Below are 57,671 nucleotides of genomic sequence, written 5' to 3' on the forward strand. Positions count from 1 at the left end.
CTAAAGCTTGTGATGTTTCAGGCTCAAATTCAAGAGCAGAATCATTCAATTCTAGTTTTTCTAACGCATCACGTAAGTCGTTATAACGTGCAGAATCGATTGGATATAAACCACAGAATACCATTGGGTTTAATTTACGATACCCTTTTAACGGCTCTGCAGCCGGACGCTTCGCATGTGTAATCGTATCACCAACACGCGTATCTCCTACGTTTTTAATAGATGCTGCTAAGAAACCTACATCACCTACTGTTAACTCGTCACGTTGCGTTGTTTTCGGTGTAAACACACCTACTTCTGTTACTTCAAATTCTTTTCCAGTTGCCATCATACGTACTTTATCGCCAACTTTTACCGTTCCATTTACAACACGGATATATGCAATTACACCGCGGTACGGATCATATAAAGAATCGAAGATCATACATTGTAACGGCCCTTCTGAATCACCTGTTGGAGCTGGTACCTTTTCAACGATTTGTTCTAAAATATCTTCAATGCCAATGCCAGCTTTCGCTGAAGCAAGTACAGCTTCCGATGCATCTAAACCAATTACATCTTCTACCTCTTGACGTACGCGTTCTGGGTCCGCACTTGGTAAGTCGATTTTATTAATAACTGGTAAGATTTCTAAATTATTATCAAGCGCTAAATATACGTTCGCTAATGTTTGCGCCTCAATCCCTTGCGCTGCATCCACAACAAGAATTGCACCTTCACAAGCCGCTAAACTACGAGATACTTCGTACGTAAAGTCGACGTGTCCTGGTGTATCGATTAAGTGAAGAATATACTCTTCACCGTCTTTTGCTTTATACGTTAATTGTACTGCATTTAATTTAATTGTAATACCGCGCTCACGCTCTAACTCCATAGAGTCAAGCAATTGAGCTTTCATTTCGCGCTGTGCCAACGCGTTTGTTCTCTCCAAAATACGGTCTGCCAACGTTGATTTCCCGTGGTCAATGTGAGCAATGATGGAGAAGTTACGAATTTTAGACTGTCTTTTTGCTCTTTCTTCTTTATTCATCTATGTTCTCAACTCCTAATAGTCTCGCCAATATACACTAGCACTGATTATATCAATAGAGCAGCAAAGATTCAATGAAAACTCGTGCTACTTACAAGACAAATCACTCTATCTATATCTTATGCGAACAAACCATAAGAGACAAACCTTTTTCAAATTAAAGAACAGCTCTCTTACAAACCAATAAGACAACTGCTCTTCCCGCTATCCTTAACTAAAAATTTCTTTTATTTTCCCAACAACTATATCCGCTCCAAATTTTGTCATATCACGAGCAACACTTGCTATCGCCATACCGATACCTTCTACAACATTAAAACTTCTTAAACTTTCTAATTGTTTTTGTTTTTCAATAGCAGAAAACGTCTCTCCCGAAATTTCTGATTCAACCCCAGCGCCTTCTGTCCCTGTCATATGAGCAATTTGTTCATATGACAGCTGACGATACCCCTTCATACTTTTCAGACCATGATTAGCGAGTCCCACTCCAGCTATCATCATAAGCACACATAAGATTGTACCGCATATACATAACAGCGTAAATCGACTCAAACTATTTCTGCCTCTTTCCATCAATGTGTATATGCCCCTGTATTATCTTGATCAATCTGATGATGCAACGCTGCATTTAAACCACTTGCTATTACATTTGCCATATCCTCAATAAACGCATCTACTTCTTTTGGGGTTACCATTAAATTATGACCAAGAGGAGATAACACTTCATAAATCAACTTTCTCTTTTCTTCTTCTTCTAACGTACCAATAGCCCCTAAAAACATATTTCGACTCTTTTCATCCGGCATATCTTCTTCTGTTAATTTTTTCTTTTCTCCAAATGTAAAACCTGCTGGTAATAAAGAGCGTGATGGTTTGTTTCCCTCTTTCAGTTCCCGTCCAAAATGTTTCAAAATAAAATCAATTGTATCACTCGTAATCGAAACGGCATCTACCACAGTTGGAACACCAATTGCGATAACAGGAATACCTAATGTTTCTTTACTTAGTTCCTTACGCTTATTCCCAACACCAGATCCTGGATGAATTCCTGTATCAGAAATTTGTATCGTACTATTTACTCGTTCAATAGAACGCGCAGCTAATGCATCAATTGCGATGACAAAGTCTGGTTTTGTTTTTTCAATAATTCCGTAAATGACATCGCTCGTTTCGATTCCTGTAATTCCCATTACCCCCGGACGAATTGCACTAACAGGTCTAAATCCTTCTTCCACACTTTCAGGCTGCAGTTTAAACAAATGTCTCGTCACCAACACATTTTCTACAACTATCGGCCCGAGTGCATCCGGCGTTACATTCCAATTCCCAAGACCTACGATTAAACAACTCGCTTCTTTTGAAACTCCAACCTCTTCTAAGAAATAAGAAAACTCTTTTGCAAAAACACGCTCTACTTTTTGCTGAAGTTCCGTATCTTGTTGTCGTATACCTTGCACCTCAAGAGTTAAATAATTCCCAGGTTTTTTCCCCATCGACTCAGATGCAATTTCATCAATAGTTACTTTTGTAATTGTAATCCCCTCTTCTTCCCTCTCTTTTACAATAACTCCCTGTATCCCTTTTTGTTCTTCTTGGCGCTCTTGCAGCATTTGGTGCGCCTCTACAGCAAGGTCAGTTCTAACACTATATTTACTTAAATCTAATGGTTCTTTCATCGTATCTCCTCCGTAATTCATAGTAAATATCGTTAGATTTCCCCAAGTTATATTAGGTCATTCTTTCCTTTACGTGAAATTTCATTGATATACTATTGCAATTCTCTTCACCGTTTGATAAAATATCACTTGTTCTATGTAAGAATCGAGTCATTCGATTGCACCAGGGAGGTGAAAAGTATGGCAAACATCAAATCTGCTATCAAACGCGCTAAACTTAGCGAAGAGCGTCGTTCACATAACGCTTCTATCAAGTCTGACATGCGTACTGCTGTTAAAACTGTAGAAGCTTTAGTTACTAATAACGATCTTGAAAATGCTAAAGAAGCTTTCAAAACTGCTTCTAAAAAACTTGACAAAGCAGCTCGTAAAGGTCTTATCCACCAAAACGCTGCAGCTCGTCAAAAATCTCGCTTAGCGAAACAAGTAAACGCGTAAGGCGTTTAAAAAACGATCCATTCGGATCGTTTTTTATATACACAAAAAAGTTCACGTAATAAATACGTGAACTTTTTTGTATCACTACATATGATTTAACCGCATTAAGAAAAACTCAAGCACAAGTTTCTTATCCATCTTCCCAGTCTTCATACTATAATCAGCTTCCGCTAATTCTATAATAACTTTTTTTAATTCTTCAAAAGAGAAAAATTTCGTTTGATTCATCGCCAACTTTACCCGGTACGGGTGCACACCAATATGTGACGCGATTTGATTTTGTCCGTAACCACGCTGTTGTAATTCTTTCACTTGATGGAGCAAGCGGAACTGACTTACTAATAACGCGAGCAGTTTAATTGGTTCTTCCTGCTGTGTAAATAATCCGTCTAAAATTTGCATCGCACCAGCGATATCTTTTTTCACCACTTTTTCTGTTAAGGCAAACACATTTTGCTCAACAGATTTCGGCACAAGTTCCGTGACAAGTTTTGGCGTAATTTCTCCGCCCATACCGACGTATAACGTTAACTTGTCCATTTCCTTCGCCAACATTGTTACATTACTTCCCACAAGCTCTAACAACAAACTAACAGCTGCATTATCAATATGCACATGCACCTCATCCGCACGAGAAACAATCCACTTCTGAACATCCTGCACTTGCATCGCATTTGCTTCTATTACATCCGCTGTTTTCTTTAATAGTTTTGTAATTTTTTTTCGTTCGTCTAATTTTTCATAAGGCGCAACAAAAACAAGAATAGAAAAAGGAGATGGCTCCCCAATATATTCTTCTAAAATTTTTATATTTTGTTCTAATTTTTCTTTTTGTGCCGTTAAAAATAATGGTGATTTTATTAATATAACTTTACGCTCTCCAAAAAAAGGAAGCGTATGCGCATCCTCAACTACATCTTCTAAATACGCTTCTTCCAAATCGTATGTCACAACATTAAACTCTCGATCTTCCTCTTCAAGCGCTTCCGTTGTAATAAGTTTTATCGTTTCATTTATAAAATAGGCTTCCGTTCCATACAGTACATACAACGGAGCAAACTGTTTCTTTTTAATCTTCTTATGTATATCACTCATATTTTTTCCTACTCCCTAACTTGGCAATATATATTTATACTAATGCCCTAGCTTTTGTTTTACAAGTACAAAGGGACGGGCTTTATAACCCGCCCCTTTATTTATATAAAACGCCACGCAATAAGCCCCGGATTTCTTATTGGTGTGCGGTAATCACCTTCCCTTTATTATTTACAATAATAATCTTAGTATAAGTGCCAACTGTTAACATGATTGGAAATGAAAAATTCACGCTACTTAACTAACTAGAAAAAGTGTACAAATACTCTATTTCGCTTCTTATGGAAATTGTAGATTTTTTTCTGACAATATTTTATACTAAAGTGGAATGTTGGGGAGGGATTCTAAATGAATGATTTTGAACAAAACGTTCAAAGTAAACGCAATGACGCTATTGATTCAGGGGTAGGATTTATCGTCTCATTTGGTTTTTTCGCAACACTTTTCATTATTGCAACTGTTATTAAATTCATCGGTTCTTAAAGGCTGCTGCTTAATGGCAGTCTTCTTTTTTTCATCTTCTATGTGTTTCATCATATGTGATTTTACTTTGAAGGGTTCCTTTTTCTCCATTAAAAACATAGGAAATAGCACCTTGTTTATCCGTACGCCATATATCAATACCCATCTTCTTAAAACGCTCTATAACTTCCTTATGCGGGTGCCCATACCTATTACGCTCCCCAACAGAAATAATCGCTACACTAGGCTGTACAAGGCTTAAAAAAGGATCTGTAGACGATGTTTTACTCCCATGGTGGGCAACTTTTAAAATATCCGCCCGCAAATCAGGATATGTCGATACTATAAACTTCTCTCCTTCTTCTTCTAAATCACCCGTAAATAGCCATGTTAGCCCTCCTAGTCTGGCCCATATTACAATCGAAGAGTCATTTTCTCCCTTTTCTTTCCCCCTTGGAGCTAATACGAAAAATTCCGCTTCATTTACCCTCCAACCTTCCCCTTCTACTCTTATCTTCATGCTCTTTTCTAACGCCTTTTTCTTCACCGCTTTTTCCAATACAGCATCTTGTTCCTTTCTCCCAAATACAACTTCTTTTACAATAATAGATGACAGCAAATCCAGCGCAGCACCTATATGATCCGCATCTCCATGCGTTACAATTAATTTATCAATCGTTTTTATACCTTCTTTTTGTAAAAAAGGAACAAGAATATCATGCCCAACAGAAAATTCATGCTTTTTCTGTCGCCACGCTTCCTTCTTGACATGAAGGGCTCCACCTGTATCAATAAGATAAACCTCTTTATCGTACGGGAGACGAATTAATATTGCATCTCCCTGTCCAACATCAAGAAATGTAACACTCCCACTTTCGCGAAAATATGGATATACATAATGACAAGTACTAATAAAAAGAAACACAACCACGACTATGCACAAATTTTTTTTCGTTATTACTCTTTCCCACATCACAAATATACTAACGATACTAAAACAATATATAGCCACAAGAAATAAAGGAGTTTGGCCAAAAGTAAGTCGGATGAAAGGGAAACTTTCACAGTAACTTAGAAAATCATTAGAAATGGTTAAACATAATGAAAGCACATATGCAATTCCTTTTGCGAACAATGGAATAATCGGCATACATATAAGAATAATAATGCTACACGGCAATACAATAATGGATAGAAAAGGAACATATATAAGATTGAGGAAAATACTATAAGGAGAAAAATAACCAAAATGATATAACAAGATGGGGGTACTAGCGAGCTGTGAAATTATAGAAATATAAATAGAATTTCGAACTACTCCATTACTACGCCCTAATAATATCGGCGCAGATAGTAGTAAAGCAAAACTACCTACAAATGAGAATTGAAATCCAATATTGAAAATAAGATACGGATCGTATATAAGCATACATATAGCCGTTATACTTAAGGCGTCTAGACTAGATAAGCGAACAGAGCACATGAAAGCTACCAACAATAAAACTCCTGTTATAGAAGCCCTCACAACAGATGGCGACGCCCCAGCTATGATCATATACAGAGGAATACAAACTATAAGGCATACTGTTGCTGTCTCTTTCGTCACACCACTTCTTAGTAAAACAAAATACATTATAACCATTAATAATACGATATGCGATCCTGAAATCGCTAACAAATGTATAAGACCAAATTGTTGATATTGTTCTTCTACTTCAAACGTCATTTGTTGTCGATCTCCAAATAATAATGCGTTCATAAATGCACCTGATTGTTCTGGAAACATTTCTGTAACTTTCGAGATTGTTTGTTGCCTGAGCAGAAAAATCCATTGCACGAGTGACAACGATGTTTTTTGACATTCAGAAATGTATGTCACATCAAATATAAAATGTATTTTTTGCTGATATAAATAATTACGATAATCAAAAACATGAAAATTCCGGGCAGTTTGTGGTTCTTTCACCTCCCCTTTAAATGTACATGATATACCTGCATGTAATTGTTGCAATCGCTTCTTTTCCGAAGCAGATTGCATTTTATAATTTAACTGCACTAAGTTTTTATTCTGATCTTCAATTTGAAAAGAGAGACGATCCCCATTAATTAGAGGTGTATTTTGCACGACCCCTCGTGTAACTTCGTAGGACTCCCCTAGCGGCTTATTTCGACTCTGAACATACGTGGTGTACATAGCGCCACTAAAACACGCTATTATACAAAAAATGAAGGTTTTACGCGAAGTACGATATAAACAAAATAAAACATAACAAACGAAACAACAAGCAGTCAACAAATGCAATGCGGAAAAGGTAATTGCAATCCCCATTATAAACGAGATTGCAACATAGCCCCATTGTCCATTCAACTCATACTCACTCCTTATAGCATCATTTTCGCTTTAGTGAATACACGCTGTAATTCTTCCATTGATAAATTATCTTTTTCTAAAGATGCGAATAGTTCCTTTAGCTGCAAATGACGCTCTTGTTCCTCTAGCGATGTAATATCATATTCTAGCGGAACGTGCTTCACTGTTACACTCGCTTGTTCAAATAACTCTACGGCATACGGATGATTTTTATAATCCTGTGCATAATAAACTGCTGTAACACCACTTTGAATAATCGCCTTACAGCACTGCAAACAAGGAAAATGTGTGACATAAATTTCCGCTTCCTCTGTTTTTGCACCAAACTTCGCACATTGCAATAAAGCATTCATTTCCGCATGAATTGTACGAACGCAATGATTATCAATGACATAGCAACCATCGTCTATGCAATGTACACCACCTTTAATTGAGCCGTTATATCCACCAGCAATAATTCGTTTATCACGAACGATTGTCGCTCCTACCGCAAGCCTTGTACATGTACTACGTAAAGATAGTAGATGGCTTTGCGTCATAAAATATTGATCCCATGAAATTCGTTCCATATTTTTCACCTTCTTTTTTGTCTACTTGTAGTGTAGCGAAAAAAGAAAAACTTCGTCAATCTTTTACGGAATAATAATTTGATCTTTTATTTTCTCTAAAGACTTCGCACCAATCCCATCAATCTCCAATAAATCATCTATTTTCTGAAACGGGCCGTGTTCTTCTCGATATTTCAAAATACTTTCCGCTTTCCGAGAACCAATGCCTGTTATTTTTTCAAGTTGCTCTTTAGAAGCTGTATTTATTTGCACTTTACCCTCGCTTTTTGAAAAAGTCGTCCCTTCTTGCACTAGCTCATTCTTGTTAGGAACATAAAGAAGCATTTGGTCTTGGACCATTTGCGCCAAATTCACTTTCTTCATATCTGCATCCGGCAACAAACCACCAGCTTTTTCAACCGCCTCCTTCACCCGGTCCCCTTCCTTCATTTCATACACACCCTCTTTAAAAACCGCCCCTTTCACATCAATTATAATTATTTTTTTCTGTTCCTTTGTATCCAATATTTTCGGTTTACTTTTTTTCTCCACATCTTTCGCTTGAACTTCCGTTGTAATGAGCGTTTGCTCTGTATGCTGATTCATTTTCCAGAAAAAAAGAAAAATCAAAGTGCCAATAATAACCACTAATCCCAACCATTTTTTTTGAAAATCCCACATCATTTTACACCTCTAATCATAAATTTATAACATCATTCATATTGTTTAGGAGAAAGCTGTTACGAAGGAGGGATGAAACATTGAACATAGGAATTATAGGGACAGGGAACATGGGGAATATACTAATCGATGCATTTTTAGAAACCCGTGCTGTCAAACCTTCGTGCCTTACTATTATTAATCGGACGCCTGCCAAAGCATATCATATAAAAGAAAAATACCCTTCTATTCATATAGCCAAAACAACCCAAGAGGTAATCGAACAATCGCAGCTTATTTTTATTTGCGTAAAACCGATAGATATATATCCTATCCTACAAAAATACGCTGAACATTTTTCTGATGAAAAGTGCTTAGTTTCTATCACAAGTCCAATATCTCCAGCACAATTAGAAACACTCGTACCTTGCCATGTCGCACGTATCATTCCAAGCATCACCAACCGAGCCTTATCAGGCGCATCACTATTTACCTTTGGAAATAACTGCTCTGAAGAATGGCAGCAACAACTACTTCGTCTATTCAAAAACATTTCTACTCCCCTTGTTATAGAAGAAGATATAACGCGCGTTTCATCTGATATAGCAAGCTGTGGCCCTGCTTTTTTTAGTTATTTATTACAATGTTTCATTAACGCCGCTGTAGATAAAACAAATATTACACATGAAGAAGCCACTACTTTAGTAAGTGAAATGGTCATTGGGATGGGGAAATTACTCGAAAAAGAGATTTTCACATTACCTACTTTACAAGAAAAGGTATGCGTCAAAGGCGGTGTTACAGGAGAAGGTATTCGTATTTTAGAAGAGCATGTTGGGGATATGTTTCATAAATTAATTGAACGGACACATGAGAAATTTGATGAAGATTTAAAGTGCGTTGAGCAGCAATTCAATAAACACACATAATAAATACGCCATCCGAATTCCAAATCCTTTTTATTAATACCTATCTTTTTCATGCTACATTTTCACTAAAACTAGCATTTTTACACTTTACACATATCACCTTTTTATTTTTCTAGAACTAAAACTACATCTTTTCTATAAAAAAAAAGCAACCTTATCGGTTGCTTTTTTTATCCATTCTTCTTCGCCATAAAAAAGATGCGCTCTGTTTGTTCTGTCACTTCAATTCGTTCAAAGTCACCTGTGACGCGAAGTACTGTAAACCCAGCTTCTTCAAGCCATTTTGTTAACACTTCAACCGAATACGCACGCTGCACGTGACATTCGTCAAAACGATGATACACATCTTCTTCTGAATCTTGTACAAAGAATGTCAAATCATGTTCCACACTATCTGATTCTTCTCCAGGGAAGCAGTTCCAAATAAGTGATATTTCTTCGCCGTTCACTGTATATGTTTCATTTTGAAATACGTGATGTATTTTATATAAAGAGTGTACATCGAATAAAAACAAGCCATCCTGACGTAAATGGTGGAAAACTCTTCTAAATGTTTCTTGCACTCCATCTTCTTGCAATACATAATTTAATGAGTCACAAAAGATTGTCACACAATCAAATTCACCAGGAACATCGAGCTCTCTCATGTCTTGTTGGTAAAAAGGAATAAAATAACCTTCTCCCCCCAATTTTTGCTGTGCGACAGTTAACATTTCTTCCGAAAGATCTACACCAATTAAATCATAACCTTTTCGCACAAGCGGAAGTGTTACGTTACCAGTTCCACATGCTACGTCAAGAATTTTTGCCTCTTTCATAGATGCCTGTTGTAAACTTTCCTCTGTGAATTCCACCCATTTATCATAAGGGACATCATTCATCAGTTCGTCATACAGCAAAGCAAATTGTTCGTATTTCATTGATCTAGCTCATCTGCAATATCTTCACGCGGCACATCGCCCCATAGACGCTCTAAATTATAGTGATTACGCTCATCTTTATGGAATACATGAGCAACCACATCACCAAGGTCTACTAAAACCCAACGCGCTTCATCAAAGCCTTCCATACGTTGTACGTTAATTTCGAACTCATGTGCCTTCGCTTTAATTTCACGTGCAATTGCTTGTACTTGCTTGTCTGAATTTCCGTGACAAATAATAAAATAGTCTGCAATCGGTGAAATACCTTGCATATTTAGTACAACCATATCTTCTGCTCTCTTATCATCAGCTGCTTTTGCCGCTAATACTAATAACTCTTTATCTTTCATTTATTAATTTCCTCCTTGATAACTGCATTGTATGTTTGAAATGTTAATGGATAAATCGTTTGATCTTTTTCCATTAAAAATTGAATTGTTCGCTTTAAAGCAAACAGTAAAGCTTGATTTATATCTTTATATGCGAGTTTCCTCGCTTCTTCCACACCAGGAAACTTACGTCCTGGTTCAATGTAATCTGCTACATAAATAACTTTATCTAACATTGTCATTTTTTCATGACCACTTGTATGATATGTAATAGCTTGTAGAATTTCAGGATCAGTAATGCCTACTTCTTTTTCTACTAAGTATGCCCCAACAGGTGCATGCCATAACTCTTTGTTATAGTGCAGTAGATCCTTCGGCAAAGCTTCTCTCTTAATAATCTCTTCCATTTCTGGAATCGCTCTACATTTTGCATAATCGTGAAATATAGCAGCCATCTCTGCCTTTTTCTCATCTACACCATATAACCGAGCAAGTTCAATCGCTGTTTCCATTACACCAATCGTGTGTATATAACGTTTTTCATGCATTTGTTGTTTGACAATACTAAGTGCTTCCTCACGATTCATACAACCCATTCCTCTCGATATATACCTGTACTTTTTCAGGGAGTAAATATTTGCACGTTTTCTTCGTCATATATCTCTCCCGTAACAGAGAAGAAGAAACTGCAAACTCCGGAATCTCCACTTTTACGATATCATAAGGCGTATGTAATGTATAACCTCGTCTTGCAACTCCAACGAAAGTCACAAGCTTAAGTAACTTTTCAATGTTATACCACTTCGGCAAGTACTCAACCATGTCTCCGCCAATAATAAAGTGAAACTGCACATCCGGATACTTCTCCGTTAATTGTACCATAGTGTCGTACGTATAAGATGGGCCTTCTCTGTCTAGCTCTTCTAAACAAATTGAAAAGTATGCTTCTTCCTCAGTCGCTATTTGCAGCATGTTTAATCGACTTTTCACACTCGTAATGTTACGTCCTTGCTTGTGCGGCGGAATCTGATTCGGCAAAAACCATACCTCTTCCAACCCTAAAGCATGATACACTTCATTTGCAATTAACAAATGCCCATTATGAGGTGGATCAAACGTGCCACCAATAATGCCAATTTTTCTCAAAAGAAACGCCCCTTCCTTTTACATACAGCAACTCTCCCCATAAATATTCGAAGAGAGCCTACTGTTAATAAAAGTTCAATTGATTTCACTCTCTATCTATCAAGCGTCAATTATGGAAATAATTTACGTAATTTTTTATCCTGCTATTTGCCAACACCTCAAAAGTCACTGACAATAACTAGGTTAGATGGGAAATTAACTGCACACAAAAGCCCAATTGGTGAAGGCTAAAAAACACAAATTAAAGTTTCAATTTATCGTGGAAGTTTAATCTGCTTATTTTCTCTTGATTCTTTGTATAAAACAATTGTGCTTCCGATTACTTGAACGATTTCAGCTCGTGCACCTTGTGCAAGCTCTTCTGCAACTTCACGACGATCAAATTCACAGTTTTGTAATACGCTCACTTTAAATAGTTCACGAACTTCTAATGCTTCTCCAATTTGTTTCACCATATTTTCATTCACGCCACCTTTTCCAACTTGAAAAATCGGTGTTAAATGATGTGCCTTTGCACGTAAAAATCTTTTTTGTTTTCCTGTTAACATATAATTAGCCTCCAAGCTCTCTCATTACTAATTGTTTCATTCTATCAATATTCGGCACACACCCTGTCCACATTTCAAATGCAAGTGCACCTTGATAAACGAACATATCGATTCCATTTTGAATTATTGCACCTTGTTCTTTCGCATCGCCTAAAATTTTCGTCTCAAATGGATTATAAATAATATCAGAAACAATCGTTCCTTGTTTCAATGAACGAATTTCCAGCGGCGTATACTCAACACGTGGATGCATACCTATCGTTGTTGTTTGGATGATGATATCATATTCCCCTTGATTTTCTGCTGCACATTCTAACGATAGAGCATGCGAATTAACATTTGCCATGCACCCAGCGATAAGATTTTCCGCCTTATCTCTCGTACGATTAGCAATATCAATTTCTTTCACACCTACATCTGCAAGCGAGAAGTAAATAGCTCGACTAGCACCACCTGCACCGATTAATAAAATACGTTTCTCTTGAAGTGGATCTTCACTAATTGACTGCAGGGCACGAACAAAACCAATTCCATCTGTATTATACCCAATCAATTTTCCATCTCGATGAACTACTGTATTTACCGCACCGATTTGCCTTGCTAGCGGGGCAACCTCATCCAAGTACTCCATAATTGCAACTTTATGCGGAGTCGTTACATTAAATCCTGAAATACCTAATGCTTTCAAACCTTTTACTGCTTCCCCTAGCGCTTCTTCTTCTACAAGAAACGCATGATAATGGGCATCCATATTCAAGTGTTCAAATGCATCGTTATGCATAACGGGTGATAATGAATGTCCAATTGGATTTCCGATTACACCATATAATTGTTTCATAAATCCCTCTCCATATTAAATTAAAGATTTACGTAATGAAACACTTACTCCTTTTGGTACATGAGCAACAATTTTCGCTCCTGATTCATTTACAGTAACCCAGCCCAATCCAGAGAATACAACGTCCGTTTTCGGCTCACGAATATTAAATTCATATTTCACAAACTCAGGCATATTTTCTAATTCTTCTGGTGTCGGTGGATTCAATAATTCCCCAGCGTGTTTTTCGTACAATTCATCAGCCTTTTCAAGCTTTGTACGATGGATTGTTAAACGGTTTGAGAAATGACAAGTGAATGCACGACGGCCCCCACTTACATAATCAAATCGTGCTAATCCACCAAAGAATAATGTTTGTTCTTCGTTTAATTGGAATACCATCGGCTTAACCTCTGTAGTCGGTGTAATAAGCTTTAAGCTTTGTTTCCCAACATAATGCGCCATTTGATGATGATTAATAATACCTGGTGTATCGTATAAAGATGATGTTTCATCTAATGGAATATCAATTAAATCAAGTGTTGTTCCTGGGAAATGTGATGTTGTAATTACATTCTCAGTCTCATCACTAAATTCTTTAATCATACGATTAATAAATGTTGATTTACCAACATTCGTACATCCAACAACATAAACATCTTTACCTTCGCGGTAATGCTCAATTGCATCAGCAAGTTCAGCGATTCCTTGTCCTTTAGCTGCACTAATTAAAAAGACATCTTCTGGTTTTAAACCAAGTTGCTTTGCACTGTAGCGCATCCAATGTTTTACTTTATCATGCTTAACTGACTTTGGAATTAAGTCAGCTTTATTCCCAACAAGTAATACTTTATTATTCCCTACAAAACGATGTAAGCCCGGTAACCAGCTACCATTGAAATCGAAAATATCTACGATTTTGACCACTAATGCTTCCGATTGTCCAATTCCGTTTAAAATATGAAGGAAATCATCGTCTGTCAAAGATACATCTTGAATTTCGTTATAATGTTTCAAACGAAAACAACGTTGACAAATTACTTGTTCCTTCTCTAAAGATGATGCAGGAGCGTATCCTATTTCATTTTTATTTTCTGTTTGAATTTCTACACCGCAACCAATACATTTAATTATTTCAATCAAACTTTATTCCTCCCAATTAATTAAGCCTTTTTTCTTCATGTTTCTCATAATTCTTCGTTCAATTTTCCGATTAAAGCGTGTCACCAATCCGTCCGTTTGCGCTACCGGTACAACTAAAATTGTATGAAGTCCCACACGATTCCCGCCGAGCACATCCGTTAGTAACTGATCTCCAATTACTACAACTTCATCTGGCTGTAAATGCATCTCGTGTATCGCACGCTTAAATGCGCGAACAAACGGTTTGCGCGCACTATGAATAAACGGAATACCTAATGGGTCAGCGAAGTCTTTAACGCGTTGCTCGTTATTATTTGAAACGACCGTTACTTGAATATCATTTTCTTTCATTTTCAAAAACCACTCTTCAAGTTGTGGTGTTGCGTTTGGACGATCCCATTCAATTAAAGTGTTATCTAAATCAGTAATAACTCCTTTAATTCCACGTTTTTTCAAATCTTCTGGTTGAACATGATATACATTTTTCACATATTCATTTGGTAAAAATAACTTCAATTTCTTTCACCTCTTTGAGGATTTTCCATAAAATTTTTCGACAACATTTTTCGATAGATAACCTGTGGATAAACTTGTACACACTTTCCACATTAATTTTTCAGCCAATTCTGATTTTACTAACATTCTATGCACATTTTATCCACTGAGGTATGTGGATAACCTCTTGTTTGTGACTGTCATATTTTTTTGGTACATTAAATGCAACAACGAATCAATCCTTATATTATTAGGAGGTGACTCACCTTGAAAACAAAACATATGGAACAGTTATCTACTGATTTACTCACTGAGTCTTATTATAAAGCAAAAGAACTAAAATTAAATCCCGACTTCATTTTACTTATAAAACAAGAAATTATTAGACGCTCGTTAGAGGACAAGCTCGTCAAATCTTCTTGAGTACATATAGATTGCTGATTGACCTGTAAAAAGAGCCATCCTGCGATGGCTCTCGAATAAACAAGTACTCCCATCTAGGGGATTTCTTCATTAAGCATCTTTGTCCACATTTCTTAATTAGAGCTTCATAAGTATATTATAAAATCTTTTCTTTACTTATGAGATACTCGGGTTGCAATTTTTTCACCAAGACGCAGCTCTTGCCCACTTGTCAATTCCTGCACTACTTCAATCATATCTTTTTCAAATAATAAAACAACTGTTGAGCCAAATGTAAAGTATGCCATCTCTTCACCTTTTTGAACAGTACTTCTTTCATGAAGGAGCTCGATACTATTAACAAACATAGCACCTACTTTTACAAGCGCCATATGTTCGCCTTCACTATTTACTTCTGTAACAGAGCGATAATTTTTTGACAATGGTTCTTTCCCATACTCCATACCCGCTGCATTTACCGGATATGATTTTCTGCCGAGTACAAATCTTTCAGTCACAGAGCCAGAGAGCGGGCTATGAATACGATGATAATGACTTGGACTCAAATAAATTACCATATATGTACCGCCTGCATATCGCTTTGCACGCTCTTCATTACCTAGCATATCCACAATTGAATAACGCTTTCCTTTTATATTGAATGTTTTTGTATCCTCAATAGGACCTTGATCAGCAAAAACACCATCAACAGGACTAACGATACTCGATGCATCAGTATCAATACTACGCTTTCCTTCTTTTAGCCTACGTGTAAATAAATCATGCAATGTTCGATATTCCTTCAAACCCTTTTCCATCTCATCTTGATTAATTTGAAAAACTTTCGCATACGATGGAATAATGATAGAGCTCAAACGAGATTGTGCAAATTTACGTAATATATAAGAAGTAAAACGACCATTTGTAAGTTCGATCATAAGTCGATATAATGTCCGTCGCAAATTACGAAACCTCCTAATCAGCCTATAACTTTAGTTTCCCCTTCTTTTCTCTCTATATCATATGTAAAATTGGTTCTTATTCCCACATATAGAATGGAGCCGTCTCGTTATACACGACGAAAAACTAAGTATAATTTTTATTCTTAAATTGTTTAGCACCTTCTAATATTACAGATAGAACCCGCCATTTTCAACAGTGAACATGTATTTCTTCTTAGAACAGCTCGTTTTCTTTCCGTTTTCCCGAAAGAAAAGCAGCCACTTTTAAAGTGTAACTGCCTACAATATACATTATTCTTTTGCTTTTTTCTCTTTCTCAGCCCGCACAAATTCGTGGAACATTTTCATTAAAGCACGCTTTTCAATTCGCGATACGTAGCTTCTTGAAATACCGAGTGCCTTCGCAATCTCCCTCTGTGTTTTCTCTTTATCAAGCCCAAGTCCAAAACGCTTCACAATTACTTCTTTCTCTCGTTCGTCTAAAATATCGATATACTCTTTAATTTTTTCTAACTCCATACTAAGCTGAATCATATCAATTACATCTTCAGATTCTGATTTTAATATATCAATAAGCGATATTTCATTACCCTCTTTATCTTGCCCGATCGGATCATGAAGTGAAACGTCTTTTTTCGTTTTCTTCAGCACACGTAAATGCATCAAAATTTCATTTTCGATACAGCGTGCTGCATATGTTGCAAGCTTAGTTCCTTTCCCTGCTGAATAGCTTTCAATCGCTTTAATAAGCCCAATGGTACCAATTGAAATTAAATCTTCTGCATCTTCACCAGTGTTTTCGAATTTCTTAACAATATGAGCTACAAGCCGTAAATTATGTTCAATTAAAAGATTTCTCGCTTGAGCATCACCTTGCTCCATTAACTCTAAGTACTTTCTCTCATCATCTGATGATAACGGCTGCGGGAACGCATTGTTCTTCACATAAGAAACAAATACAAACACTTCTCGAACCATATATCCAATTGCGGCGAATAGACTCAAACCCTTCACCTCCGCCAAAATAGTGGTCTTTACTATGTGTATGTGGGCATGAGGTTGTTTGTGTCTGTACGATATCATTCCAACATGTTTTTAAGCATAATATTTGTCGCACAAAGCTTCGATACGTATACTTAAACAAAAAATAGTAGAATGGAATATGAAACATTTCATTACCCTCTTGTTCATAAGTAGCTTGTAAGAGATGAACTCCTTGTACGCTCTTGCAAGCTGCTTGTACTACAAGGAGGGATTACAAATATGAAATTTGAAAGAACACGTGCTTATACAAGACACCAACGTCAGCGTACAATGCGCCGAAAGATGAATATTGCAAAACACGCATGGGGATATACTCCTGAAATTGTCGTTTTTTTTGCAAAAGGAAAAGTTCACTGTTCTTGCGGCATGTGTACAACAAAGTGGAGAACAGAAGGACCACCTGCTAGTGTACAGAAGTGGTTATACAAAATTGATACATGCGAAGAATAATCGTTCTTTCTAAAAAAGGTCTTCTCTCGAAGACCTTTTTCCCTATTTAAAGACTTATTTACTCCAAATCTTTTCCCCAGTGTGGGCATCAATATAACGAATTTCTCGACTACAGTCGAAGGGTTCTTTATGATTTTCATCCGTCGTTTGTTTATACAGTAGTTCGTATTTCGTTTCCTCTGCATCATGATCTATAAACCATTCTAATTTAACTCGGATGGCCCCTCTATATATTTCTAACGCTTTTTCTTTTGTTACTTTTGGTGTTGTTTCATATGCAAGTAATTCTTTTATAATGTTGCCAGATTCTCCTGAATAGTGCATCACAGCAGCATTTTCTGTATTGATATTGACCCTAAATTGGTTATACTCTGCTGGAATACCATTCACATATACGGAAAAGGTAAATCTTTCAATCCCATCTTCTGCTTCTTCACGTTCTTCCCAAAGACGAAGATATTGTGTGATATCTGGAATAACTCGTTCTAGAAATTGAAGTACTTTTTGTAAACATTCCTCTCTAGACAGTATTTGTTTTACTTCTTTATCGTCTGTCAGTTTTATAAAACCAATTAATTCATTGGTTGATTTATCAATCTTAATGCCAACTAAATTATTATATTTTAACATCGGTAAATGCTTTTTAAAGAATTCATTCATTAAATATGGATTCTTTTCTTCTTTCTGTTTTTGTAATTCCTCTTTCGGAACAAATTTCATCCTTATTCCATCTTCATTTTCCGTCTCAGCTACTTTTGTAAAACTTTCTTTATCCCAGTCAAATAAATCGAATATATCATCTTGTTGACTACCTTTTTTCGGTTTTTCAACAGCTACAGTTGGAGGCAATTTATAATGATCTGGGCCAAACAAATCTTTACCTGTACTTGCATCAATAAACGCATGACTAGGTTCTGGCTCATACACAAGATGGTACCCTTTTACTTCTTCTCCACTTTCATATTCACATGAGGAGTATGTTAAATCAGCAAATACAAGTCTTATATCTTGTCTAGCCTTGAGGTTATCTAAAACTGTGCTCTCATCAACAATTTCAATTGGCCATAACGGTTTTTCCTGTATACTTTTCCCTCCGTTATAACGGAAATTCACAACATTACCTGAAGGATGAACTCGCACAACACACCCTGTATCCGGCAATGGATATCCATTCACTTCCTGCATATAATTTATTTCTTTCCAACCACGCCAGTCGTCCTTAACAGTTACATATGTATAAAACTCTAATCCTTCTTTTGTATATTTTTTTATAAATGCATTTGCAATTTCTTTTGCCTTATTCTCCTCTATCACTTCTTTATCACTCGAAAAATAATTTTCATCATCTATCCTGAATTCAAATAGATTACCAGTATGCCTATTTAATGAAATTTGTATCTGTTTCTCCTCATCCTCTTTATGCCCCCACCATAATAAATGATAAGGATCATCCACTCCTTCTTGATCATCTACAACAAGCCTATATTCATCTGGAATTTCAATAATATGAGCCACTTGCTCTTTTCTTTCTTTATCTTTTGGATTCATCATACCCTCTCCCTTATTACAATTTAAGGTGATTATAACAAACAAAACCAAAAGTCATTAGCAAAAAGACAAAAAGCTGAAACAATTAGTTCATACGAATTTCACATGAATCTATTACTATAAGAATTGTACATAGTGAAATTACTAACAATGACGTTTATTCATATATAATTTCATTTGAAAGGGGTTGAAAAGATGAAAACTAAATATCGCTTTATGATCTCATCATTTGCTGCTTGTGCCTACATGATTTGGTGTTTAGTATAATAACAACTTCACTTGTAAATAAGAAAAGGTGTGTATAGAAATGGAATATAACCAATCAACAGTTAACTACTGGAAAGCTTTTGTATTACCTTATACATTTGCTTTAGAAGAGTTAAAAACTAAATTTGAAATTATGAACCGGGAAGCTCAATTTTTAGAAGACTACAACCCGTTTGAACATATAAAAACAAGACTTAAACAACCCGAAAGTATCATTAGGAAGCTTGAGCGTAAAAACTTATCACCAACAGTTGAAAATGCTCAAACACAATTACAAGATATTATTGGCATCCGTATTACATGTTGCTTTGTAGAAGATATTTATCATTTAAAAGAAGTTATTGAAAATCGTGGAGACATGGAAATTGTAGAAGTAAAAGATTATATTGCTAATCCAAAAGGAAATGGCTATAAAAGTTTGCATATGATTATTAAATATCCATTGTCACTAAATTCTGGTACGAAAGATGTCTTTGCAGAAATTCAATTACGTACACTTGCCATGGACTTTTGGGCAAGTTTAGAACATAAACTTTACTACAAATATGAAGGAAATATACCTGACTATTTGAAAGATGAACTACATGACGCTGCTATGAAAGCTGAAGAACTCGATAATAAGATGGCAACAATCCGTCAAGATATTGATGACATTGAAGCGTGTTCAAATCAAATTTTATTACCACTTTAAAAAGGTTCTCTCCTATGAGAACCTTTTTTATCTCACCTAACTCCCACCTCAAAATTCTGCGAATGCGAGGGAGTCGGGCTGCCCGTAAAAGCCCGATTGGTGAAGGCCAATAATCAGTGGGGGATGGACAAAACCCCCACTGATTAAAGTTTCACTTTATTTCTTCTCTATCGTACGAACCTCTTCAATCTTCCACCCTTCTTCTTCTTTTCCAAGTGCATACTGGATTTTCTTCTGAAGAGTAACCCCTCCATCTACTTCTTTTTCCGCCGTTTCAACAATAACAAGCCCACCTTTAAGAGCTTTCATATTCATATGTTCTAATTCTATTTTCTTATTCCCCTTTTGAAATGCCGCTTCCTTTTGTGTTTTTAAGTCTTCAGCACTAGGCATCTTCTTTGAAAATAACTCCATATGTTCAGCAAGATTTTTTTCATTCGTCGTCCGTACAAATGCCTCAATAACATCTTGAATGGATTTCTCTTCTTCTTTCGTTATATGTACCTTTTCCTCAGTTTTTTCAGCAGATTTTTGTTCTATATTATTCTCTTGAGATTGACATCCAACTAGCAATAATACAAATACTAGAAGGAATCTTAATTTACCTAAGAAAACTCCCATCTTTCCATCTCCTAAAAAGAAAAGTGAGGCATTTCGCCTCACTTTCATTTATAATTAGCGTCTTCCTTTATTCGGGTCGCCGCCGCCAACAATGTCAAAGACACGTTTAGCTATATTTGTATTCTCTTGAACGCCAGAGAATAAGTATTTACCTGGTCCGAATGCATATACGTTCACATCTTCACCTGTATGTCCACCCGTTGTCCAACCTGTAACCGAACGCTTATTGAAGATATCTTCAATTGCATTATCAATCTTTGTTACATCTTTTGATGGAGCTATATCATTTACAGCTTTAATTTCTTCTGGTGTTAATTGTAGATCAATATACTTTTTCAATGTTTCTTCTACATTTGCACCTTTTACAATCTCATTTGCCATAAAGTCTGGCGTACGTTTCGCAGCTTTAATCGGATCTACTTTAAAATTATACTCACCATTCGCACCTAAAGATAATCCTCCAGTAGCATGGTCTGCAGTTGCAACAACTAATGTGTTCTTATCTTTTTTCGCAAACTCAATTGCTGCTTTAAACGCTTTTTCGAAGTCTTCCATTTCACTCATTGCACCGACAATATCATTATCATGTCCAGCCCAATCAATTTGACTACCTTCGACCATTAAGAAGAAACCATTTTTATTTTTGTTCAAGCGCTCAATCGCGGTATTTGTCATCTCTTCTAATGAAGGTGTTTTGTCATTACGGTCAATCATTTTGTCTAAACCACCTGGTGCAAATAAGCCAAGAACTTGATCGCTTTTATCATTTAATAATTGATTACGATCTGTTACATAACTATAACCAGACTTCTTAAACTCTTCTGTAAGATTGCGGTCTTTTCTAACAAAGTTATTTACGCCACCGCCAAGCATAACATCTATTTTATGCTTACCTTTAATTTTCTCATCAAAGTAATCATTTGCAATTGCATCCATATTTTTACGACTAATATCATGTGCACCGAATGCAGCTGGTGTTGCATGCGTAATTTCAGATGTTGCAACGAGTCCCGTTGACTTCCCTTTTTCTTTCGCTTGCTCCAACACTGTTTTCACTTCAGCTTTATCATTATCAACTGCAATTGCTGCATTATATGTTTTTATACCTGCTGACATCGCAGTTGCTGCCGATGCAGAGTCTGTAATATTTTCATGTTCATCTTCTGGATATGTTTTTTGTGTCCCTACAAGATGTTTATCAAACTCTGTAGATTCCATCTCAAATGTTTTTGGATTATCTTTCATATAGCGATGAGCTGTCATATATGAAGGTCCCATACCATCCCCAATTAATACAATGACATTTTTAATCTTTGCATTGCTTCCATTCTCATCTGCATTAACCTCACTAGAACGCGTAAAATTCCATGTCGCTACCGAAGTAACTGCTAACGACGCCACCACTGCAAATGGCCATGCTTTTTTTACAAACTTTTTCACTGTCTTGTCCCCCTAATTAGGTTATTCATTTCCCACTATTCAATCTAATAGAAGACTATTAAGATAAAAGTAGTTATATGTAAATTTTTTGTTAACTTATGTAAATATCAGTTATAATTTGTATAACTTTATCCTTTCATATCAAGCATAATGCCCTTTACAAACTAAATATAAACAAATTGGATTTCTTTTAACGTAAATCTATTACTTTACATTTTGTAACATTCCGTTCTCTACTTTTTTCTAATTTGAATAGAAATGTGGTGAATCTTTATGGAAACAGTAAAACTAGACAAATCTACCATTCCAAATTTGCTCTCTCTTTGCGAATCTATCGGATGGTTACAACATGAAGCCTTTATGAAAGAACAATTCCATATGTATCTTTCAATTGGTACAATTTTTGGCTATGTACATGAAAATAAACTTATTGCAGCTGGAGGGGTATTTCCATTTGATCGTGGATTTTCTTCTATCGGTATGTTAATCGTACATCCTGATTTTCAAAGACAAGGAATCGGCCGTATTTTGCTAAACAACAGTTTAACTCTAGCTCATTCATCGCTTCCTATTCTGCTCATTGCAACAAAAGCTGGCGAACCCTTATATGAATCTTATGGATTTCAATCAATAACAACAATTCATCGTTTTGAAAAACAAGCAGCTCATATAAGTACAAATTCTTTTCCCATAAAACAAATTCAGCAATCCGATCTTCAATCTCTCATTTTTCTTGATCAAAATGCGACTGGTGCATATCGTTCTAAGCTTTATTCATCACTACTATCGAGAGCAACTTACTCCTTTAAAATAGAACGGGATAATCAAATAGATGCTTTTGCTTTATGCATACAAAAAGGAGATGTACTATGTATCACTCCGCTTATTTCAAAAAAAGAAAAAGACTCTATTCAGTTATTAGAAATGATTTGTAAATCGTGGAATGGGACGATACGCATTGATGTTCCGCACTCACAATTCATATTCCGCCAATTTCTTCAAACAGCAGATTTCCAAGAAACGCTCCTTTCACCTCTTATGATAAAGAATGGTAATCAACTTCCTGGAAATCGTAATATGCTATTTGCTATGATAGATGCAGCGTTATGTTAGAAAGGGGACAACTAATTGAAGCGACTTAGCTATTTTATGGCGAGCTGTCTGACTCTTACATTACTAGTAGGATGTAGTGCAGCAGAAAAGCCCGTAGAACAAGTAAAACAAGTAAAAAATACAATTACCGCGAAATTAACTACAGAAGAAAAAATGGTTGAAATAGATGGACAAACTATTTACTTTAAGCAAATTGGCAGCAAGAAACCACCTTTACTTATGATTCATGGATTTGGTGGATCATCAGATGGATTCCAAAAGATTTATTCTGATTTAGCAAAAGATCATACAATTATTTCTGTGGATGCTTTAGGATTTGGGCGTTCATCTAAACCGATGGACTTTTATTATTCCTTTCCAACTCATGCTAACTTATATTATAAGTTAATGAAAAAACTAGGTTATGATACATTCGCAATACTTGGTCACTCCATGGGCGGAGAAATTTCTCTTAATTTAACATATTTATACCCTGAAGCAGTTACCCACCTTATTTTAACTGATGCTACAGGCGGCCCTCATACGTTCGTTAATAAACAAGGTTCACCAAAACCAAAGTTGTCGACTGATTTAAGTGCCGTTTCTTCTATTGCAGATTATGATGAGAGCAAAGTTAAATTCAAGCGTAATGATGAAGAGCATTATAATAAAATGAAATTATGGCCTAGGCGTCTTCAAATCAATGCAAATGAAATCAAGCAACCAACTTTAATTATATGGGGAAGAAATGATAGTAGCGTTTCTTGGAAAGAAGGAGAAACTTATCATCAATTCTTAAAAAACAGCACTTTCCATATTATTGAAAAGGGTTATCATGCTCCATTTCGTCAAGAGCCACAAGAATTTGTAGGGTATGTAAAAGATTTCTTCGAGAAAAATCCTATAAGTGCTGAAAAATAAACGGGTATCTCATTTTGAGATACCCGTTTTCATATATTAAGCAGCTTGCTTTTGGCGTTTTTGAGTTTTTGATCCTAATACTTTCGGTATAACGAAGCCATCAATTCCAAGTTTTCCAGCATTCATACCAGAAACAAGAACGAACATGGCTAAGATAACCATTTCAGGGTTTACACCAATTGACCCACTAAACATATAGGAAAAGTTCATTACAAGACCGAAAAAGACCGCTGTTTTTGTTAAACAGCCCACAATTAAACCAATTCCGACTAAAATTTCTCCCCACGTCACAAGTGTATTAAATAGATCAACGTTTGGAATTGCAAAATCTTGTAAGAATGATGCCCACCAAGATTGAACAGCTGGTTGTGCTCCTTTAGATTTTTCAATTGCACCTTGTAAATAACCAGTTGCATCGAAGCCTTTTCCTTGTAGTTTACCGATTCCAGCCATTACCCATGTGTAACCAAGATACACTCGAATTATCGCTAATACAAAAGAAACTGCTTTGTTTTCTCTTAAAAATTGAATAATCATATCTTCCTCCTAAAGTTGTAATTAATTCAGTTACAGATAATATAATAACATTAGTTACTTACTTTTAAAATGTTAATTATGAATAATTTGTGACATGCGTAAAAAACATTAAATACTAACGTATATATAGTAACTTTTATTACCTGTAAAAACTTGAACATATCATACCACAGCTGATAATCATTTTCATTGAAGAAAATGTAAAAAAACTGTGAGTTAAATATGAAACGCATTCATTCGAATATAAAATAAATGCGTTTCATATTGTTTATATACTCGAAATGTACATGTCTCCTCATCGATTAATCTCGATTCTCGAACAGCTTCTTCTAACGTTTTGTCATGGTTAATAAGCCTGTAAAATAAGCGTATTGTAAACATAAGTGCTACATTTCCATCTACATAATCTATCGATCTAACATGCGATTTTACATCATTATGTAAAATCGATTCTACTAGTTTCAACTCCCCAAACTTACACCAACCATTTACAATATGTGTAATATGCAATTTTGCATATTACTTAATTTCCGCTACACCAAAGTATCCTCTCGGCTCATTTAAGTCGTACACATCTTCTCCTAACTCTTCCATTACAAATTTCCCCTCCTATAAGTCCATTTCATATATACCCGTTTCTTTCAAAAAATGAGCTCTAGTTAAAGCGACTTTCTGTAAATATTGCCTATACGCTGTAATTGTTCCATCATGTGAAACGATACAAATTTTTTCTGCTTTTAACTGATAGCACCAATGCAGAAATTCATCTACTATTTGCTGAAATTCCTTCTCTGAGATGATATTGATCCCCTCATTCCATAACAATTCATTTCTACTTTCTTCTAATGAAAAATGTGGAAATAAATTTTCTATTATCTTTCGATCTAACAATTGATCGCACGGTAATGTTTTGGCGGATTCCCGATAAGGAAAAATACGCGGGGATATATATGGGTGAACAATTTTTTGACAAGTAACTTCCGCACTCCATATTGTCGCAGTTTGTAAAGTTCGAAGTGTAGGACTAGCGATTAATATATCCTTTTCTTGTAATGGTACATCGCACTGAAGCAATTTAGCCTGCTTCTTTCCCACACCCGTCAATGGCGGATTCACCGCTTGTAAACTTAATGGTAAATCTTTCGTATGCTCACCTTCACCATGCCGAACAAAGACAAGTTTCATTCTCCTCTTCCTCTCACTAGGAAATAGTCTCACATATTTCCTCCCTATTTTTTTCTTTACTCCTGCTATTTTAAAAAGCAAGATGTAAAAAGTATTTGCCATCAACATTTGGAAAACATTACAATTATATATGTAAAATTTTTTTACAAGAAGAGGAGGATTACAAATATGAAATGGATTATCTTCTTTATCGGAATGATCATATGGGGATACATAAATGGCTTTTTTAATAGTGATAAAACTGCTAATCCTTGGATTACAGATGATGAGCGTGAAACAAAAATTAAGCAAAAAGCAATTATTGCAAGCTGGTCTGGTGTTTTTATATTTTGTATCATTAACCTCTTAAACAAATGGTTAGGTTTAGGAACGAGCGATACATCACCTTACTTACCAGATCCTGTCGCAACTATTTTAAAAGAAAATGTAGAGTTACAAGTTTTACTTATGTTATTCATTACGTATGGACTATTTTACTTATACTACCGAAGAAAACTAAGCGCTTAACTTTTATCTCATGATTATCCTCCTAAATGGTTATAGTAACTAGGACGCAATGAAAAAAGGAGAGATATAAAAATGAGTAACTCAAATGACTTTTTAGATACATTACATGAAAAACAAGCAAAAGATGAACAAAATAGAAAGCGCCAAGGGAACGGAAACCCTGCGAAAAAAAAGCCAAATAAAACACATAAATAACATTAAAAACCTTGCCTAAAAATTATATTTTAGGCAGGGTTTTTTACTCGTCTTTAACCGAAACGACATCTTCCCAATTCCATTTCTCATAATACCACTCTGGTACATCTATATTTTCAATCCACTTCTTTTCATGTTTTCCATCGTTATGAGCAAGCCATACATCAGCTTTCTTACGATTTGAACGGAGCCACATTAATTGGTTGCTCTTCTTAATAAAAATAGGGCTATAATCGCCTTGGCTATTTGATGGCTTTGTAATTTGATGTTGTTCATCGTTTATACTATTTACTTCATATAAAGATGGTAGTGGTCTTTTTTCTAGAGGGACCGATAGCTCTGCTTCCTTTGCCCCTGAAACGATAATTATATTATCGTTCTTCCATGTGAAATCCCAATCAACATAGCCTTTTGGAGTAAATGTATTTTGCTGGAGAGCCGGCAATTCTTTTATTTTTAAATGCTTATTCTCTAAAGCAACTCTCCCGCTTCCTTCAATATAGGCTAATATATTTTTTGATGGCGCCCATTTGAACCATTGTGTGTTTAATAACATTTGATCTACATTTTCAAAACGACTGCCATCTGATCGAATTAAGCAAAGTGTATTACTATCCGCTGACAAAGAAGCTGTTGGTACTGCCAAAAACGAAATCCATTTTTGATTTGGTGACCACTTAAATCCACTTCCAACTAATGCTAAAAAGTCATCATGCTCATTCGGTAGTGCATATAAATGTTTCATCTTATGAGGATTCATATTTGCATCCTTTTGTATTTCATATAACTGAGCACCTGTCCATCCTGTTGGAAGCAAGTACGCTTCTGATGATACAAGAAACTTCTTACCATCAGGATACCATGCATAATCACCTACACCATTGGCTACATTTTCAAAATCTGCTTTCTTTTTTTCAGCATCAAATATATTTAATGTCCGTGCAAATACAAAGGCAATTATATTCTCTGTTGGTGACCATTGATAATTCGATGCTTCTGATTGAGATGGTGTAACTTTCTTTCCATCTTTCAGCCGATACAGTTCCAAATGATTCCGCTTCTTTCCTTTTGCATATGCAAGCCATTCTCCATTATGTGACCATTTCGGCCCTGTTATGTACTCTCCTTTTGTAATTTGTTTTTCTTTCTCACCGACTTTAATCCATAGATTATGATTACGAATAAAAGCAACTTTCACTCCATTATTTTCTGCGCTAGTAATAGTAACTGAACATAAAAACATGAACAACAATACGTTACCACTTACTATGAGCCTTTTCATAACACCCCTCCATTTCCCTCATAGCATTCCTCACTTTCCACCTACAATATGTGAAAACTATACATTCGTTCCTATAATTAACGACGAAAATGTAATATTTATTTTCAGAAAATTGACACTTTTTATTAGAGGGAGTTTCAATGAAGAAAACTACATCTACACTATTAAGTATGGCGCTCGTCTTTTCGAGTTTTGGAGCTTTAAGCGCCCATGCTGAGTCACTGCAAAAAGAGAAGCAATTTAGTCCACAGTTAAAAGCGAATATTGAACAATGGGGAGAAAACAAAATCGCGCAAAATGTTGAAACAAAAACATCAAAAGAAATTTCAGTCATTGTAGAATTGCAGCATGCTCCGGACCTAAAAAATAGCAATGTGCAATCATACCATGCTCAACTAAAAAAGGCGCAAGAGGATACAACAAAGAAAATTAAAGAAAAAGCACCGAAGGCAACGATAAAAGAAACGTATAGTACGTTATTTTCTGGATTCTCTATTTCTATCCCAGGAGATCAAATTGCTGCTTTAGCTGCTTTACCTGAAGTAAAAGCAATTTATCCGAACTTAACATATAAATTACATGAAACATCAAAAAGCGCTACTAACGAAGAAGCACCAAATATCGGCGGACCGACAATTGGTGCACCTGAAGCATGGAATTTAAAAGATCCCTCTGGCAAACCTCTTGATGGAAAAGGGATGAAAGTAGCTATTATCGATTCAGGTGTAGACTATACGCACCCTGACTTAAAAGCAAATTATATTGGTGGATATGACACAGTCGATGAAGATAACGATCCAATGGACGGTAACGTACATGGTACCCATGTAGCTGGAATTATTGCTGGTAATGGAAAAGTTAAAGGCGTTGCTCCAAACGCTTCTATTCTAGCCTATCGTGTTATGAATGACGATGGTACTGGTACGACCGAAGATATTCTTCAAGGTATTGAGCGCGCTATTCAAGATGGTGCCGATGTTTTAAATCTATCTCTCGGTCAAGATTTGAATGTACCTGATCAACCTGTAACAATGACGTTAGAGCGTGCAGCGAAACTTGGTGTTACTGCAGTCGTTTCAAATGGAAATGACGGGCCAAAACCTTGGTCTGTTGATGCTCCTGGTAATGCAAGTAGTGTCATCTCTGTTGGAGCATCTACAGTTTCTATTCCATTTCCAACATTCCAAGTAGCTGGTTCTAATAAATCTTATCAAGGGTTACCGTTATCAAAATCCGATTTCCAAGTAGGCAACGATGCTCAGCTTGTATATGTTGGCTACGGTAATCCGAGTGATTATGCTAAACAAGATGTGAAAGGTAAGTTCGCCCTTGTCTTACAAGGAACTTCAAGCACGTTAGTAAAAGCAGAGCAAGCGAAACAAGCCGGCGCTCTCGGTGTGTTATTAATTTCTAACGAAAAAGAAATTAATATTATGCCAGAATATTTTGCACGTGAAAATCTAGCTGTTCCAGTAATGCAGTTATCAAATACAAATGGCGAAGAGTTAAAAACTTTAATTATAAAACGAAAGAAAAATATAAAAATTGGACAACCAAAGCAAAACGAACTTATTGGTAACTTTAGTTCAAGAGGACCATCACAAGGCAGTTGGCTAATAAAGCCTGATATTGTTGCACCTGGAGTACAAATTACTAGTACAGTACCAAGAGGTGGCTATGAATCTCATAATGGGACAAGTATGGCTGCGCCGCAAGTAACAGGAGCGATTGCTCTATTGCGTCAAATGCATCCTGATTGGACGACAGAACAATTAAAAGCATCTCTTGCCAATACTGCAAAAACATTAAAGGATGTCAATGAAAATACATATCCTGTCATGGCACAAGGATCTGGTTTAATTAACATTCCAAAAGCAGCCCAAGCAGACGCACTAGTGAAACCAAACAATGTAAGTTTTGGCCTTATTAAACCTAATAGCGGCAAAGTAAAACTAACACAAAATATTACGCTACAAAATCTTTCTAACAAAAAGAAAAACTTTTCAACTCGCATTGAATTACTAGATACAAAAACAAAAGTCCAGACTTCTTTCCCTTCTTCTATTAGCATTAAACCGAATAGTAACATCGAAAAGCCTTTTACTATTACTGTAGATAGCTCCTTACCACAAGGTGTATATACAGGAAATCTATATGTAAAAGAGCAAGGGAAGACTGAAGAAATGCGTATTCCATTTACATTTAGCATTGATCCGAAAGAATACAAACGTATTGACGGCCTTGAAATCGTTAATTCTACTTTCAGTCCAAATAATGACAGGATACTAGATGACAACCTGATCAATTACTATTTAGTTACACCAGTTGAAGATGTAACGTTTCATGCTAATTTAATTACGAAAGACCGAGTGACATATCAAGGTATGGTGTATCAAGGTAAAAACGAAACACCTGGTTATAAATCTTTCAAATGGAATGGTACAAAAACTGATGGATCCCCTCTACCTGATGGCTTATACCAAATCGAAGCTGTTGCTTCTAATTCTGGAGGAGAGACGAAACAAACAGGAGCTGTGTTTGTCGACCGCACTGCACCGAAATTAACACACGAAGTTGATCAAGAAAACCTCGTAATTAGAGGTAAAGTAGATGATATACTTTTAGATTGGATGACAGAATCCGGATGGGTTGCTCCAGGACATCCAGTAACGATACAGTATGAAATTAATGGAAATGGCGTATGGGAGAACGCATTCCTGAACCCATGGGAGAACGCATTCCTGAACCCATGGGAGAAAAACTATGACATTTATTTCGATCGTAGTCAATTACAACAAGGAAAGAATACAATTCACATTGTAGCAACTGATGCAGCTGGAAATAAATCTGATTTAAACGTTGATTTAGAAGTGAAATAATAAAATTATTGTTGACAAGCTTTTAAATATAGTTTTATAATACAAAACATAGTTTAGTTGAACGAATTATATATCGGCTTTGAAGGAATACTAGTAGCGACTTATATCCCTGTTTCAGAGAACTGATGGTTGGTGCGAATCAGTACACATACAAGCGTGAATTACAATTCTGGAGCTTCTTTCCCGTAGTGCACATAATGCATGAAGAGAAAGACGGATTTTTCCGTTATCTTAAAGTGAGTGGTAAACAATTTTTCTGTTTACAATTAGGGTGGTACCGCGATTTTTATCGTCCCTATCGGATTTTCCGATAGGGGCTTTTTTGCGTCCTTCCCTTTTATACAATTTCATATATACGCGTTGAAAGAATCGCAGTAGTATATTATATCCCTGTTACAGAGAGCTAGTGGTCGGTGGAAATTAGCACATATATAAGTACGAATTACAATTCTGGAGCTTCTTTTTCGTAGTGCTTGTACGCATGAAGGAAAAGACGGAGTTTTTCCGTTATCATTAATTGAGATGTAAGTATATTTTCCGCTTACAAATAGGGTGGTACCGCGATTTTTTCGCCCCTATCGGATTTTCCGATAGGGGCTTTTTCTATTTCTCACAGAAACAAATGTTAAATAATTCCGAATCTTATGATAAAATTTTATAAGCGCTTACAATTATAAAAGGAGGTGGTGCAATCTATACGAACCGGTATTCATTTTTATAGAGAAAAAGGAGGATGTCTAAATGACAAAGAAAACAGAAATTCCATCACATTTAAAACCATTCGTATCCACACAGCATTATGATCAATACACGCCGGTGAATCACGCTGTTTGGCGTTATATTATGAGACAAAACCATAGCTTTTTAAAAGATGTTGCTCATCCATCCTATGTTAACGGACTACAATCATCTGGTATTAATATAGATGCAATTCCAAAAGTAGAAGAAATGAATGACTGCTTAGCACCAAGCGGCTGGGGAGCTGTAACGATTGACGGACTTATTCCCGGCGTAGCATTCTTCGATTTTCAGGGGCACGGATTACTACCAATCGCAACAGATATTCGTAAAGTAGAAAATATCGAGTATACACCTGCTCCTGATATCGTTCATGAAGCAGCAGGACACGCACCGATTTTACTTGATTCTACATATGCAAAATATGTGAAGCGCTTTGGACAAATTGGAGCGAAAGCTTTCTCAACAAAAGAAGAACATGAGGCTTTTGAAGCTGTTCGTACATTAACGATTGTAAAAGAAAGCCCGACTTCTACACCTGAAGAAGTTGCAGTTGCTGAAAATACTGTAATCGAAAAACAAAACTTAGTTTCTGGTTTATCAGAAGCAGAACAAATTTCACGTCTTTTCTGGTGGACAGTGGAATACGGATTGATTGGAAATATAGACGATCCAAAAATCTACGGTGCTGGTCTCCTTTCTTCTGTTGGTGAAAGCAAGCATTGCTTAACAGATGCTGTAGAAAAAGTTCCATTCTCAATTGAAGCTTGCACAGGGACAACTTATGACGTGACAAAAATGCAGCCACAGCTCTTTGTTTGTGAATCATTTGAAGAGTTGACTGAGGCACTTGAGAAGTTCTCTGAAACGATGGCATTCAAAACAGGTGGCACAGAAGGATTAGAAAAAGCAATTCGCTCCGAAAACCATGCTACAACTGAGCTAAGTAGCGGATTACAAATTACCGGTACATTTACAGAGACAATTAAAAATGATACTGGTGAAGTCATTTACATGAGAACAAATACACCAACTGCATTAGCAATTAATCATAAACAATTGGTGAATCACTCTACATCTGTACACAAAGATGGATTTGGTACACCGGTCGGATTACTAGATGGTAATATCGCATTAGAAGATTGTACAGAAGAAAAGTTACAGTCATTAGGCATTATAATTGGAAATAGTGCAGAGTTTACTTTTGCAAGTGGGATTCATGTAAAAGGAACAGTAACAGATATCGTAAAAAGCGATAAGAAAATTGCTCTTATCTCCTTTATAGATTGTACAGTTACTTATAAAGACCGTTTATTATTTGATGCTTCATGGGGCGCATTTGATATGGCTGTTGGTTCAGCAATTACTTCCGTATTCCCAGGTGCCGCAGATGCAGCAGCATTTTTCCCATTGGATGAAGAAGTACAAGAAATTCCTGCTCCACTTGTACTGAATGAACTTGAACATATGTATCAAACAGTTCGAGATATTCGAGGTGAAGGTATTTTACACGACGCACATGTCGATCAATTAATAGCAATTCAAGAAGTATTAAATACATTTTATCCGAAAGAATGGTTGCTTCGTCTTGAAATTTTAGAATTGCTTTTAGAGCATAACAAAGGACACGAAACATCAACAGTTTTATTAAAGCAACTTTCTACTTTCACAACTGACGAAGCTGTAACACGCCTTATTACTAACGGGCTTGCATTACTTCCAATAAAGGATGTGAAAAATGATGCTACGATTAACTGACGAAGAAGTACATGAGGAATTAGCGAAGTTAGATAAATGGGTAGTGAAAGATGAAAAATGGATTGAAAGAAAATATATGTTTTCCGACTACTTAAAAGGAGTCGAATTTGTCTCTGAAGCCGCCAAACTATCAGAAGATCATAATCACCACCCATTTATCCTTATCCAGTATAAAGCAGTCATTATTACTTTGTCATCATGGAATGCAAAAGGCTTAACAAAACTAGACTTTGATCTTGCAAAACAATTTGATGAACTATTTTTACAAAATGAAAAAGCTATTATAAGAAAGTAAAAAAAGAGAAGCCTTTAATTAGGCTTCTCCTTTTACTTTAAAATGTATACAATGTCCAAACGGATCCTTGGCCTGTAATATTCCATCTTTATACGTAGCAACTACGCCAATATATTTTAAGCTTTCACACACTTGCTCTTTTTGTTTTTCATCTGCTAGTATAATTGTGAAATATTTTAAGCCAACGGAATTTGGCATTTGCGGTGGTATCCCTTCACCTTGCCATGTATTTAAACCGATATGGTGATGATAACCACCAGCTGATACGAACAACGCTCCATTACGAGCTGGGATCGTTACATCAAAACCTAAACCATCGACATAGAAGCGTTTCGCTTCTTCTAAGTCAGCTGCATGGAAATGAATATGCCCCATCACAGTACCAACTGGGAAGCCGTTCCATGTACTTCCTTGCTGCAATAATTCTTCACCAGCTAATGGGTTACTAACAAATGGTAGCTCTCCATTCTCATCACGCCAAACTTCTTTTTGGCGATCATGATAAATTTCAATCCCGTTTCCATCTGGATCAGCTAAATAAAGAGCTTCACTAAAGTAATGGTCGGCTCCGCCGTGCAGTGGATATACCATCTCTACAAGATGACGAAGAATGTTCGCTAAGTCCTGTCTGTTTGGTAATAAAATTGCGTAATGATATAACCCTGTTCTCCCTCTTTGCTTTGGTAAAGCTTCTTTCTTTTCTTCAATGATAAGGAGTGGTTCTTCATTTTCATTCCCAAATGTAACGACTGTTTCCTCTTCTTTTAGCACTTTCATACTTAATACTTCTGTATAAAACTCTAGTGATTTCTTTATATTTGATACGTATAAATGAACAACACCAAGTGTTGTTTCGGGATGAAGTTGAAAGCTCATCTTGTTATACCCCCATTTAAATTAGTTCTTCTTTGACATTTTCTCTTTTAAGAAATTATCTACAAAACCATCAGCTTTCGCAACAAATAAGTACGCACCCATCGCTAACAATGCAAGTTCTAATTCGAAGCCAGGATTTTTTCCATCTCCTAATAAACCAGCTGACCATTTCACTTTTACAATTGCTCCAACCATAACAAGTGCAAATAATAATCCAATATATCTTACACCTAAACCTAGAATTAACAATAGACCACCAACTAATTCCACTGTTGCTACACCGTATGCAAGTCCTCCTGGTAAACCAATGCTTGTGAACCACCCTGCAATATTGTCAATTCCCGATTGGAATTTTGTTAAACCGTGCATAAAGAACGTTACCCCTAACACGATACGAATAATTAAGTTACCAATATGTTGATTCATTTCTTTCTCTCCTTTACAGTTTTGTTATACAAAACTTTTATTCACATTACAAAACATACACTAATTATTTTTATTCGTCAATTCATTTTTCATGAGAAAAAATATTTTTTTTTTGCTATGATACAAATAGTTGTTTACAAAAAGGAGCATGATTTTATGAATATCGGTTCTGCGATTCGTGAAATTCGTCAACGTAGAGGAATTACGATTGCCCAAATTTGTGAAGGAACAGGTCTTTCTAAAGGCTTTATGAGTCAGGTTGAAAACAATAAAACATCACCATCTATCTCAACTTTAGAAATGATCGCTAATTTTTTAAATGTTCCCCTTCCATATTTATTGTTAGAACAAAAAGATCGTTTGAAAATTGTAAAAAAAGAAGAGCGTAAATACAGTGTGTATGGAAAAGATGAACAAAGAATTGAGCATGTTGCGGAGCAAGGTGGCCTTCGCCTAAATCTCGTAGAAATTTCTGCCGGATTCCCGAAAGAAAACTCGCCAAATGCTCATGAAGGCGAAGAGTGTCATCTTGTATTACGCGGAAAACTAGAAGTTCAACATGGTGAAGATATTGCAATTGTAGAAGAAGGTGATTCTTTCTCCTGGAATGCATGCGTTCCTCATATTGTTCGTAATATAGGTGAGGAATCTGCGCTATTACTTATCTCTAGTCATGCGGAAAATCGAAAACGAGTTTACTAATTGATAAAAAAGAAGCCTGTTTCGTAACAGGCTTCTTTTTTATTCCCTTATAATTCCATAACTTGTCCCAACTAGTACGGTCTTTTCATGTTGATTGCGATAAACTGACTCAATTGAAACTTTTTTATATCCTTCCATTTGCTCAATATTTGTTAATGTTAATTCACAAGTAATCGTATCACCTGTAAAAACTGGTCTAATGAACTCACTTACTAATTCCCTCGCTATGTAATGTAACTCTTCTCCTACTTTCGTACCAATGCTAGCAGTCAATAGACCATGAACCATTAATCGTCCATTCTCATCATATTCCATATGATGTCTACCTTTATCGCCTGTAATATTTGCAAATTCAAAAACTTCTTCCTCGGTAAACCTTCTTTCGTATTTAAATACATCCCCAACTTTTACATTCATTTTTATCCCCCGTTTAATAAACTGAATTTTCTTTTATTTTATCACAAAATAAGTCTCAGTTCAGTTTATATTATTAAACTAGCGATCCTTTTTCTTCACTACCTTATAATTTTATCGATGCCCATCCTTTTTTGCCACTTGATACCCATAATACGCACATGTTCCATTTCTTGATAACTCTCTTACTTCAAAGCCACAACTTCTATAAAAATCAAAATTGTTAGCGGATGTATGCGCAAACCAATCGCCATGCGGAAGCTTTTGTAAACAAAGTGCTACAAGTTTCTTACCTAACCCTTTTCCCCTATACTCACACTTCACAACTAAATTTACTATGTTAGCAACCATGATTTGATCAGAAATCACTCTAACCATCGCGACCATTTCTTCTTCATCCCAAATTGTGAAAGCCCATGTTGAATTTTCAAATGCAATCGTAAACTTTTCAATTTGCCAAGAAGGGATATTATCATTACTCCAGCCAGCATCTTCAAATAATGTCTTAATCGCATATGCTGGTACACCGTTCGTTCCTTCACGAATAATTAGTCCATTATGATAAATATACATGTAATCCCTCCTTTATTTTTTATATACCATTCTCCAAAAAATGTAATTCACCTTTTTCATCCAACCCGCTTAATGGAATAAACGAGAACATCCATCTCATGAAATGAGGTTGTTTTCTCATAACTAAGCCCTGTTTTTCTAGCAACAAATATTGAAGCTGGGTGGTTCGGATTAATAAGTGAAATTAATTTATTCATCTGTAATGCTTGAAAACCATAGTCTCGAAATGCTGCCGCAGCCTCTTTCGCATACCCTTTCCCCCAATACTTAGGAAGTAGCCAATAGCCAATCTCAATTTCCTCCTTTCCATCTACCTTCTGCTTGACAAGCCCTGCATGACCAATTCGTATCCCTGTTTCCCTTTCAATCATTACAAATAAACCGAGACCATTTTTATAATTTGGAAGTACCCTCTCCTCCAAACTTTTTTTACATTGCATATATGTTTTTAACGTTCCATTTCCAATATAGCGCATTACCTTCTCATCCCCCCATAAAGAAGCATAAAATGGTAAATCATCCATTGTATATTTGCGAAATTGTAAGCGATCTGTATGGAACATCCTTTTATTCACTCCCATCATTTTGAACCTCATTACATAACTATATATTTCAAACTACGTAAGTGTTGAATAATTCATATCAAGAAAGGTTTCAAAAAGAAAGAAAATTCAATCTTATAAAGGTGTATTATATCAAAAAAAAGCAGTAGACAAAAGAGTGTCTACTGCATCCATATCATAACTAGTATTAAGAAAACTACAATTGAGGGGGTGTAGGATTTTCATATATACTAGATACTTATCCCGTTCTAACGGGCGGTAAACCTTCCAATCTTTTGAGTGGAAAGTTTACCGCACATAAGAACTTTTGCGGTCATTAAGAAAGCACTGTTAAGTATTCAAATACACGCTGAGCTTTTTCTCCACCCATGCAGGCATGTTGAAGTAGCGAGATGCCATGCGGGCCAGGTGCAAATAATGCTTCTGGTTGTACTACTAAAATAGCTTGTACGACTTCAAGTTCCCCAAGCATAGCCGCTGCAAAAATATCCATCCGAGCTCCCTTTTCTAGTAAATAAAGAGCAATATCTTTACGACCTACATGTGCCGCTGCTCCTAAGGCACTTTCCCAATCTGAGCCGCCCCAATTATAAGAAGCATGAAGTAAGCTAGGTGATTCGGCCAAAAGCTCCTGTACTATTTCTAAATCTCCGTGAGCTGCCATAACAAATTCTCTTACTAATTCAGCGGTAATACGTTCCTCTGTTTGCATCGCTCTTCTCCCTTTTCACAAATTCGTTTCGGTGTAAAAAATGGCTTGTCACTCCCTTGGAATATATCAACTTCAATTCCAAATACACGCTGAAACATTTGATGACATAATACTTCTTCTGGTACGCCATCATAATGTATTTCCCCTTGTTTTAATACGAGTAAACGATTGCTATATTGAGCCGCTTGGTTAATATCATGTAAAACCATTACAATCGTCATACCAAACTCTTCGTTTAATCGTTTAACAAGTTCCATTACTTCTAACTGATGAACGATATCTAAAAAGGTTGTTGGTTCATCTAATAGTAAGACATTTGTGCGTTGTGCAAGCGTCATTGCAATCCAAGCACGTTGCCTTTCTCCTCCTGATAAGGATTGTAAAAGACGATATTCATACCCTTCAAGCTTTGTAACAGATAATGCCCAGTCAACAATTTCTTCATCTTCTTTATTTAAGCGACTGCTCCATGATTTATGGGGCCCTCTTCCAAACTCTATTAGTTCTTTCACTGTTAAATCTAATTGATGATCATGCATTTGTGGTAACATTGCTAATTGCTTTGCTACATCAGCACTCTTCATCGTATAAATATTTTTCCCATCTAAAACGATTCCTCCTACACTTGGATTAAGTAGCCTTGCCATTAAGCGAAGTAAAGTAGATTTCCCCGATCCATTTGGGCCAATTAAACTAACGATTTCTCCAGCTTTAATATGTATATTCATATTTTTCATTTGAAATCTTTCTGAATGAGCGTAAGAAACTTCTTTAACGGAAAGCACGTTGTTTTCCTCCTCTATGAATTAAATATAAGAAGAACGGACCACCTAAGAAGGACAATAAAATACCAACTGGTAATTCGATTGGATCAAACCAACTTCTAGCTATCGCATCTGCAAAAACAAGTAATATTCCTCCGCCAAGGCATGATAATGGCAGCAAATATCTATAATCATTTCCGACTAATAAACGTAGCATATGTGGTACAACAAGACCGACAAATCCAATAAGACCAGAAACGCTAACTGCTATTCCAGCTAACATTGTACTTACTACTATTAAATAAAACCGACTTCTTTCCACGTTATACCCTAATAATTTGGCCATTTCATCCCCAAGCATTAATACTCGAATATGTTTAATACCGAAGAAAGCTAATATAATAGCGAATATCGCATAGTAAATAATCATATTTAAATGTGCCCAACTCACACCGCCAATACCACCAGCTAACCATGGTAAAACAGATTGCACTTTGTCGCTATGTAATAACATTAATGCTGAAGTCGCTGCACCGATTAAAGCATTTATCGAAACACCAACGAGGACGATTCTTGAAGCGGGTGCCCCCTTTTGCCATGATAAAGCATAAATGACCATTGCTGTAATAAAAGCTCCTAAAAAAGCTCCTAGCGGTAAAAATGCCATATGCTGTGGAAATAAAATCATGATTATTATTGCTACAAGGCCTGCTCCTGATGAAACTCCAATAATTCCAGGGTCTGCAAGAGGATTTCTCATAACCCCTTGCAGTAATGCTCCAGATGTAGCTAAACACGTTCCTACTATAAACCCAACGAGCACTCTCGGTATGCGAAGATCCCACACAATTCGATGAACTGTCGAACCTTCATCTTGTATACCCTCTATAATGTCTCGTAAAGAAAAAGATAAGCTCCCTGCAAAAAGACCGTAAAAAAGACCTAGAAATGTTAATACGACTAAAGTAACTGCTATTATCCATCTTTTCTTCGCAAAAGGATGTTCCTTTTCTCTTACTATTTCACTACTCTCCATACCTATCATTTCCTTACATCTTGTATACTTTTATACATAAAGTCCATCGCTTCTGTCACTTTTGTTCCAGGATTTGATCCAAATAAATCTGGTGGTAAAATAACAACACGATTTTGTTTTACTGCATCTAAATTTTTCCATGCTTCATTTTTCATCATTTCGCCTTCAAATGCTTTTTTCACGCTATTGGGATCTCCATGTGTAATTAAATAAATCACATCTGGATTTGCTTCAATAATACGTTCTACACTTAGCTGTGCATATTGCGGATACTCTTTCATTTCTGGAAAACTAGCTGCGATATTTTTCCCGCCCGTCTTTTCTAAAATATCCCCTGATAGAGATGTTGGTAATGCTGCTAAATAAGTGCCTGGTGCTCCATAAACTAGCAACGCTTTAATATCGCTCTTTTTCTCATATTTCTTCATTTGATCATTAATTTTTTGATTAAGCTCTTTTGCTTTATCGTCTTTCTTCATTACTGTTCCATACATTTCAATACTCTTTTGAATGTCTTTTACAGAGTTAGCTGAAGAAATTATAACTTTTGTACCTTGCCCTTCAACCGTTGGAATATTTTTTTGGAACCCATTATTAGCAACAAGTACATCTGGCTTTAAACTAGCAATTTGTTCAAAGTTTGGCTGATGTGTATTTCCAATTACTTGCGTTTTTTGCAAATCTTCTGGAAGGGAGATTTTTGCATCTGGACGACCGACAATTTTCCCTCCTAAAGCATGGATAATATTCATATCGCCCATACTTAACGTCGCAAAACTTTCAGGAATTTTATTGAATTTTACCTTTCTGTCTGAGAGATCGGTAATTTCGATTTTGTCTGTTCCTTTGTCTGTTTTTGTTGCAGATGCTTTTTCGTTTTCCTTTGCACTGCAACCTATTAATAAGAAAAAAATAGATAAGATCGCTGTGAACAGTGTAATGGATTTTTTCATTCTTTCACCCCTAATTGATAATGATAATCATTGACTACTATTCTACTTTAATTGATAAGGATTATCATTATCAATATAAACCGCATACATTTTCTACAAAAATAAAAAAACGCTACAAAAAGATTTCTTCTTTTCGTAGCGCCCTATTTAACAATTTTCTTCATATTCGCTCTCCTCTAATTGGTCACGCATCGTTCTAACACGCTTAAAGAAGAAAAAAGCAAGAACTAAAAATACAATAATACTCCCCATCATAACAAAAGACTGCACCATATTTTTGACTCCACTTGGAATTAATAAACCGATCATTAAAAATGTACTTATAGACAAAAGTACTTGTCCGAAACGAGTATAATCTGCTATTTTTTCTTGTAATTCTTTCATCTCTTTATCACTCCCCTCCTCACTTTATCACATTCTATTAAGCTTAAAGACAAGTAAATAGAACCAAACTGGGAGATGTTTTCCAAAGTAAAAAAGAGCCGCTTAAATGCGGCTCTTTTTTATCTATTATACGCCTTTATACGCTTCCATATAGACTTCTTGTAGCTCTGAAGTGAGCGGCAATTTTGGATTAGCTGTTGTACACTGATCTTCAAACGCTCTTTCTGCTAATATTCCAACAACCGCTTCAAATTGTTCTTTAGCGACTCCTTGTCCTGCGATACTCATATTAATATTCAATTTTTTCCCAAGCGCAATAATTGATTGGATAAGTGATTCCACACCTTCTGCTGTTGAGCTTGCTGGAAGCCCGAGCATTCTCGCAATATGTGCGTAACGTTCATCTGCCACAAAGTGCTCATATTTTGGGAACAATGCATGTTTCCTTGGCTTAATAGCATTATAGCGGACTACATGCGGCATAAGGATTGCATTTGCACGTCCGTGTGGAATATGGAATTCCGGTCCAATTTTATGTGCTAAACTATGATTAATACCAAGGAAAGAATTAGCAAATGCCATCCCTGCGATTGCAGAAGCGTTATGCATTTTTTCTCGTGCTTCTTCATCATTTCCATCTTTATATGCTCTCGGTAAATATTTAAATACGAGATCAATTGCTTTTAATGCTAAACCATCTGTATAGTCATTTGCCATAACGGACACATACGCTTCAATTGCATGTGTTAATACGTCCATGCCAGTATCTGCTGTTACATGAGGTGGTACTGTCATGACAAATTGTGGATCAACAATTGCTACATCTGGTGTTAATTCATAATCAGCAAGCGGATATTTTATATTATTTTTCTTATCTGTAATAACTGCAAATGGCGTCACTTCTGATCCAGTCCCTGATGTTGTTGGGATTGCAACAAATTGTGCTTTATTTCCCAATTTCGGATACTTACATGTACGTTTTCTTATATCTAAAAATTTCTGTTTAATTCCATAGAATGTTGTTTCTGGGTGCTCATAGAAAAGCCACATCCCTTTTGCTGCATCCATAGCTGAACCACCACCAAGTGCGATAATTACATCTGGCTTAAAGCTTTTCATCATGTCCGCACCTTTAAAAACAGTTTCATCTGATGGATCTGGCTCAACCTCGAAGAAAACCTCGACTTTCACGTCACTTGCATGTTTACGTAAATAGTGCGTGACCGTATCTACATATCCATGCTCAACCATTCCTGGATCCGTTACAATAAATGCGCGTGAAATATTAGGCATGTTTGCTAAATATGCTGTAGCATGTTTTTCAAAATAAATTTTTGGTGGTAATTTGAACCACTGCATACTCTTTTTTCTATTTGCCAGCCTTTTTATATTTAATAAATGAGTAGCTGTTACGTTTTGGGAAACTGAATTTTTCCCATAGGAACCACATCCAAGTGTAAGTGATGGAATAAACCCATTGTATATATCACCTATTCCACCTTGTGATGAAGGGGCATTTACAATGAGACGGCAAGCTTTCATACGCAAACCAAATTGTTTTTGCACTTCTTTATTTGTAGAATGGATGACTGCTGAATGTCCTAAACCACCAAGATTCAACATTTCTTCGCAATATGTAAATCCTTCTTCTAATGAATTTGCTTTTACACAAGCTAATACTGGACTCAGTTTTTCACGAGATAGTGGATACGCTGCTCCGATCCCTTTAATTTCAGCTACAAGCATTTTTGTATCTTCAGGTACAGTGATCCCTACTAATTCGGCAATATACTGTGCTGATTTCCCAACAATATCACTATTTACTGCACATGTGTTTTCATTAATAACAAGCTTTTCTAACTCTTTTCTCTCTTCTTCTGTTACAAAGTAACAATTATTTGCTATCATTTCTGTTTTAACATCATCATAGATTTCCTTATCTACAATGATAGCTTGTTCAGATGCACAAATCATACCGTTATCAAATGTTTTCGATAAAATTAAATCATTAACAGCACGTTTTACATGTGCCGATTTCTCTATGTAACATGGTACATTACCTGGCCCTACACCTAACGCTGGTTTGCCAGTAGAATACGCTGATTTCACCATACCAGCTCCTCCAGTTGCTAGAACGAGCGCAACACCTTCATGATTCATTAATTGTTTCGTTGCTTCGACAGAAGGTCTGTCAATCCATTGAATGCAGTGCTTTGGTGCACCAGCCTTCAATGCAGCATCGTATACTGTTTTCGCTGCTGCAATAGAACATTTTTGTGCAGAAGGATGGAAAGCGAAAATAATTGGATTTCTCGTTTTTATCGCGATTAATGCTTTAAACATCGTTGTCGACGTTGGATTCGTTACTGGCGTTACTCCAGCTACTACACCAACCGGTTCCGCAATTTCTATTATTTCTTCATGAGGATCTTCATGAATAATTCCTACCGTTTTGTCTTTCTTTATACTATGCCAAATATATTCAGTAGCAAAAATATTTTTAATACATTTGTCTTCATATACACCACGACCCGTTTCTTCAACAGCCAACTTCGCAAGCGGCATATGTTGATCAACACCTGCAAGCGCCATTTCATGAACAATGTTGTCAATTTGCTCTTGTGTAAAACCTTCTAATGCTTGTAAAGCTTTTTGACCGTTCTTCACTAATGTATCAATCATCTCTTTTACCTCTTGCATTTCATTTACAGCTTTCTCTTTGACTACCATGTAAATTTCCTCCTATTCTGTTATCATGGCCCTTATAAGTCCCTATAGGTCATAATAAGTCCCGATTAGCGTAAAAAAATAGAGTTGCCTTCCTACATGAATCTCATTGTTTGTGAAACTTTTCACAAGATTGTTCGTGAGTAATATTTCATGACTTCACTATACATGAAATCATTTTATTTGTGTATGTCCATTTTGTGAAACTTTTCACAAAAAACCTTTTAAAAAGCACTGCTCTATAAGCAGTACTTTCTCATTATGCTAACGCTTGTGCTAAATCTTCAATCAAATCTTCACCATCTTCAATACCGACAGAAATACGAATTAGTGTATCTGTAATCCCTAATTCTTTACGGCGATCAGCCGGAATAGACGCATGTGTCATTTGTGATGGAATAGAAATTAAACTTTCTACTGCTCCTAAGCTTTCAGCAAGTGTGAAGTATTGTAACTTCTCAAGTACTCTATTTAATGTTTCCTCACTATCTACATCGAATGAGATGATTGCACCAAATCCATTCGCCTGTTCTGTTGCTAATTCGTGATTTTGATGTGATTCAAGACCTGGATAATATACTTTATTTACTTTCGGATGGTTATTTAAAAACTCAGCAATTGCGCGTGAATTTATTTCATGCTCTTCCATACGAATTCCTAATGTTTTTAAACCGCGAAGTAGTAAGAAGCTATCTTGTGGTCCAAGAATACCTCCTGTTGAGTTTTGTACGAAATGAAGGTCTTCTGCTAGTTGCAGACTATTTACAACTACTAGGCCTGCAACTACATCACTATGCCCACCTAAATATTTCGTTGCACTATGAAGTACAATGTCTGCTCCTAAGGAAATTGGCGACTGCCAATATGGCGTCATGAATGTGTTATCAATAATTGTTAATAAATCGTTTTCTTTAGCAAGAGTGGATATTTTCTTAATATCAGTAATTTTCAGTAATGGATTCGTTGGTGTTTCCACATAAATCGCTTTCGTATTTGGACGAATTGCTTCTACAACTTCCTCCAAGTTTGTTGTGTCTACAAAAGTATGCTCAATACCGAAACGATTTAATACTTTCGTGATAATACGATACGTTCCACCGTAAACATCATCTGTTAAAATGACGTGATCTCCTTTTGAGAATAGCATAATAGTTGCTGTAATAGCTGCCATCCCTGAACCAAATGCAAATCCTGCATGACCATTTTCTAACACTGCAATCATTTCTTCTAAAGCTGAACGAGTTGGATTACCAGTTCTAGAATATTCATATCCTTGGTGCTTACCAACTGCTTCTTGTTTGTACGTACTCGTTTGATATATCGGCACGTTTACAGATCCAGTTGAAGGTTCTCCTATGCGAATACCATGAATTAACTTTGTCTTTGCTCTCATTTTTTATTCCCATCCTTTGTATATATCTTTACTTAAATAACGCTCACTACTATCTGGAAAAATCGTTACAATATTTGTGTCTGGTTTTGCTTTCTCAGCCTCAAGCAAGCTTGCATGGAATGCCGCTCCTGAAGAGCTTCCAACGAGAAGACCTTCCTTTTGCGCCAATTCTTTTACACGTAAAAATGCATTTCGATCAGAAATCGTATGAATTTCATCAAAATAAGATGTTTTTAAAAATGGTGGAATGAATTCAAGACCAATACCTTCTGTTTCATGTGAACCAGCTTTGCCGCCATTTAAAATGGATCCTTCTGGTTCTACAATAACCGTTTTAATATCAATATTTTTTTCTTTTAAATAAGACGCAGTTCCCATAAACGTCCCGCCAGTTCCTGCACCCGCAACAAATATGTTAATCTCTCCATTCAGTGCGTCCCAAAGTTCAGGACCTAGTGTTTTGAAATAAGCACGAGGGTTTGCTTCATTAGCAAACTGACTTGGAGAGTATGAATTTGGTATTTCCTTTACTAATTCTTTTGCCTTTGCAATTGCGCCGGTCATTCCTTGCTCAGTCGGTGTATGCACGACCTTGGCACCTAGTGCTTTCATTAATTCTTGTTTTTCGATACTAAATTTCTCTGGTACACAAACAATGACGCGTAAATCATGTTCTAACGCTGCAAGTGCCAGTCCAATGCCGGTATTTCCAGCCGTCGGTTCAATGATTGTTCCGCCCTCTGCAACAAGCCCTTTTTCTAACGCATCTTCGATTAATTCTCTTCCTAAACGATCCTTAACGCTTCCGCCTGGGTTGTAAAATTCAAGCTTTGCAAATAAACGGACTCCTTTCGGAAGTGAAAAACGAGTAATTTCTACGATTGGTGTATGGCCAATCAACTCATGAACTCCACGATATACATTCATCGTGTTCTCCCCCTTATTTGCCAATAAAGAAAAGGCAACTGTATGTATTTTCTTTATATGAGACAGTTGCCTTTTTGTTACATTACTTTAACTCTTCTAGTACTTTTACGATAAAGTTTGTAGAATGAAGAGCTGCTTGATCTAAAAATTGATCAAATGAAACATTTGATTCTTTACCAGCAATATCAGAAAGTGCACGAATAATAACAAATGGAACTTCATATTGGTGGCATACTTGCGCAACAGCTGCTGCTTCCATTTCTACTGCATAAAGATCTTCAAATTTATCACGAATTGCTGCAACACGGTTCGGATCACTCATAAATGAATCACCTGTTGCAATCATACCTTTTACAACTTGAATATTTTCTTCCGCCTGCATACATTTCTCAGCTAATGCAACTAATGCCTCATCAGCTTTAAATCCAGGTGGCATTCCTGGCACTTGACCATATTCGTAGTTAAATGCTGTTACATCTACGTCATGGTGACGAACTTCTGTTGAAATAACCACATCTCCAACATTTAAAGAATGGTGGAATCCACCAGCTGAACCAGTGTTGATTACTTTTTCAGGTTTATATCTTTCTAATAAAATTGTCGTTGACATCGCTGCATTTACTTTACCAATACCAGACTTTAGCAAGATTACTTCATGTCCTGCCAATAGCCCTTTCGTAAATTCAGAACCTGCAACAGTTTCTGTTTCTGCTTGTTCTAGTTTGTCACGTAAAATACGTACTTCTTCTTCCATTGCTCCAATTACAGCAATTCTCAATCTAATCCCTCTTTCTATTGCTTAGTTGCCTCCATTACCCAAACGAAATGATTTAATCTCGTAAACGTTACATAGAAGCCATTGTTTTCAAAAATAGATTGCATGATAGGAATACGTGTATAGTATTCTGTTTGCAAATCGTTTGCTAACTGATGAAAACCTCTTTGTCTTGCTACTTCGACAGTTTTATCATATGCATCTTGATCTGCAAATATCGTATCAGCAAACACTATTTTACCACCTTTGTTTAGCAATTGACTATACTTCGCAATTGCTACGTCTTTTTCTTCATCTGTTAAATGATGAAATGCGTAAGTGCTCACAATAGTATCGATTGAATTTGGGACTTCAAATGAAAGAAAATCACCCTCTGTAATTGAAAACTCTTTTGGTAATTTCTCTTCTGCAATAGTACGCATTTCGCGTGACGGTTCTATACCGTAAACTGTGCGACCAGCAAGTAATAATTTATTTGTTAAATTGCCAGTACCTACACCAAATTCTAATACGTTACCAAATGATTTGTTAACTACATCCTCTAAAATGTCCTCATAATGGGCGAAAACTTCTTTATATTGTATATCTTCGCCTTGTACAAATGAGTCGTACGTATGAGCCCACTCATCAAATAGACCATTAAATTCTGTACCCATAAAAATTCCCCTTTTTCTTATCGGTTTTATCAGTATGATATTCCCTCTTTCTAAAAATGTCAATTGAAATGTACGTAGTATTTCCTTCTTTTCTTTGTTACACTATAGGTAATTACATAGGAGAGGGGTCGTCTTCGTGTCATTTACCTTTGAAATGTTAGAAGATAAAGTAGAGTTTTTTGAAGCGGCGGACTTAGCTTCTTTAGAAAAAAAAATTAGCGAGCAAATTGATAATAATAAAGCACTTATGCTCGAAGTACATCACATCTCACATCAAATGGTTATGGATCCTGAAAGCAAAAGACCTTATTATAGTGCGGTTGTTCATTTTAAATTAAAGAAATTACGCTAACTAAAAAAGAGAGGCTCTTAAGAGCCTCTCTTTTTTAGTTTAGAGTTTGAACAAGTACTGGTTTCCAGCCCTCATTGTCTACCCAATCAATATTTACATAATATTGTTTACCTGATTGCTTATCTTGGACATTACCGTACGCTTTATTCTTACCGTTATTTCCGATTCTATGAATAACTAATTGCTCTACTGGAACGTCAATTGCAGTGGAAATCGCTTGATTCATTTCATTCCAATCTGCTGAACCTTTTTTAAACGTCATCGCAGGTGATGCACCTTGTTCTGTACCTACTGGCTTCCAAGAAGGTTTCGTATAAGCATCTGTTGCCTTTGGCTGTGTTTTTTCAGCTGATACTTTCTCATTAGCTTTTGCTTTTGCTTCTTCTTCAGCCTTTTTCTTTTCTTCTTCAGCCTTTTGCTTCTCTTCTTCTTCCTTCTTCTTAGCCTCTGCCTTCTCTTGTTCGTTCTTCTTCGTCTCTTCTTTACCTTTAGCTTTCTCAGCTTTATTTTCTTTTGTTGTTTGCTGAGCTACTTTTTTATTATCACTAGAAGACGCTTGCTCTTTTGTGTCAGGAACAAACAATTGATATGCTACAATAGCTACTGCTACTAATACAATAGCAATCGCAATATTTAAAACACCGTTTTGACGACGTTTTTGTTGTTTCTGTTGAAATCTAGATCCTCCTGCCATTCTTCAAACCTCCATGCAGTTTTTCATACTTGCTATTGTAACATTAAATCTAGAAAGGTTGAACATTTACAATAATATTTTCACGAAATGAAAACATTTCATAAATAATTGCAAGATTACTTTTCAATTTCTAATTGATGAATTGCTTCTACCATTTCTGCAAAAGCTGGTGTAACTACATTTACGTTATCTGTTTCTATATCAACTACAACTAAAGCATATCTTGGGTTTTCATATGGAAAATAACCTGCAAACCAGCGATTCACCTTCTCTCCTTTTCCTGTTTGTGCCGTCCCAGATTTTCCAGCGACAGTTAGTGGCAACGAACGGAATGCGGTTCCCGTTCCTTTCTCCATCGTTACAACACCTCTTAACAACTGTTGTAATTTTTTCATCGTTTCATAAGAAAGCTGTTTCCCATTTAATTTATGATTTTCAAATGTAAAAAAGTCGGTTCCATTTTTATACACTATTTTTTTCACAGCTTTCACTTCCATCTTCTCTCCACCTCTAGCAATTGTCGCCATCATATTCGCTATAGCTAGAGGTGACACACGTACATCTTTTTGTCCGACCATCGTTTGAGCAATCGCTTTTCTACTATCTTTATTTTCTTCGCTCCCCCAAATAATAGCACTCTTTTCTTCTGGCAATTGCTCAAATTCCGGTGTATGAAATACCGAACCTTTCCACCCTACCTTCTTACTTGCTCCTAAGGCCTCTAAATACGTTTCTAATACTTCCCTATCCTTTTGCATTAGTTCATCACCTAATACGGCAAACGTTCGATTACAGCTTCTAGCAAAGCTTTCCTTAAAGTTTAATGACCCCATCATAACTTGTGGAAGATTTTCACCGTATAAATCCGTATTACAGTTAAATTTACGATTAAACCGCACCAAATTCTCATCAATTTCTGCTGCTGCAACTACTGTTTTAAAAACAGACCCCGGAAAATGAGGAGTTAACATTTGATTTTCAAGTGTAGCTTTATATATCCTCCTATCATTCATCTGTAAAGAAGGCCTACTTACCATTGCTAAAACTTCACTATTCTTTATGTCTAGTAATACTAACCCACCTTTTTTTATTCCGTTTTCATCTATAATCTTCTCTGCTCGTCGTTGCAACGTTTTATGTATTGTTGTTTGAATAGTAACTGGATAAAATGGATTTCCTGGTGAAGTGTATTTCGCCTGTTTCCCAAAAATCGGTTCTCCTTGTCGATCCACTTGATATAGTACTTTCGCTTCTCCATCAGTCAGTAAAAATTCATCAAATGATTGTTGCAATCCAGAAATACCAATTGGCGTTTGTTTCGAAGTTTTTTTCATTTCTCCATAACGCTTTTGAAATTCCTGTTCATTCTCTCCCACATCACCAATTAAATGATTTGCCTCTCCCATTTGCTTCAGTCGAACTTCTGCTGCTACAATACCTAAAATATCTAATTGATTTACCTTCTTCATCTGCTCGAGCGTTAATTGAAATGGGATATTCCCCCTTCGTAATATAAATGCTTCATTCTTATTTTTCATTTGCAGTCTTATCTCTTGTCTCGACACACCAATGATATGCGCAATTTTCTCTAACATGTCATTTTTTATTTGTAAAAATGGAAAAACAATTAAGACTGGATATTTCTCTTCACCAATTTCCTTACCATTTCGATCTGTAAAATGCCCTCTTCCATTATCTACTGTAAGTGATTGTGTTCGTTGCGTAACACTTTTTTCAATCAAATTGATATTTCGATCAGTAAATGATTCCGTATCTATAATCTGTATTTGGATTAAACGACAAAGTAATAAAAAAATCACAGCCATAAAACAAATTAAAACAATTATAATTCTCCGTTTCATTTTCATAAAAAAACACCTCGTCTATTGTAGTTTAGACGAGGTGTTTCACCTTTTATACAAATAAAAAATCACTCGTTTTTACACGAGTGATTTTTACGTTATTTTACGGAGATAATCTCTACTTGCATTTCTCCACCTGGTGTTTGGATTGCTACCTTCTCACCAATTTGCTTACCTAATAAGCTTTTTGCGATTGGAGAATCGTTAGAAATTCTTCCTTCAAATGGATCAGCTTCTGCGCTACCTACGATTATGTACGCTTCTTCGTCTCCACCTGGTAACTCTTTAAATGTTACTGTTTTACCTAATGTTACAACTGTAGACTCTTCACCATTGTCTTCAATGATAACCGCATTACGGATCATATTTTCAAGTTGTGTAATACGTCCTTCTACGAATGCTTGCTCATCTTTCGCTGCATCATACTCAGAGTTCTCAGAAAGATCTCCGAAGCTACGTGCGATCTTAATACGCTCTACAACTTCTTTACGTCTTACTGTTTTTAATTGTTCAACTTCGTTCTCTAGTTTTTGCTTACCCTCTTGCGTCATAGGGTATGTTTTTTCTGTTGCCATGTTTTCCACTCCTTTTATATACCAATCCTCCGAAAAAAAAGAGGAGTTCCATATGAAAACTCCTCCGCTTATATATAGCGGAGGTTTCTAGCACACGTGCACTAGTGGAGTTGTCACATACAACCCCTTATTCTCCAATTCTTCCTTATATAAAGAAGGTATGTATGGAAAGTTGATATAAATATGCCCTCACCTATTGGTAGGTGAGGTTTCATGTTTCATTGTATTCGATAAGAAGGGAAAAAATCCCTTCCTATCGTATATCTTTTACTATGCTATTACAAATTTACTTTTTGTTCAAGAATTGTTGCAATTTTTGTAACCATAATATCAATTGCAACATGATTTTGTCCACCTTCAGGGATAATAATATCCGCGAATTTCTTAGAAGGCTCAATAAATTGATTATGCATTGGTCGTACAACGTTTACGTATTGGTCAATAACTGAATCCATTGTACGACCGCGCTCTTCAATATCGCGCTGCATGCGGCGTAAAATACGAAGGTCTGCATCTGTATCAACGAATAACTTAATATCCATTAGCTCACAAAGACGTGGGTCTTCTAAAATAAGAATTCCTTCTAAAATAATTACATCTTTCGGCTCAACTGGAATAATTTTTTCTGAACGCGTATGCAATGTATAGTCATATATAGGCTTTTCCACTTGCTCATATGCAAGCAACTGCTGCAAATGGTCAATTAACAAATCATTATCAAACGCTAACGGATGATCATAATTCGTTTTTAAACGTTCTTCCATTGGTAAATGGCTTTGATCTTTGTAATAATAATCTTGCTCCAAGATTAAAATGGAATGACCTTTAAAATGGTCAAAAATCGCTTTCGTTACACTTGTTTTTCCTGATCCTGAACCACCAGCGATTCCAATTACAACAGGCTTATTCGTCCCCATTCGACTACCACTCTTTCTTATTGAAGTATGTTTTTGCGCATCATATTATTCACATACACTGGTTGATCCACTTTGAATTTCACGATTTGCAACGGATGTCTCGCTGCATCTAATTCGTTTCCATCCTCATCCCAAATTTTATCCACCGTCTGCGTAAAGTTTTCTATTTCTGGTCCAAAGAACTCCACTTCATGTCCCGGTTTGAAGTGATTACGTTGCTCAAGCGTTACGATGCCCGTTTCTTCATTATAATCTAACACTAAACCAGCAAAATCATACGTTGTTTTCTTACTATGATTTCCAAACATTTGCTCTTGATGTCCTGGAACCCCTTCAAAGAATGCAGGAGCTGTATCACGATTTGCACATTTATCAAGCTCATCTAACCATTCTTGTTTAAACTCAAAGTTATCCGGATCCGCACAATACGCATCAATTACTTTACGATATACAGTTGCTACAGTCGCTACGTAATGGATAGATTTCATACGTCCTTCAACTTTTAAGCTGTCAATTCCAATTTCAATCATTTTCGGAATTGATAAGATTAAATTTAAATCTTTTGGGCTCATCGCAAAGTGAGCATCTTCTTCTTGGAATAGAGGAAGCTCTTTTGCATCTTTATGTTGTGATACCGTTTGAACTAAATCATAATCCCAGCGGCAAGATTGACAACAACCACCACGGTTAGAGTCACGCGCTGTCATATGGTTACTTAATGTACATCTCCCTGAATAGGCGATACACATTGCACCATGGACGAATGCTTCAATTTCAATATCAACTTTTTCTTTAATTTCTTTCATTTCTTCATAGCTTGCTTCACGAGCTAATACAAGACGATGTAAACCTTCTTCTTTCCAATACTGTGCTGCTTTCCAGTTGGATAGTGATTGTTGTGTACTTAAATGCACCTCAACAGAAGGCGCTACACGTTTACATGTCTCAATAATAAGCGGATCGGCAACGATAATTCCCGTTACGCCGGCTTTTTCAATCCCTTTTAAATATTCCTCTAGCCCATCCATATTTTCATTATGCGCAAAAATATTTGTTGTTACGTATATTTTTGCTCCATATTTCTTTGCAAATTCAACGCCTTCTGCCATGTCTTCCAGCGTAAAGTTACCTGCATTAGAACGAAGACCAAATTCTTGTCCACCTAAATATACAGCATCTGCCCCATAATGGATAGCTACTTTTAATTTTTCTAAGTTACCCGCAGGGATTAACAGTTCAGGTTTTTTCACAATAACGCGTTTGCCATCGATCACTCGTGAAATTTCTTGTACAGTCATTTCCTACACCCTCCTCGTTTAGTAAACCGTTTCTTTAAAGAAGAATCCTGTATCTAACGGACGATTTACCGGTTGTATTTCTTCTATCTCTTTAAATAAATCATCTTTCACGTCATAATACGCATCACGATCTTCTACACATAAATCAATCGCCTTACGATATTTCTTCGTTACCTCAATAATGTATTCAGAACTTTTTAGGACACCATCAATTTTTAAGCTATCGACTTCAGCATCGATTAGTTCCTCTAACTCATCGATGAAACAAATATCATTCGGACTCATAATGTGAGTACCATTTTCATCTTCATAAATTGGATATTTGTTATTACGTTCTGGGTCGTATAAGAACATATTCTCTTCATACTTTTTCTTTTCGATGTCGAGATTACGCCCTTGATACTCAAAGTAGTTTCCTACTAGTGAACGCTTCGATTGGAACATACAAGTCATACCGTGAACTTGTACTTCAAGTTCCACTTCAGCATTTTCTTTTAATTCAGCAATTTCATCTAAGCTAAGCTCACGAGCTAATACAGCGCGTTTCGCTCCTCTTTGCCCCCAATAGTTACAAGTAAACCAGTTTGTTGCTGTCGTTTCTGTATTCCAGTGCAGTTGCATATTTGGTGCAACTTCACGAACAGCCATTAATACCGCTGGATCTCCGAAAACAATCGCATCTACATTTACCTCATTTAAAAAGGCAACGTAGTCCGTTAATTCTTCCACTTTATCATTGTGGAACATCGCATTCATTGCAACGTATACTTTCACACCATTTTCATGTGCAATGTTTACAGCTCGTTTCACATCTTCACGTGAAAACTCTCCTGCCAAACGTAAACCAAACTTTTGTTCACCAACCATTACTGCATCTGCCCCTGCTTTCACAAGAGATTCAATATCCGCCACCGCTCTAGGCGTTACTAACAATTCAGGTTTCTTCATACTTTTGTCACCCTCTCTTTTTACTTACAGCCACTCCATCGCCAATTGGGAAAATCGTTGTATCATATCCTTCATGGTTCATAAGCCATTCATTGTACGTCTTAATACGACGAATCAAACCACGCGTACGTCTATTTTCAATTTTCTCTTTTGTCGTCACAAGACCATGGTACATAACGTTATCTGAAATAATAACCCCACCAGGATTTAATAACGGTTCGTATAAGTCAAAAAAGCGACGATACTGCCCTTTCGCTGCATCAATAAAAATAACATCAAATGTTCCATGTTCTTTCACTTGTTCGCCCGTTTCTAAAGCATCACCGTAAATAACAGAAATACGGTCTGTTACCGAGGAACATTCTATATATTCAAGTGCCTTTTCATATCGTTCACGATTGCGCTCTACTGTCACAATACGAGAGTTCGGAATAGCTTGCATCATACGAATACTAGAATAACCGATTGCTGTTCCAAGTTCTAAAATACTTTCCGGTCCAATTAAACGTAAAAATTGCAGCATAAATTCCATTCCAAGTCGATCCATAATCGGCACATAGTTTTCAGTTGCATACTCTTCCATTTCAAGAATTAATTTATCTTTTGGATCAATAAATGATAATAAGTACTCGTTAACTGCATCCTCCATAATTGGTCCTCCTTATTTACATGGAGAAGTGCCTCTATGACGCGTCAACCTTTGTCTTTTCACACATAGAATGCAATAAAAATACAAGCCAGTTTCACCCTTAGCTTGTACGTCCCGTTTTGATATTAAAAACGATTCTTCTGCCAGTTTTTAACCCGATATATTTTACCACAAAAAAGAGGGATGTGCGACCTTTTTCGCTATCCCTCCCCATTTCACTGTTTTTTCGTAATGTATTTTTGCTTTAATGCATTATGTTCTTCTAATGTTTTCGCATAATACACTTCACCACTTGGTGCAGCTAAGAAATAATAATAATCTGTTTGCGCAGGATCTAACGCTGCTTCCACTGAATGTTTACCAGAGTTTGCAATTGGTCCAACCGGCAACCCTTTCACAACATACGTATTGTACGGTGAGTTTACTTTCAAGTCTTCGTATAATACACGTTGTTTATGTTTTCCAAGCGCGTATAATACCGTCGGATCCGTTTGAAGCGGCATACCTTTCGCTAAACGATTATAGAAAACACTAGAAATTTTCTGGCGATCAGTAAAGCCAGTGGCCTCTTCTTCAATAAGTGAAGACAACGTGAGAAGTTGATGAACATCCCAGTTCTTCGCTTTCATTTTCGCCTCATTTTGAACAATAATTGCATTTGTTTTCTCAAGCATCGGGATTACAATTTCTTCTAATTTTGTATCCTTTTTATAGAAAGAATACGTTGCTGGATATAAGTATCCTTCTAGTGGATATTTAATGTTGCTATCAAAAATTTTATCCGTTAATAGCTTCGGATACTTTTGCTGCATTTTTTGAATAAATGCTTTATCGTTTAATTGACGCACAACATCATCTTTATTCCACTTTAATTCTGCCGCAATCACTTCAGCAATTTCAGTTACTTGCGCCCCTTCTTTAATCGTCACTTTATAAAGAGCCGGAAGATGTACGTTGCCAGATGACATTTGTTCAATGACATCGTTAGCACTCATCGAAGGATTTAATAAATATGTACCTGCTTGTAAGCTTTTTGACTTAAATTTCGTATAAAAACTAAAAACTGTACCGCTTTTCACAGCACCTTTTTCTTCTAAAATCTCACCGATTTTACTTGTAGATGACCCCTTTGGAATCTCTACCTCAATCTCTTTTTTATTTCCACTATCAACTGGCCCTAATGCAGATGAAATATACGCATAGACTGATCCACAAACTAAAAGCAGTGCGATAATCGAAATTAAAAAAATGCGTCTACGCTTCTTCTTCACTTGATTCTCTACCAAAATTCTTCCTCCTTATTCAATTGTAGACCATATACACTTCCTCTATACAATGCCCTACAAACATAAAGCAAAACCAATCATTTCTAAATAATTGGTGACAGCTACTCATTTAAAGCCTTTTTTCATACAACCCGTCTTATTATACTATAAACAATTAAGTAGTTTCGACAAAAAATCTGTCATTTTGCATATGAATACAAAAAAGGCGAACTGTGTACACAGTTCGCCTTTTTATCCATTACTATTCTTCTTCTTGCTCATCAGCAAGAGTGTTAAACATTTCTTGTACCATTTCCCACTCTTCTTCAGATTCAATTGAAAGTAATGTTCCGCCCTCTTCTTCACTTTGCTCGTATGCCATTGCATCGAAGATTTGGTCTCCATCTTCGTCTACTTCACCGATTGGAGAGAAGACTACGTAAGATTTTTTGCCGAATTTTTCAGCATCAAAAGTGAAAATAATTTCACATAAATGTTCGTTTCCTTTTTCGTCTACAATTGTAATTTGATTTTCTTCCATTTTGGTCACCTCTTATTTACTATCTAAAAATCCTTGTAAGATCACGACTGCAGCCATCTTATCGATTACCTGCTTTCGCTTCTTACGGCTTACATCAGCTGAAATGAGCAGACGTTCCGCCGCCATTGTCGACAAACGCTCGTCCCACATTACAACTTCTAATTGTAACAGATTTCGCAGGTTTTCTGCAAATTGCTGGCACGCTTCACCACGCGGGCCAATTGTACCATTCATATTTTTAGGTAAACCTACTACTATTTTGTCCACATTGTACTGTTTTACTAACTCAGAAATACGGTCAAAACCAAAGTGGCCTCGTTCTTCGTTAATCCTGATTGTTTCCAGCCCTTGTGCTGTCCAGCCCATTTCATCGCTCATTGCAGCACCGACTGTTTTTGTACCAACATCTAAACCTAATATCCGCATAAACTACTCCTCACGATGATGTTTCAAGTAAGACTTCACAAGCTCTTCGATTAACTCATCACGTTCAAGCTTACGAATGACGCTTCGTGCATCTTTATGGCGAGGTATGTATGCTGGGTCTCCACTTAATAAATAACCGACAATTTGGTTAATCGGATTATAGCCTTTTTCTTGAAGTGCATCATACACAGTTAAAAGTACATCATTTACATGGACACTCTGTTTTTCATCTTGAATGCTAAACTTCATTGTCTTATCAAAACCGTCCATTTCAAGCACCTCACTTGTAAGTAGTAAGTATAAGGAGAAGAACTTCTCCTCTCCCTACCATTGTACACTACTATCTCTTTATTTTGAAACAGATTTAACGTACTCTTGTACAAATGCTAAAGCTTCCTCTACTTGCGCTGGGTTTTTACCACCTGCTTGAGCCATGTCAGGACGGCCACCACCGCCGCCTCCACAACGAGAAGCTACTTCTTTCACAAGTTTACCTGCATGGTAACCTTGACTAATTAAATCTTTCGTTACGCCCGCTAAAATGTTTACCTTATCGTCATTTACAGACGCTAATACAACAACTGCAGACTCTAATTTATTTTTAAGGTCATCCATCATTGTACGTAAGTTGTTCATATCTGCAACATTTACTTTCGCCGCTAATACGTTCACGCCATCAACTGTCATTACTGAATCAGTTAAGTTTCCAGCTTCGATATTGCTTAATTTCGCAGCAAGAGATTCGTTTTCTTTTTGAAGTTGTTTTACTTCAGCAAATAAACCATCAACTCTTGTTAAAATATCTTTCGGATTTGTTTTCATTTTTCCTGCTGCTTCTT

General features: G+C 36.3%; 65 protein-coding genes, 1 pseudogene and 2 other annotated features (2 of these 68 cut by a window edge). Of the genes and pseudogenes, 15 read left to right on the forward strand and 51 right to left on the reverse strand.

Features of this window, described 5'->3' with window-relative positions; translation table 11 throughout:
• The 3 genes from lepA to gpr form a co-directional block, all read right to left on the reverse strand.
• A protein-coding gene (gene lepA, locus MR071_RS02590) for an elongation factor 4 (protein WP_105584457.1) crosses the window boundary here: on the reverse strand, window positions 1–1,030 show its 5' portion. The gene continues 794 nt to the left of window position 1, outside the view; only the first 1,030 of its 1,824 coding nucleotides appear in the window; its start codon is at window positions 1,028–1,030; the stop codon falls past the left edge of the window.
• Between the two features lie 210 nt (window positions 1,031–1,240).
• Window positions 1,241–1,603, reverse strand: a complete 363-nt coding sequence (locus MR071_RS02595) for a DUF3679 domain-containing protein (RefSeq protein ID WP_242234781.1) — start codon at window positions 1,601–1,603, stop codon at window positions 1,241–1,243.
• Complete coding sequence (gene gpr, locus MR071_RS02600; RefSeq protein WP_105584456.1) at window positions 1,603–2,706, reverse strand: GPR endopeptidase; 1,104 nt, start codon at window positions 2,704–2,706, stop codon at window positions 1,603–1,605. The genes MR071_RS02595 and gpr overlap by 1 nt, the downstream gene beginning before the upstream one ends.
• A 180-nt stretch (window positions 2,707–2,886) precedes the next feature.
• On the opposite strand from gpr, the gene rpsT reads away from it, so the two are divergent.
• Window positions 2,887–3,144: a 30S ribosomal protein S20 gene (gene rpsT / locus MR071_RS02605; RefSeq protein WP_002122607.1), complete on the forward strand. Its 258-nt coding sequence runs from the start codon at window positions 2,887–2,889 to the stop codon at window positions 3,142–3,144.
• A gap of 84 nt (window positions 3,145–3,228) precedes the next feature.
• On the opposite strand, the gene holA is transcribed toward rpsT, so the two are convergent.
• Window positions 3,229–4,239, reverse strand: a complete 1,011-nt coding sequence (gene holA, locus MR071_RS02610; RefSeq protein WP_002034073.1) for a DNA polymerase III subunit delta — start codon at window positions 4,237–4,239, stop codon at window positions 3,229–3,231.
• A gap of 348 nt (window positions 4,240–4,587) precedes the next feature.
• Here holA and MR071_RS02615 point away from each other — a divergent pair, with 348 nt between their 5' ends.
• Window positions 4,588–4,722 carry a YqzM family protein gene (locus MR071_RS02615; RefSeq protein WP_000997609.1) on the forward strand — a complete coding sequence of 45 codons (135 nt, stop codon included), beginning with the start codon at window positions 4,588–4,590 and terminating at the stop codon, window positions 4,720–4,722.
• Between the two features lie 31 nt (window positions 4,723–4,753).
• Here MR071_RS02615 and MR071_RS02620 read toward each other — a convergent pair whose 3' ends face one another.
• From MR071_RS02620 to MR071_RS02630, 3 genes are all read right to left on the reverse strand, one after another.
• Window positions 4,754–7,069, reverse strand: coding sequence for a DNA internalization-related competence protein ComEC/Rec2 (locus MR071_RS02620; RefSeq protein WP_242234782.1), 2,316 nt, complete (start codon window positions 7,067–7,069; stop codon window positions 4,754–4,756).
• A gap of 14 nt (window positions 7,070–7,083) precedes the next feature.
• Window positions 7,084–7,641, reverse strand: coding sequence for a ComE operon protein 2 (locus MR071_RS02625; protein ID WP_105584454.1), 558 nt, complete (start codon window positions 7,639–7,641; stop codon window positions 7,084–7,086).
• Between the two features lie 63 nt (window positions 7,642–7,704).
• Window positions 7,705–8,304, reverse strand: a complete 600-nt coding sequence (locus MR071_RS02630) for a helix-hairpin-helix domain-containing protein (protein WP_105584453.1) — start codon at window positions 8,302–8,304, stop codon at window positions 7,705–7,707.
• A 77-nt stretch (window positions 8,305–8,381) separates the two neighbouring features.
• Between MR071_RS02630 and comER the strand changes: the two genes are divergently transcribed.
• On the forward strand, window positions 8,382–9,209 hold the full coding sequence (gene comER, locus MR071_RS02635; RefSeq protein ID WP_242234784.1) for a late competence protein ComER: 828 nt from the start codon (window positions 8,382–8,384) through the stop codon (window positions 9,207–9,209).
• 170 nt (window positions 9,210–9,379) lie between these two features.
• Here comER and MR071_RS02640 read toward each other — a convergent pair whose 3' ends face one another.
• The 8 genes from MR071_RS02640 to MR071_RS02675 form a co-directional block, all read right to left on the reverse strand.
• Window positions 9,380–10,129 (reverse strand): class I SAM-dependent DNA methyltransferase, encoded by a 750-nt coding sequence (locus MR071_RS02640; protein ID WP_002111917.1) that lies wholly within the window; start codon window positions 10,127–10,129, stop codon window positions 9,380–9,382.
• Complete coding sequence (rsfS, locus tag MR071_RS02645) at window positions 10,126–10,482, reverse strand: ribosome silencing factor (RefSeq protein ID WP_000653209.1); 357 nt, start codon at window positions 10,480–10,482, stop codon at window positions 10,126–10,128. The genes MR071_RS02640 and rsfS overlap by 4 nt, the downstream gene beginning before the upstream one ends.
• Entirely contained in the window at window positions 10,479–11,048 is a 570-nt protein-coding gene (gene yqeK, locus MR071_RS02650; RefSeq protein ID WP_242234786.1) for a bis(5'-nucleosyl)-tetraphosphatase (symmetrical) YqeK, read from the reverse strand. The genes rsfS and yqeK overlap by 4 nt, the downstream gene beginning before the upstream one ends.
• Window positions 11,038–11,607, reverse strand: a complete 570-nt coding sequence (locus MR071_RS02655) for a nicotinate-nucleotide adenylyltransferase (protein WP_242234788.1) — start codon at window positions 11,605–11,607, stop codon at window positions 11,038–11,040. The genes yqeK and MR071_RS02655 overlap by 11 nt, the downstream gene beginning before the upstream one ends.
• A 254-nt stretch (window positions 11,608–11,861) precedes the next feature.
• Window positions 11,862–12,155, reverse strand: coding sequence for a ribosome assembly RNA-binding protein YhbY (gene yhbY, locus MR071_RS02660; protein ID WP_000955223.1), 294 nt, complete (start codon window positions 12,153–12,155; stop codon window positions 11,862–11,864).
• 4 nt (window positions 12,156–12,159) lie between these two features.
• Window positions 12,160–12,993: a shikimate dehydrogenase gene (gene aroE, locus MR071_RS02665; RefSeq protein WP_105584450.1), complete on the reverse strand. Its 834-nt coding sequence runs from the start codon at window positions 12,991–12,993 to the stop codon at window positions 12,160–12,162.
• A 15-nt stretch (window positions 12,994–13,008) separates the two neighbouring features.
• Entirely contained in the window at window positions 13,009–14,115 is a 1,107-nt protein-coding gene (yqeH, locus tag MR071_RS02670) for a ribosome biogenesis GTPase YqeH (protein WP_242234790.1), read from the reverse strand.
• Between the two features lie 3 nt (window positions 14,116–14,118).
• On the reverse strand, window positions 14,119–14,631 hold the full coding sequence (locus MR071_RS02675; protein WP_002145684.1) for a YqeG family HAD IIIA-type phosphatase: 513 nt from the start codon (window positions 14,629–14,631) through the stop codon (window positions 14,119–14,121).
• Between the two features lie 246 nt (window positions 14,632–14,877).
• Between MR071_RS02675 and sda the strand changes: the two genes are divergently transcribed.
• Window positions 14,878–15,033, forward strand: coding sequence for a sporulation histidine kinase inhibitor Sda (sda, locus tag MR071_RS02680; RefSeq protein ID WP_002015226.1), 156 nt, complete (start codon window positions 14,878–14,880; stop codon window positions 15,031–15,033).
• Between the two features lie 152 nt (window positions 15,034–15,185).
• Here sda and MR071_RS02685 read toward each other — a convergent pair whose 3' ends face one another.
• Window positions 15,186–15,974: a phosphatidylserine decarboxylase gene (locus tag MR071_RS02685; RefSeq protein ID WP_242234793.1), complete on the reverse strand. Its 789-nt coding sequence runs from the start codon at window positions 15,972–15,974 to the stop codon at window positions 15,186–15,188.
• Between the two features lie 291 nt (window positions 15,975–16,265).
• Complete coding sequence (gene sigK, locus MR071_RS02690) at window positions 16,266–16,979, reverse strand: RNA polymerase sporulation sigma factor SigK (RefSeq protein ID WP_000051382.1); 714 nt, start codon at window positions 16,977–16,979, stop codon at window positions 16,266–16,268.
• Window positions 16,980–17,237: 258 nt separating this feature from the next.
• Here sigK and MR071_RS02695 point away from each other — a divergent pair, with 258 nt between their 5' ends.
• Window positions 17,238–17,468 carry a hypothetical protein gene (locus tag MR071_RS02695; protein ID WP_105584447.1) on the forward strand — a complete coding sequence of 77 codons (231 nt, stop codon included), beginning with the start codon at window positions 17,238–17,240 and terminating at the stop codon, window positions 17,466–17,468.
• A gap of 54 nt (window positions 17,469–17,522) precedes the next feature.
• On the opposite strand, the gene MR071_RS02700 is transcribed toward MR071_RS02695, so the two are convergent.
• Window positions 17,523–19,019, reverse strand: coding sequence for a YcdB/YcdC domain-containing protein (locus tag MR071_RS02700; protein ID WP_105584446.1), 1,497 nt, complete (start codon window positions 19,017–19,019; stop codon window positions 17,523–17,525).
• Between the two features lie 304 nt (window positions 19,020–19,323).
• Here MR071_RS02700 and MR071_RS02705 point away from each other — a divergent pair, with 304 nt between their 5' ends.
• A complete protein-coding gene (locus MR071_RS02705; protein ID WP_105584445.1) occupies window positions 19,324–19,974 on the forward strand; it encodes a GTP pyrophosphokinase in 651 nt (216 codons plus the stop codon).
• 156 nt (window positions 19,975–20,130) lie between these two features.
• Here the strand turns inward: MR071_RS02705 and MR071_RS02710 are convergent, their stop codons facing one another.
• Both MR071_RS02710 and MR071_RS02715 read right to left on the reverse strand, forming a co-directional pair.
• A complete protein-coding gene (locus MR071_RS02710) occupies window positions 20,131–20,595 on the reverse strand; it encodes a hypothetical protein (RefSeq protein ID WP_242234795.1) in 465 nt (154 codons plus the stop codon).
• 54 nt (window positions 20,596–20,649) lie between these two features.
• On the reverse strand, window positions 20,650–22,035 hold the full coding sequence (locus MR071_RS02715) for an alkaline phosphatase (RefSeq protein WP_193656069.1): 1,386 nt from the start codon (window positions 22,033–22,035) through the stop codon (window positions 20,650–20,652).
• Window positions 22,036–22,308: 273 nt separating this feature from the next.
• Here MR071_RS02715 and MR071_RS02720 point away from each other — a divergent pair, with 273 nt between their 5' ends.
• Window positions 22,309–23,148 (forward strand): GNAT family N-acetyltransferase, encoded by an 840-nt coding sequence (locus tag MR071_RS02720; RefSeq protein WP_105584442.1) that lies wholly within the window; start codon window positions 22,309–22,311, stop codon window positions 23,146–23,148.
• Window positions 23,149–23,163: 15 nt separating this feature from the next.
• Window positions 23,164–24,048, forward strand: a complete 885-nt coding sequence (locus MR071_RS02725) for an alpha/beta fold hydrolase (protein WP_105584441.1) — start codon at window positions 23,164–23,166, stop codon at window positions 24,046–24,048.
• 36 nt (window positions 24,049–24,084) lie between these two features.
• Here the strand turns inward: MR071_RS02725 and MR071_RS02730 are convergent, their stop codons facing one another.
• The 3 genes and pseudogenes from MR071_RS02730 to MR071_RS02740 all read right to left on the reverse strand — a co-directional run bounded on the left by MR071_RS02730 (window position 24,085) and on the right by MR071_RS02740 (window position 25,770).
• Window positions 24,085–24,585, reverse strand: coding sequence for a DoxX family protein (locus MR071_RS02730; protein ID WP_105584440.1), 501 nt, complete (start codon window positions 24,583–24,585; stop codon window positions 24,085–24,087).
• 216 nt (window positions 24,586–24,801) lie between these two features.
• Window positions 24,802–25,194, reverse strand: a pseudogene (locus MR071_RS02735) (hypothetical protein); the annotation flags it as partial.
• Window positions 25,195–25,770 carry a histidine phosphatase family protein gene (locus tag MR071_RS02740; protein WP_105584438.1) on the reverse strand — a complete coding sequence of 192 codons (576 nt, stop codon included), beginning with the start codon at window positions 25,768–25,770 and terminating at the stop codon, window positions 25,195–25,197.
• Between the two features lie 168 nt (window positions 25,771–25,938).
• On the opposite strand from MR071_RS02740, the gene MR071_RS02745 reads away from it, so the two are divergent.
• Both MR071_RS02745 and MR071_RS02750 read left to right on the forward strand, forming a co-directional pair.
• Complete coding sequence (locus MR071_RS02745) at window positions 25,939–26,277, forward strand: phosphoglycerate mutase (protein ID WP_105584437.1); 339 nt, start codon at window positions 25,939–25,941, stop codon at window positions 26,275–26,277.
• Window positions 26,278–26,349: 72 nt separating this feature from the next.
• A complete protein-coding gene (locus MR071_RS02750; protein ID WP_000071861.1) occupies window positions 26,350–26,472 on the forward strand; it encodes a DUF4023 domain-containing protein in 123 nt (40 codons plus the stop codon).
• A gap of 43 nt (window positions 26,473–26,515) precedes the next feature.
• Here the strand turns inward: MR071_RS02750 and MR071_RS02755 are convergent, their stop codons facing one another.
• Window positions 26,516–27,754, reverse strand: a complete 1,239-nt coding sequence (locus MR071_RS02755; RefSeq protein ID WP_105584436.1) for a TolB family protein — start codon at window positions 27,752–27,754, stop codon at window positions 26,516–26,518.
• A gap of 140 nt (window positions 27,755–27,894) precedes the next feature.
• On the opposite strand from MR071_RS02755, the gene MR071_RS02760 reads away from it, so the two are divergent.
• The 3 genes from MR071_RS02760 (at window position 27,895) to MR071_RS02770 (ending at window position 33,424) form a co-directional block, all read left to right on the forward strand.
• Window positions 27,895–30,633 carry a S8 family peptidase gene (locus tag MR071_RS02760; protein ID WP_242234797.1) on the forward strand — a complete coding sequence of 913 codons (2,739 nt, stop codon included), beginning with the start codon at window positions 27,895–27,897 and terminating at the stop codon, window positions 30,631–30,633.
• A 70-nt stretch (window positions 30,634–30,703) separates the two neighbouring features.
• Window positions 30,704–30,933: a binding site (T-box leader), on the forward strand.
• 51 nt (window positions 30,934–30,984) lie between these two features.
• Window positions 30,985–31,213: a binding site (T-box leader), on the forward strand.
• 161 nt (window positions 31,214–31,374) lie between these two features.
• Entirely contained in the window at window positions 31,375–33,129 is a 1,755-nt protein-coding gene (locus tag MR071_RS02765; protein ID WP_105584434.1) for an aromatic amino acid hydroxylase, read from the forward strand.
• Entirely contained in the window at window positions 33,110–33,424 is a 315-nt protein-coding gene (locus tag MR071_RS02770; RefSeq protein ID WP_105584433.1) for a 4a-hydroxytetrahydrobiopterin dehydratase, read from the forward strand. The genes MR071_RS02765 and MR071_RS02770 overlap by 20 nt, the downstream gene beginning before the upstream one ends.
• Window positions 33,425–33,442: 18 nt before the next feature.
• On the opposite strand, the gene MR071_RS02775 is transcribed toward MR071_RS02770, so the two are convergent.
• Both MR071_RS02775 and MR071_RS02780 read right to left on the reverse strand, forming a co-directional pair.
• Window positions 33,443–34,300, reverse strand: a complete 858-nt coding sequence (locus MR071_RS02775) for a VOC family protein (protein ID WP_105584432.1) — start codon at window positions 34,298–34,300, stop codon at window positions 33,443–33,445.
• Between the two features lie 21 nt (window positions 34,301–34,321).
• Window positions 34,322–34,726 (reverse strand): DoxX family protein, encoded by a 405-nt coding sequence (locus tag MR071_RS02780; protein WP_001071557.1) that lies wholly within the window; start codon window positions 34,724–34,726, stop codon window positions 34,322–34,324.
• 156 nt (window positions 34,727–34,882) lie between these two features.
• Between MR071_RS02780 and MR071_RS02785 the strand changes: the two genes are divergently transcribed.
• On the forward strand, window positions 34,883–35,428 hold the full coding sequence (locus MR071_RS02785) for a helix-turn-helix domain-containing protein (RefSeq protein WP_002111946.1): 546 nt from the start codon (window positions 34,883–34,885) through the stop codon (window positions 35,426–35,428).
• Window positions 35,429–35,467: 39 nt separating this feature from the next.
• Here the strand turns inward: MR071_RS02785 and MR071_RS02790 are convergent, their stop codons facing one another.
• The 13 genes from MR071_RS02790 to MR071_RS02850 all read right to left on the reverse strand — a co-directional run bounded on the left by MR071_RS02790 (window position 35,468) and on the right by MR071_RS02850 (window position 47,305).
• Window positions 35,468–35,845 carry a hotdog family protein gene (locus MR071_RS02790; RefSeq protein WP_002160412.1) on the reverse strand — a complete coding sequence of 126 codons (378 nt, stop codon included), beginning with the start codon at window positions 35,843–35,845 and terminating at the stop codon, window positions 35,468–35,470.
• A 111-nt stretch (window positions 35,846–35,956) separates the two neighbouring features.
• Window positions 35,957–36,415 carry a GNAT family N-acetyltransferase gene (locus tag MR071_RS02795; RefSeq protein WP_002111948.1) on the reverse strand — a complete coding sequence of 153 codons (459 nt, stop codon included), beginning with the start codon at window positions 36,413–36,415 and terminating at the stop codon, window positions 35,957–35,959.
• 56 nt (window positions 36,416–36,471) lie between these two features.
• Window positions 36,472–36,999, reverse strand: coding sequence for a GNAT family N-acetyltransferase (locus tag MR071_RS02800; protein ID WP_105584431.1), 528 nt, complete (start codon window positions 36,997–36,999; stop codon window positions 36,472–36,474).
• 295 nt (window positions 37,000–37,294) lie between these two features.
• A complete protein-coding gene (locus tag MR071_RS02805) occupies window positions 37,295–37,690 on the reverse strand; it encodes an ankyrin repeat domain-containing protein (RefSeq protein WP_242234799.1) in 396 nt (131 codons plus the stop codon).
• Complete coding sequence (locus MR071_RS02810; protein WP_242234802.1) at window positions 37,657–38,475, reverse strand: ABC transporter ATP-binding protein; 819 nt, start codon at window positions 38,473–38,475, stop codon at window positions 37,657–37,659. The genes MR071_RS02805 and MR071_RS02810 overlap by 34 nt, the downstream gene beginning before the upstream one ends.
• Window positions 38,462–39,490: a FecCD family ABC transporter permease gene (locus MR071_RS02815; protein ID WP_142395747.1), complete on the reverse strand. Its 1,029-nt coding sequence runs from the start codon at window positions 39,488–39,490 to the stop codon at window positions 38,462–38,464. Before MR071_RS02815 ends, MR071_RS02810 begins: the two co-directional genes overlap by 14 nt.
• 5 nt (window positions 39,491–39,495) lie before the next feature.
• Window positions 39,496–40,443, reverse strand: a complete 948-nt coding sequence (locus MR071_RS02820; protein WP_242234803.1) for an ABC transporter substrate-binding protein — start codon at window positions 40,441–40,443, stop codon at window positions 39,496–39,498.
• A gap of 147 nt (window positions 40,444–40,590) precedes the next feature.
• A complete protein-coding gene (locus tag MR071_RS02825; protein ID WP_105584427.1) occupies window positions 40,591–40,827 on the reverse strand; it encodes a YrhC family protein in 237 nt (78 codons plus the stop codon).
• A gap of 126 nt (window positions 40,828–40,953) precedes the next feature.
• The gene (adhE, locus tag MR071_RS02830) at window positions 40,954–43,557 is read right to left on the reverse strand and encodes a bifunctional acetaldehyde-CoA/alcohol dehydrogenase (protein ID WP_242234805.1); all 2,604 of its coding nucleotides are present in this window, start codon (window positions 43,555–43,557) and stop codon (window positions 40,954–40,956) included.
• Between the two features lie 256 nt (window positions 43,558–43,813).
• Complete coding sequence (locus MR071_RS02835) at window positions 43,814–44,947, reverse strand: bifunctional cystathionine gamma-lyase/homocysteine desulfhydrase (RefSeq protein ID WP_105584425.1); 1,134 nt, start codon at window positions 44,945–44,947, stop codon at window positions 43,814–43,816.
• 3 nt (window positions 44,948–44,950) lie between these two features.
• Window positions 44,951–45,874: an O-acetylserine dependent cystathionine beta-synthase gene (locus MR071_RS02840; RefSeq protein ID WP_105584424.1), complete on the reverse strand. Its 924-nt coding sequence runs from the start codon at window positions 45,872–45,874 to the stop codon at window positions 44,951–44,953.
• 82 nt (window positions 45,875–45,956) lie between these two features.
• Window positions 45,957–46,652, reverse strand: coding sequence for a 5'-methylthioadenosine/S-adenosylhomocysteine nucleosidase (mtnN, locus tag MR071_RS02845; protein ID WP_105584423.1), 696 nt, complete (start codon window positions 46,650–46,652; stop codon window positions 45,957–45,959).
• Window positions 46,653–46,666: 14 nt separating this feature from the next.
• Complete coding sequence (locus MR071_RS02850) at window positions 46,667–47,305, reverse strand: class I SAM-dependent DNA methyltransferase (RefSeq protein ID WP_105584422.1); 639 nt, start codon at window positions 47,303–47,305, stop codon at window positions 46,667–46,669.
• Between the two features lie 136 nt (window positions 47,306–47,441).
• Here MR071_RS02850 and MR071_RS02855 point away from each other — a divergent pair, with 136 nt between their 5' ends.
• The gene (locus MR071_RS02855; protein ID WP_016106207.1) at window positions 47,442–47,657 is read left to right on the forward strand and encodes a YrzA family protein; all 216 of its coding nucleotides are present in this window, start codon (window positions 47,442–47,444) and stop codon (window positions 47,655–47,657) included.
• A 34-nt stretch (window positions 47,658–47,691) separates the two neighbouring features.
• On the opposite strand, the gene MR071_RS02860 is transcribed toward MR071_RS02855, so the two are convergent.
• From MR071_RS02860 to alaS, 12 genes are all read right to left on the reverse strand, one after another.
• Window positions 47,692–48,351, reverse strand: coding sequence for a YrrS family protein (locus MR071_RS02860; protein ID WP_105584421.1), 660 nt, complete (start codon window positions 48,349–48,351; stop codon window positions 47,692–47,694).
• A 116-nt stretch (window positions 48,352–48,467) separates the two neighbouring features.
• The gene (locus MR071_RS02865; RefSeq protein ID WP_242234807.1) at window positions 48,468–50,219 is read right to left on the reverse strand and encodes a peptidoglycan D,D-transpeptidase FtsI family protein; all 1,752 of its coding nucleotides are present in this window, start codon (window positions 50,217–50,219) and stop codon (window positions 48,468–48,470) included.
• Between the two features lie 92 nt (window positions 50,220–50,311).
• Window positions 50,312–50,788 (reverse strand): transcription elongation factor GreA, encoded by a 477-nt coding sequence (gene greA, locus MR071_RS02870; RefSeq protein WP_105584419.1) that lies wholly within the window; start codon window positions 50,786–50,788, stop codon window positions 50,312–50,314.
• Window positions 50,789–51,066: 278 nt separating this feature from the next.
• On the reverse strand, window positions 51,067–51,705 hold the full coding sequence (udk, locus tag MR071_RS02875) for a uridine kinase (protein WP_105584418.1): 639 nt from the start codon (window positions 51,703–51,705) through the stop codon (window positions 51,067–51,069).
• A 17-nt stretch (window positions 51,706–51,722) separates the two neighbouring features.
• Window positions 51,723–53,003 carry a peptidase U32 family protein gene (locus tag MR071_RS02880; protein ID WP_242234809.1) on the reverse strand — a complete coding sequence of 427 codons (1,281 nt, stop codon included), beginning with the start codon at window positions 53,001–53,003 and terminating at the stop codon, window positions 51,723–51,725.
• Between the two features lie 18 nt (window positions 53,004–53,021).
• On the reverse strand, window positions 53,022–53,951 hold the full coding sequence (locus tag MR071_RS02885; protein ID WP_105584417.1) for a peptidase U32 family protein: 930 nt from the start codon (window positions 53,949–53,951) through the stop codon (window positions 53,022–53,024).
• A gap of 7 nt (window positions 53,952–53,958) precedes the next feature.
• Complete coding sequence (locus tag MR071_RS02890; RefSeq protein WP_105584416.1) at window positions 53,959–54,600, reverse strand: O-methyltransferase; 642 nt, start codon at window positions 54,598–54,600, stop codon at window positions 53,959–53,961.
• 215 nt (window positions 54,601–54,815) lie between these two features.
• Window positions 54,816–55,886 carry an endolytic transglycosylase MltG gene (gene mltG / locus MR071_RS02895; protein ID WP_105584415.1) on the reverse strand — a complete coding sequence of 357 codons (1,071 nt, stop codon included), beginning with the start codon at window positions 55,884–55,886 and terminating at the stop codon, window positions 54,816–54,818.
• Window positions 55,887–56,127: 241 nt separating this feature from the next.
• On the reverse strand, window positions 56,128–56,406 hold the full coding sequence (locus MR071_RS02900) for a DUF1292 domain-containing protein (protein WP_002034112.1): 279 nt from the start codon (window positions 56,404–56,406) through the stop codon (window positions 56,128–56,130).
• A gap of 12 nt (window positions 56,407–56,418) precedes the next feature.
• A complete protein-coding gene (gene ruvX / locus MR071_RS02905) occupies window positions 56,419–56,832 on the reverse strand; it encodes a Holliday junction resolvase RuvX (RefSeq protein WP_105584414.1) in 414 nt (137 codons plus the stop codon).
• Window positions 56,833–56,835: 3 nt separating this feature from the next.
• Window positions 56,836–57,102 (reverse strand): IreB family regulatory phosphoprotein, encoded by a 267-nt coding sequence (locus tag MR071_RS02910; RefSeq protein WP_105584413.1) that lies wholly within the window; start codon window positions 57,100–57,102, stop codon window positions 56,836–56,838.
• Between the two features lie 78 nt (window positions 57,103–57,180).
• Window positions 57,181–57,671, reverse strand: the 3' end of a protein-coding gene (gene alaS / locus MR071_RS02915) for an alanine--tRNA ligase (RefSeq protein ID WP_242234811.1). 2,152 nt of this gene lie beyond the right edge of the window; only the last 491 of its 2,643 coding nucleotides appear in the window; its start codon lies off the right edge, out of view — the gene reads right to left on this strand; it ends in the stop codon at window positions 57,181–57,183.

The organism is Bacillus cereus group sp. BfR-BA-01316 (assembly GCF_022664195.1).
Taxonomy (GTDB): Bacteria; Bacillota; Bacilli; order Bacillales; family Bacillaceae_G; genus Bacillus_A.

Bases quoted from the DNA above. Each gene is read 5' to 3' on its own strand.
- MR071_RS02835 (WP_105584425.1), bottom strand. From the start codon at position 44,947: ATGAGAGCAAAGACAAAGTTAATTCATGGTATTCGCATAGGAGAACCT.
- MR071_RS02800 (WP_105584431.1), bottom strand. From the start codon at position 36,999: ATGATGGGAGTGAATAAAAGGATGTTCCATACAGATCGCTTACAATTT.
- MR071_RS02850 (WP_105584422.1), bottom strand. From the start codon at position 47,305: ATGGGTACAGAATTTAATGGTCTATTTGATGAGTGGGCTCATACGTAC.
- MR071_RS02750 (WP_000071861.1), top strand. From the start codon at position 26,350: ATGAGTAACTCAAATGACTTTTTAGATACATTACATGAAAAACAAGCA.
- MR071_RS02730 (WP_105584440.1), bottom strand. From the start codon at position 24,585: ATGATTATTCAATTTTTAAGAGAAAACAAAGCAGTTTCTTTTGTATTA.
- ruvX (WP_105584414.1), bottom strand. From the start codon at position 56,832: ATGCGGATATTAGGTTTAGATGTTGGTACAAAAACAGTCGGTGCTGCA.
- MR071_RS02790 (WP_002160412.1), bottom strand. From the start codon at position 35,845: ATGAATGTAAAAGTTGGGGATGTATTTAAATACGAAAGAAGGTTTACC.
- MR071_RS02775 (WP_105584432.1), bottom strand. From the start codon at position 34,300: ATGAGCTTTCAACTTCATCCCGAAACAACACTTGGTGTTGTTCATTTA.
- MR071_RS02805 (WP_242234799.1), bottom strand. From the start codon at position 37,690: ATGCAAACAGAGGAACGTATTACCGCTGAATTAGTAAGAGAATTTGTT.
- MR071_RS02760 (WP_242234797.1), top strand. From the start codon at position 27,895: ATGAAGAAAACTACATCTACACTATTAAGTATGGCGCTCGTCTTTTCG.
- MR071_RS02720 (WP_105584442.1), top strand. From the start codon at position 22,309: ATGGAAACAGTAAAACTAGACAAATCTACCATTCCAAATTTGCTCTCT.
- holA (WP_002034073.1), bottom strand. From the start codon at position 4,239: ATGAGTGATATACATAAGAAGATTAAAAAGAAACAGTTTGCTCCGTTG.
- MR071_RS02595 (WP_242234781.1), bottom strand. From the start codon at position 1,603: ATGGAAAGAGGCAGAAATAGTTTGAGTCGATTTACGCTGTTATGTATA.
- greA (WP_105584419.1), bottom strand. From the start codon at position 50,788: ATGGCAACAGAAAAAACATACCCTATGACGCAAGAGGGTAAGCAAAAA.
- MR071_RS02780 (WP_001071557.1), bottom strand. From the start codon at position 34,726: ATGAATCAACATATTGGTAACTTAATTATTCGTATCGTGTTAGGGGTA.
- MR071_RS02630 (WP_105584453.1), bottom strand. From the start codon at position 8,304: ATGATGTGGGATTTTCAAAAAAAATGGTTGGGATTAGTGGTTATTATT.
- yqeK (WP_242234786.1), bottom strand. From the start codon at position 11,048: ATGAATCGTGAGGAAGCACTTAGTATTGTCAAACAACAAATGCATGAA.
- MR071_RS02865 (WP_242234807.1), bottom strand. From the start codon at position 50,219: ATGAAAATGAAACGGAGAATTATAATTGTTTTAATTTGTTTTATGGCT.
- gpr (WP_105584456.1), bottom strand. From the start codon at position 2,706: ATGAAAGAACCATTAGATTTAAGTAAATATAGTGTTAGAACTGACCTT.
- MR071_RS02640 (WP_002111917.1), bottom strand. From the start codon at position 10,129: ATGAAATACGAACAATTTGCTTTGCTGTATGACGAACTGATGAATGAT.
- MR071_RS02900 (WP_002034112.1), bottom strand. From the start codon at position 56,406: ATGGAAGAAAATCAAATTACAATTGTAGACGAAAAAGGAAACGAACAT.
- yhbY (WP_000955223.1), bottom strand. From the start codon at position 12,155: ATGTTAACAGGAAAACAAAAAAGATTTTTACGTGCAAAGGCACATCAT.
- MR071_RS02785 (WP_002111946.1), top strand. From the start codon at position 34,883: ATGAATATCGGTTCTGCGATTCGTGAAATTCGTCAACGTAGAGGAATT.
- rsfS (WP_000653209.1), bottom strand. From the start codon at position 10,482: ATGAAAGATAAAGAGTTATTAGTATTAGCGGCAAAAGCAGCTGATGAT.
- MR071_RS02755 (WP_105584436.1), bottom strand. From the start codon at position 27,754: ATGAAAAGGCTCATAGTAAGTGGTAACGTATTGTTGTTCATGTTTTTA.
- MR071_RS02745 (WP_105584437.1), top strand. From the start codon at position 25,939: ATGAAATGGATTATCTTCTTTATCGGAATGATCATATGGGGATACATA.
- MR071_RS02705 (WP_105584445.1), top strand. From the start codon at position 19,324: ATGGAATATAACCAATCAACAGTTAACTACTGGAAAGCTTTTGTATTA.
- MR071_RS02820 (WP_242234803.1), bottom strand. From the start codon at position 40,443: ATGAAAAAATCCATTACACTGTTCACAGCGATCTTATCTATTTTTTTC.
- MR071_RS02740 (WP_105584438.1), bottom strand. From the start codon at position 25,770: ATGAAACTTGTCTTTGTTCGGCATGGTGAAGGTGAGCATACGAAAGAT.
- MR071_RS02840 (WP_105584424.1), bottom strand. From the start codon at position 45,874: ATGAATGTATATCGTGGAGTTCATGAGTTGATTGGCCATACACCAATC.
- udk (WP_105584418.1), bottom strand. From the start codon at position 51,705: ATGGGGACGAATAAGCCTGTTGTAATTGGAATCGCTGGTGGTTCAGGA.
- MR071_RS02695 (WP_105584447.1), top strand. From the start codon at position 17,238: ATGAAATTTGAAAGAACACGTGCTTATACAAGACACCAACGTCAGCGT.
- MR071_RS02795 (WP_002111948.1), bottom strand. From the start codon at position 36,415: ATGTATATTTATCATAATGGACTAATTATTCGTGAAGGAACGAACGGT.
- MR071_RS02860 (WP_105584421.1), bottom strand. From the start codon at position 48,351: ATGGCAGGAGGATCTAGATTTCAACAGAAACAACAAAAACGTCGTCAA.
- aroE (WP_105584450.1), bottom strand. From the start codon at position 12,993: ATGAAACAATTATATGGTGTAATCGGAAATCCAATTGGACATTCATTA.
- MR071_RS02885 (WP_105584417.1), bottom strand. From the start codon at position 53,951: ATGAAGAAACCTGAATTGTTAGTAACGCCTAGAGCGGTGGCGGATATT.
- MR071_RS02815 (WP_142395747.1), bottom strand. From the start codon at position 39,490: ATGGAGAGTAGTGAAATAGTAAGAGAAAAGGAACATCCTTTTGCGAAG.
- MR071_RS02825 (WP_105584427.1), bottom strand. From the start codon at position 40,827: ATGAAAGAATTACAAGAAAAAATAGCAGATTATACTCGTTTCGGACAA.
- MR071_RS02890 (WP_105584416.1), bottom strand. From the start codon at position 54,600: ATGGAGGATGCAGTTAACGAGTACTTATTATCATTTATTGATCCAAAA.
- adhE (WP_242234805.1), bottom strand. From the start codon at position 43,557: ATGGTAGTCAAAGAGAAAGCTGTAAATGAAATGCAAGAGGTAAAAGAG.
- MR071_RS02910 (WP_105584413.1), bottom strand. From the start codon at position 57,102: ATGGACGGTTTTGATAAGACAATGAAGTTTAGCATTCAAGATGAAAAA.
- MR071_RS02770 (WP_105584433.1), top strand. From the start codon at position 33,110: ATGATGCTACGATTAACTGACGAAGAAGTACATGAGGAATTAGCGAAG.
- rpsT (WP_002122607.1), top strand. From the start codon at position 2,887: ATGGCAAACATCAAATCTGCTATCAAACGCGCTAAACTTAGCGAAGAG.
- MR071_RS02765 (WP_105584434.1), top strand. From the start codon at position 31,375: ATGACAAAGAAAACAGAAATTCCATCACATTTAAAACCATTCGTATCC.
- MR071_RS02710 (WP_242234795.1), bottom strand. From the start codon at position 20,595: ATGGGAGTTTTCTTAGGTAAATTAAGATTCCTTCTAGTATTTGTATTA.
- MR071_RS02700 (WP_105584446.1), bottom strand. From the start codon at position 19,019: ATGATGAATCCAAAAGATAAAGAAAGAAAAGAGCAAGTGGCTCATATT.
- MR071_RS02625 (WP_105584454.1), bottom strand. From the start codon at position 7,641: ATGGAACGAATTTCATGGGATCAATATTTTATGACGCAAAGCCATCTA.
- MR071_RS02615 (WP_000997609.1), top strand. From the start codon at position 4,588: ATGAATGATTTTGAACAAAACGTTCAAAGTAAACGCAATGACGCTATT.
- MR071_RS02880 (WP_242234809.1), bottom strand. From the start codon at position 53,003: ATGACTGTACAAGAAATTTCACGAGTGATCGATGGCAAACGCGTTATT.